This is a genomic window from Paramagnetospirillum magnetotacticum MS-1 (assembly GCF_000829825.1).
GTDB lineage: Bacteria > Pseudomonadota > Alphaproteobacteria > Rhodospirillales > Magnetospirillaceae > Phaeospirillum > Phaeospirillum magnetotacticum.
Map to the genome: position 1 here is coordinate 111,695 of NZ_JXSL01000025.1, position 57,671 is coordinate 169,365.

The window sequence follows — 57,671 nt, forward strand, 5'->3', positions numbered from 1 at the left end:
GGCATTCTTCTGCAATACCGGCGCCGAGGCCATGGAGCTGGTGATCAAGATCGCCCGGCGTTACCACCACTGCGCAGGCCATCCCGAGCGCAACCGCATCATCGCCTGCACGGGCAGCTTTCACGGCCGCACCATCGCCACCCTGGCGGCGGCGGGAACGGCGAAATATCTGGAAGGCTTTGGCCCGGTGGCCCAGGGCTTCGACCATGTGCCCTATGGCGATCTGGAGGCGGTGCAGGGCGCCATCGGGTCCAATACCGCCGCCATCCTGGTGGAGCCGGTCCAAGGCGAGGGCGGCATCCGTCCGGGCGATCCCGCCTATCTGCGGGGCCTGCGGGCGCTGGCCGACGAGTTCGGCCTGCTGCTGCTCATGGATGAGGTACAGACCGGCATCGGACGGACGGGCAAGCTGTTCGCCCATGAATGGTCGGGCATCGCGCCCGATGTCATGGGACTTGCCAAGGGGCTGGGCGGGGGCTTTCCGGTGGGCGCCGTTCTGGCGACGGAAAAAGCGGCGGCCTGCATGACGCCCGGCACCCATGGCTGCACCTTCGGCGGCAATCCCCTGGCCATGGCGGTGGCCGAGGCGGTGCTTGACGAGATCATGGCCCCCGGCTTTCTGGACCGCGTCCAGGCGGTGGCCGCGATGCTGCGCGGCAAGCTGGATGACCTTGCCCGCCGCTATCCCCAGGCGATTGCCGAAGTGCGCGGCCAGGGCCTGATGCTGGGCCTCAAGACCGTGCCGCTGAACACCGAGTTCAACGCCAAGCTGTTCGCCGCCGGTCTGCTGGCGGTGGGCGCGGGCGACAATGTGGTGCGTCTGGTGCCGCCCCTGATCATCGGCGAGGCCGAGGTGGTCCGCGCGGTGGAGATCATTGAAGGGGTCTGCGCCAGCTTCAGCTGATCGCCATCAGCCCGGCAGCGGCGATCTCGCAATCCTCATCCTCGGTGGCGCCCGATATGCCGATGGCGCCTGTGACCGCGCCGTCTTTGAGCACCGGCACGCCCCCACCGATGGGAATGAAACCATCCCGCCCCGAAAGGCCCTCCAGCACATGAGGGCGGCCCCCGATGCGGTCCTTCCACTGCGCGGTGGGCTTGCCGAATCCGGCTGCGGTGCGGGCCTTGTCGGTGGAGATGGTGACGCCGTGAAAGGGGGCTCCGTCCATGCGGATCAAGGCTTTGAGATGGCCGCCCGCATCCACCGCCACGGCGGTGACCTTGACGCCCATGGCGCGCGCCTTGGCGATGGCGGCCTGAACGGCGGCCAGGGCCTGTTCCTCGGTCATGACAAACCTCCGATGCAGACGTATTTGGTCTCCATGAAGTCATCCAACCCGTATTTGGAGCCCTCGCGGCCCAGGCCGGATTCCTTGATGCCGCCGAAGGGCGCGACCTCGTTGGAGATGAGGGATTCGTTGACTCCGACCATGCCGCATTCCATGGCCTCGGCCACCCGGAAGACCCGGGCCAGATCGCGGGAGTAAAAGTATCCGGCCAGTCCGAATTGCGAGGCATTGGCCAGTTCCACGGCCTCCTCCTCGGTCTCGAAGCGCACCAGCGGCGCCACAGGGCCGAAGGTCTCCTCCTGGAAGCACAGCATTTGGGCCGTCACATCGGCCAGCACCGTGGGCTGCCAGAAGCCGCCGCCCAGTTCATGGGGCCTGCCGCCAGTCAGCACCCGCGCGCCCTTGGATACCGCGTCGGCCACATGCGAGGCGACCTTGGCGACAGCGGCCGCGTTGATCAGCGGGCCTTGCTGCACCGGCCCCTTCAAGGCGTGCCCCACCACCATGGCGGCAGCCTTTTCAGCCAACTTGCGGCCAAACTCCTCGTAGACACCCGCCTGAACCAGGAAGCGGTTGGTGCAGATGCAGGTCTGGCCGGAATTGCGGTATTTCGAGGCCAATGCCCCCGCCACGGCGGCATCCAGATCGCAATCGTCGAAGACGATGAAGGGCGCATTTCCGCCCAGTTCAAGACTGACCTTCTTCACCGTCTCGGCGCATTGGGCCATCAGCATCTTGCCCACGCGGGTCGAACCGGTGAAGGACAGCTTGCGCACGAGCGGGTTGGCGGTCATCTCGCCCCCCACCGCGCCGGGCTGGCGGGTGGTGACGATGTTGAACACTCCCCTCGGCAGTCCGGCTCTCTCGGCCAGTTCGGCCAGGGCCAAGGCGGAAAGCGGCGTATCCTCGGCGGGCTTGACGACAACCGGGCAACCGGCGGCCAAAGCGGGCGCGCATTTGCGGGTGATCATGGCCATGGGAAAGTTCCAGGGCGTCACCGCCGCCACCACGCCGATGGGCTGCTTCATCACCAACAGACGGCGGTCGCTGGCCGTGGTGGGGATAAGATCGCCATAGGCGCGCTTGCCCTCCTCGGCGAACCACTGGATGAAGGCCGCGCCATAGACGATCTCGCCCTGGGCCTCGGGCAGCGGCTTGCCCTGCTCGGCCGACAGCAGGCGGGCCAGGGCATCCTTGTGGGCGATGATTTGTTCGAACCAGGCCATCAGAATCGCGGCCCGTTCCTTGGCGGTGCGCCGCCGCCAGGGGCCCCAGGCCATTTCCGCGGCCTCAATGGCGCGGCGTGTTTCGGCGCCGCCCATGTCGGGGACGCTGGCCAGCAAGTGGCCGGTGGCGGGATCGAGCACGTCGAAACGGCGTCCGTCATCGGCCTCCGCCCAATGTCCGTCGATATAGGCATGGGTCTTGAGCAGGCTGGCGTCGAGGTCGGTCACGTCTCTCTCCCGAAAGAAGTTAACACGTTAACTACTAACATATTAGTTACATAGTCGGGCCGGATATGTCAAGGTCAGCTCCGCCCCCTCTCATGGCACCTTTAAGAAGTCGGGACACAATGACACAATCTGGACCCCAGGCCCGCGCTAGGGGCTTGACCGCCAACGGATTCGCGAGTGATTTGCTGCTGATGTCCGCTAAGCAATCCTCTTCTCCCGACGAGCTGACGCGCCTCAGGGCCATTACGAGGTCATTGCCGCTGGCCTTGCTCAAGGCGCGCGAGGATGTGATGGCGGGCTTTCGCCCCAATCTGCGCAGCCACGACATCACCGAACAGCAGTGGCGGGCCTTGAAGTCTTTGGCCCAGACCGGCGAGATGCGGGCCGGGCAGTTGTCGCGGGCCAGCCTGATCAGCATGCCCAGCCTGACCCGGATCATCCGCACCTTGGAGAAACAGGGACTGATCGAGCGCCGCCCGGAAGAACGCGACCAGCGCGCGGCGTTGCTGTCCCTGACCGAGAAGGGCCATGAGCTGGTCCTGTCGGTCAGCCATGCGGCGGAAAAGCGCTATGACGAGATCGTCGCCGCCTTCGGCCTGGACCGGCTGGAACGGCTGCACCTCATGCTCGAAGAGCTTTCCGAGGCCTTGACCCGCTAGGCTTTTCCAACCGTCCCGGTCTACTGGGACTGACTCTGACTGGGCTGGCGCGTCACGCAGAAGCTGTCCTGAATCTCGGCGAAGATGGCCATCAACTGGGACTGCACCCAGTCGATGAACTCGTGCAGGCCGTGGTCGATGACGTGATCGATATCGTGATCGGTCAGCGCCGCGCGCAATCCATCCAGCAGTTCCAGAGCCTTGACCCCACCGCGCAGGTGATAGCGGGTGCGAAGCTGGGTCATCAGCCAGTCCATCTGGCGCACGCAAAGAATGACCGAGCGCGGGAAGGAATCCGAGAACAGCAGGAAGGCTGCCACCGAGCGCGGCGTGATCTTGCCCGCCAGCACCCGGCGCGAGGCCTGATAACCGGCGACCGCCTTCAGCAGGGCGTTCCAGTGGCTGATATCGAGGGCCGAACCCACATCCTCGGGCCGGGGCAGCAGGGTGTGGTACTTGATGTCCAGCAGGCGGGTGGTCTGGTCGGCGCGCTCGATGGACTTGCCCAGGTGATAGAAGTAGTGGGCCTGGTCGCGATAGAAGGTGCCCTCGGTAATGCCCACATGCAGCTGGCAGGCTTCCTTGATCTCCTCGCACAGGGCGGCGAGATTGGCGGGCGCCACCGCATTGTCCGACAATCCGCCCATCCAGGTGTTCATGCGATTGATCTGGCGCCACATCTCGATGGAGATCATGGGGCGCAGCGTCCGCGCATTCTCGCGCGCCGCCTTGATGGAGGACAAGATGGAGTTGGGATTGTCGGGGTCGAGAATATAGAAGTGCGGCACCGTGCGGGCGTCGGCCACCCGATGGCGGGCGAAAAAGCGTTCCTCGTCGGCGTTGATCTGCACCACCGCCAGCCAGTTGCGCCCGGCCCGGTCGCGGGCGAAGGTCTCGGCCACGCCCAGAATGCGGGCCAGATTCTCGGCCCGCTCCATATAGCGGGCCAGCCAGACGATGCAGTCGGCGTTGCGGGCGAGCAATTCTGTCATTGTCCTTCTCCCGCCAAAACCCAGGTATCTTTCGAGCCGCCACCCTGGGATGAGTTCACCACCAGAGATCCCTCCTTCATGGCCACGCGGGTGAGGCCGCCAGCCAGAACCTTGGTGGAGGCTCCGGTCACCGCGAAGGGGCGGAAGTCCACATGGCGGGGTTGGGTGCCCTTTTCCGTCAGTGTCGGGCTGACCGACAGGCCGATCATGGGCTGGCTGATGTAATTGGCCGGATCGGCCTTCAGCTTGGCGCGGAACTCGTCGATCTCGGCCTTGGTCGCCTTGGGTCCCAGGATCATGCCATAGCCGCCCGATTCACCCACCGGCTTGACCACCAGATGCTCCAGATTGTCGAGCGTGTATTTCAGTCCTTCCGCCTCGCGGCAGATGAAGGTCTCCACATTGGGCAGGATGGCGTCCTCGCCCAGATAGTATTTGATGATGCGCGGCATATAGGCATAGACCGCCTTGTCGTCGGCCACGCCGGTGCCCGGCGCGTTGGCCAGCGACACATTACCCTTGCGGTAGGCGTCCATCAGCCCCGGCACGCCCAGCATGGAATCGGGGCGGAACACCTTGGGGTCCAGGAAGAAGTCGTCGATGCGGCGATAGATGCTGTGCACCGGCGCCTTGCCAGCCGTGGTCAACATATAGACCCGGTCGTTCTCGACGACCAGATCGCGGCCCTCCACCAGGGGCACGCCCATCTCGCGGGCCAGGAAGACGTGTTCGAAGAAGGCCGAGTTGTAGATGCCCGGCGACAGCAGCACCACGGAAGGTTCGTCCACGCCTGCGGGCGCGATCTCTTCCAGGGCGCGGCGCAGCATCAGGCCGTAATCATCCACGGCGCGGACCCGGGTCTCTTCCATCAGATCGGGGAAGCATTGCAGCATCAGGTTGCGGTTCTCGACCACGTAGGAAACGCCCGACGGCGTGCGGGCATTGTCTTCCAGAACCCGGAACAGTCCTTCCTGGTCGCGGATCAGGTCGATGCCGCACACATGGGAATAGGTGCCGCAGGGCACTTTCAGCCCGCGCATGAAGGAATGGAAGTTGGCGTTGCCCAGAACCAGATCGGCGGGGACGATCTTGTCGGCCAGAATCTTCTGGTCGCCATAGAGGTCGGCCAGGAACAGGTTGATGGCGGTGACCCGCTGGATGATGCCGGCCTCGAGCCGCGTCCACTCGCCCGGCGTGATCACGCGGGGCAGGACGTCGAAGGGCAGGATGCGGTCGATGGCGTCCTTGTCCGAATAGACGGTGAAGGTGATGCCGAGATCGAACAGCTCCTTTTCGGCCCTTGCAGCGCGGCGGCGCAGATCATCGGGGTCCAGCGCATTCAGGCGGGCGGCGATGGCGGCCAATTGGGCGGCGCCGTCGTCCCTGGGCGACAGCGCCTCACAGAAAAACTCGGTCGGATCGTAGCCGGATAACAGCCCTGGGCCGGGCAGCGAAATTCTTGGCCGGGTCATTGATGATTCCCCTTTCTGCGCCTTTTTTCGTGGCGCGGAACACAGCTTAGCGTCTCTTCTCGAATTGATCAAATTTAAGGCAGGAATGGCAGCCTGCCGATTCCGGGGGCTTTTATCGCCACCAAGCTTTCATCTGTGTGCTACCCTCCCCACTGCATTATGCCACTAAACACGGACGATCATGGGCATTCACGTTAAACTGCGCCATACCACACGTTACAAGTATGACCGGTCGGTCGTTCTTTCTCCCCAGGTGGTCCGTCTGCGTCCGGCGCCCCATGCCCGTACGCCGGTTCTGTCCTATTCGTTGGATGTGGAGCCCAAGGGCCACTTCATCAACTGGCAGCAGGACCCTCAGGGCAATTGGCTGGCCCGGCTGGTTTTCCCCGAGAAGGTCGATCACTTCACGGTGGACGTGGATCTGGTTGCCGATCTGTCGGTGGTCAATCCCTTCGACTTCTTCCTGGAGCCCGAGGCGGAGAATTTCCCCTTCGCCTATGATCCGCAGCTCGATCACGAGTTGAAGCCGTTTTTGCTGTGCGAGGAGGCCGGGCCGCTTCTGGCCGATTACGTGGCCTCCATCGACACCAGCACGCCCATGCAGACCACCAATTTCCTGGTGGCGCTGAATCAGCGGCTGCAAGAAGATATCAGCTACACCATCCGCATGGAGCCGGGCGTTCAGACGCCCGAACAGACTCTCGGTCTGAAGAAGGGCTCGTGCCGGGATTCCGCCTGGCTCTTGGTGCAGATCCTGCGCCGCTTAGGCCTCGCCGCGCGCTTCGTGTCGGGCTATCTGATTCAGCTGGTTCCCGACGTCAAGCCGCTGGACGGTCCGGCCGGGGCGGCGGAGGACTTCACCGACCTGCATGCCTGGACCGAGGTCTATCTGCCCGGCGCGGGCTGGATCGGTCTTGACCCCACATCGGGGCTGTTGACCGGCGAGGGGCATATCCCGCTGGCCGCCTCGCCCGATCCCACCAGCGCCGCGCCCATCACCGGCGCGGTGGAGATGTGCGAGGTTTCCTTCGAGCACCATATGGGCATCGCCCGCGTGCTGGAAACGCCGCGCGTCACCAAGCCCTATACCGAGGACCAGTGGCAGGCCGTGCTGGAACTCGGCGATCTGGTGGACGAGAAACTGAAACAGGGCGATGTGCGCCTGACCCAGGGTGGCGAGCCCACCTTCATCTCCACCTCCGACCCGGACGGCGAGGAGTGGAACACCAGCGCGGTCGGCCCCACCAAGCGGGCCTTCGCCGATACCCTGATCCGCCGTTTGCGCGACCGCTTCGCCCCCGGCGCGCTGATCGCCTATGGCCAGGGCAAGTGGTATCCGGGCGAGAGTCTGCCGCGCTGGGCCTTCTCGCTGATCTGGCGCGACGACGACGAGGTGGTGTGGCGCAACCCTCGGCTGATCGCCCTGGAATCCGAGGACAATTCCCCCACCCATGACGAGGCCCGCGACTTTTCCAAGGCGCTGTGCCGTCATCTGGGGGTCGATCCCGATTTCGCCATGCCCGCCTGGGAAGATCCCGCCTATTACCTGCTGCGGGAACAGGCGCTGCCCATCAATGTGGACCCCATCGATTCCAAGCTGGAAAATCCGGAAGAGCGCGCCCGTCTGGCCACGGTGTTCAAGCGGGGCCTGGGCACCCCCACGGGCTATGTCTTGCCCTTGCAGCCCTGGCAGGCCAGGGACAAGTTCCGCTGGATCACCGGGCCCTGGCCGACGCGCGACGGCAAGCTGCTGACCATTCCCGGCGATTCGCCTTTGGGCCTGCGCCTGCCGTTGGAATCCCTGCCCTGGATTCCCGCCGACGCCTACCCTTATCACAGTGAACGCGATCCCTTCGAACCGCGCGGCCCCATGCCCCCGGCCCGGCGTCAGCGCGCCCAGACCGAGCAGGTTCCTGGGTCCGGCGCGCCCAAGGCCACGGTGCTGCAACAGATCCCGGTGGATCTGCGGCCCGTGGAGACCGCCAACGGCCTGGTCTCGGAGAATGTGCGCACCGCGCTGTGCGTCCAGCCCAGAGACGGACGCCTCAACGTCTTCCTGCCGCCGGTGGAAACCGCCGAGCAGTATCTGGACCTGATCGAGGCGGTGGAGCTGTCCGCCGCCGAGATCGGCCGGCCCGTCCATGTGGAAGGCTATCCGCCGCCCAACGACCCGCGCCTCAAGATCATCAAGGTGACCCCCGATCCCGGCGTCATCGAGGTCAATGTCCAGCCGGTGGAGCATTGGCGTGAACTGGTGATCAATACGGAAATCCTCTACGAGGAGGCCCACCAGGCCCGTCTGGGCACCGAGAAGTTCATGATCGACGGCCGCCATGTGGGAACGGGCGGCGGCAATCACATGGTTCTGGGCGGCTGGACGCCCGCCGACAGTCCCTTCCTGCGCCGTCCCGACCTGTTGGGCAGTCTGATCCGCTTCTGGCAGAACCATCCCAGCCTCAGCTACCTGTTCTCGGGCATGTTCATCGGGCCGACCAGCCAGCATCCCCGCGTGGACGAGGCGCGCGACGACACGCTCTATGAGTTGGAGATCGCCCTGTCGCAATTGCCGGACCCTGGCACCAATGTGGCGCCCTGGGTGGTGGACCGGGTGTTGCGCAACGTGCTGATCGACGCGTCGGGCAATACCCACCGCACCGAGATCTGTATCGACAAGCTTTATTCCCCCGACGGTCCCACCGGGCGCCTGGGCCTGGTGGAGTTCCGCGCCTTCGAGATGCCGCCCCATGCCCGCATGAGCCTGGTGCAGCAATTGCTGCTGCGCGCCCTCATCGCCCGCTTCTGGGAGGTGCCCTATACCGAGAAGCTGGTGCGTTTCGGCTCGGCGCTCCGCGACCGCTTCATGCTGCCCCACTGGATCGAGAAGGATCTGGACGAGGTGCTGGAATGGCTGGATGTGGGCGGCATCCATTTCGACCGCTCCTGGTTCGCGCCCCATCTGGAATTCCGCTTCCAGGCGGTGGGCGCGGTCAGCCATCGCGGCATCCGCGTGGAGTTGCGCACGGCATTGGAGCCCTGGCACGTCATGGGCGAGGAGCCGGGCGCCGGTGGCACCGTGCGCTATGTGGATTCCTCGGTGGAACGCCTGCAGGTCAAGGTTTCGGGGCTGGTGGGCGACCGCTATGTGGTGGCCTGCCATGGCCGCCGCCTGCCTCTGGCCTCGACCGGGACGTCCGGCGAATGGGTGGCGGGCTTGCGCTACCGCGCCTGGAAGCCCGCGTCTTGCCTGCATCCCACTATCGGGACCCACACGCCGCTGGTTTTCGATCTGGTGGATACCTGGACGGGCGAGGCGGTGGCGGGCTGCACCTATCATGTGGCCCATCCGGGCGGGCGCAATTACGACACCTTCCCGGTCAATTCCTACGAAGCCGAGGCGCGGCGCCGCGCCCGCTTCTTCGCCTTCGGCCATTCCCACGGGCCGTTCAGGGTCGATGGCGGGGCGGTTCATCCCGACTATCCGAATACGCTAGACCTGAGGTTACAATAGGCGTTAACACCGTCGCGATTTTGGGGAGGGGAAAATACCGCGCCGTTTACGCTCTCGCCTGGAAGGTCCGCCCTGGACCTTCGAAGACGCCTACCATCCGCTGCCGGGTGCCTTTGACGAGGTGACGGAGCCGGGGGTGGGGGTTCGCCCCCATTGGAAGGGCTTCGTCGAGGGCATGAACCGCCTGGGCCTCGAGGAGTTGACCCGCCGCTGGGATGTGGGCTTGCGGCTGATCCGCGACAACGGCGTCACCTACAATGTCTATGGCGATCCGGCGGGGCTGGACCGGCCGTGGCGCCTCGACCCTCTGCCGCTGATCCTGCCAGCCGAGGAATGGGCGGTGCTGGCCCAGGGAATCGAGCAAAGGGCCAGCCTGCTGGATTCCGTCCTGGCCGATCTCTATGGCGAGCGCACCCTGGTCGGACGCGGCGTCATCCCGTCCTCGCTGCTGCATGCCAATCCCGCCTTTCTGCGTCCCTGTCATGGCTGGCTGCCTGCGGGCGGCCACTGGCTGCATCACTACGCCGCCGATCTGGTGCGCGGTCCCGATGGCGAATGGCGGGTGTTGAGCGACCGCACCGAGAGCCCGTCAGGCACCGGTTATGCCCTGGAAAACCGTTCCATCGTCAGCCGCGTCTTGTCCGAGTTCCACCGTTCGCTTCAGGTGGAACGGCTGGGCCCCTTCTTCGAGACGCTGCGCCGCAGCTTGCAGGGATTGGCGGTGCGCCACCGCGACGATCCGCGCATGGTGCTGCTGACGCCCGGTCCTTACAACGCCACCTATTTCGAGCATGCCTTCCTGGCGCGTCAATTGGGCATCACCCTGGTTCAGGGCGAGGATCTGACGGTGCGCGACAATACCGTCTATCTCAAGGCCCTGACCGGGTTGCAGCAGGTGGACGTCATCTTGCGCCGCACCGGCGGCACCTGGTGCGATCCGCTGGAGCTTCGAGGCGATTCCCAACTGGGGGTGGCCGGTCTGCTGCAATCGGCCCGGCGCGGCAATGTGTCGCTGTTCAACGCCATCGGCAGCGGCCTTTTGGACGGGGCCTCGCTGTTGGGCTTCATGCCCGCCCTGGCCCGCTCGTTGAGGGACGAGCATCTGATCTTGCCCTCGGTGCCCAGTTGGTGGTGCGGCGAGCCCGCCGCTCTGGACCATGTGCTGGCCAATCTGCCGCGCCTGGTGATCCGCCCGGCCTTTGGGCGGCGCGACCAGCCGGTGATCGGCGCGGCCCTGTCGGGCGAACAGCTGTCCGACCTGCGCGCCGCCATCCTGGCGCGTCCCTGGGAATGGGTGGGCCAGGAGGTCAGGACCACCTCGACCCTGCCGCTTTGGGCCGGGGGGCGAATGGAGACGCGTCATTGCGTCCTGCGGGTGTTTGCCGTCCTTACCGAGAAGGGGTGGCAGGCCATGCCGGGCGGTCTGGCGCGCCTGTCGTCCGAGCATGATCTGCTGGCGTCGCGCCTGCAGACCGGCGGCGGCGGCAGCAAGGATGTCTGGATCGCCTCGCCGACCCAGCGCCTGACGGCGACCTCCGCCCGCCCGCAGGTGCCGCCCGTGCGCCTGACGCGCGAGAACCGGGATCTGCCGTCGCGTGTGGCCGACAACATGTTCTGGCTGGGCCGCTATCTCGAGCGCTGCGAGGCCACGACCCGTCTGCTGCGTGCCGCCCTGATCCGCATCGAGGATGCCCTGGCCGAGGGCGATTCCCCACGGGCCCAGGTCATGATCCGCATCATGGCCGCCCTGGGCCTGTCCGTTGCGGAAGATGAGGGAGATGAACCCGTCGAGACGATGACCGACCGGTTGGTCGCCCATCATCTCGACCCCGAAGGAACGGGGCTGGCCGGTTGCGTCGAGCGATTGCTGCGTATCGTCGTCCATCTGCGCGACCGGCTGTCCAACGATACCTGGCGCGCCCTTCACCAGCTCAGGGACGAGATCGGCCTGCTGGCCGCCGAGACGGGGGGTGGCGACGTGCTGGGGCGGCTCAACGCCATGGTTCTGACCATGCAGGCGGTGAGCGGTCTGGCCATGGAGAACATGACCCGCGGGCCGCAATGGCTGTTCCTGGATTCGGGCCGCCGGGCCGAGCGCGCCATCGCCATGGTGGAGATGGTCAGCGGCGCCCTGGCCGATGCGGAGAGCGAGGAGGCGGTTCCCCTGGACCTGCTGCTGGAAGTGTGGGACAGCGTGATGACCTATCGCTCGCGCTATCTCTCCACACCTCGCCTGGCCGGGGTTCTCGATCTGCTGTTGTGCGACGAGGCCAATCCCCGTTCCCTGGGCTTCCAACTGGCGACCCTGGAGCGCCATGTGGACCGGCTGGCCACCATGGGGGAACATTCGGGCTTCTACAAACCGGAACAGAAGCTGATGACCGTGCTGTGCGGCACCATCCGCACCACCGACGTCATGGTGATTTCGCGCTTTGACCGGGACGGCGGCTATCACGACGCGCTGCGCCTGCTTGACATGCTGCGCTCGCGGCTGTGGGAATTGTCCGAGCAGGTGTCGCGCACCTACTTCATTCACGCCCAGTGGCGGCTGCCCACGGCGCCCATGGAGGAACTGGCGTGAAGTTCAAGGTCCGCCATACCACCACCTATAAATACACCGAGCCGGTGCAGCTTTCCCACCACGCCGCCCATCTGCGCCCGCGCGCCGTCGATGGCCAGAGCGTGAGCCAGGTCAAGGTGGCCATCCGTCCCAGCCCGGAAGTGCTGGACGAGGGCGGGGCCGATTATTTCGGCAATCCCATCACCTTCTTCACCATTCAAAGCCCCCATTCCACCCTGGTGATCGACGCCACCTTCGTGGTGGAGACCACGACTCAGCCGAGATTGCCCCAGATCGCGGTTCCGGCCTGGGATTCGGTGCGGCTCAACACCTGGCTGGGGGCGCGCGGCATCGACGAATCCGTGATGGATTTCGTCTTCGCCTCCCCGCAATTGCCCTGCCTGTCCGAGGCCGAACGCTATGCCCTGCCCAGTTTCCCGCCGGGCCGTCCCCTGGATGAGGCGGTGATGGACCTGAACCATCGCATCCATACCGACTTCACCTTCGACCCCGAGGCGACCACCGTGGGCACGCCTTTGGCTCAAGTCTTCCAGCAGCGCCGCGGCGTATGTCAGGATTTCGCCCATGTTGGCATCGCCTGTCTGCGCTCCATGGGGCTGGCGGCGCGCTATGTCAGCGGCTATATCCGCACCAAGCCGCCGCCGGGCAAGGAAAAGCTGGTGGGCGCCGACGCCTCCCATGCCTGGCTGTCGGTCTATCAGCCCGGCTGGGGCTGGCTCGACCTTGACCCCACCAATGACATGGCCGCGGGCCAGGACCATATCGTGGTGGCCTGGGGCCGAGACTATGACGACGTCACTCCGGTGCGCGGCGTTGTGCTGGGCGGCGGCGAGCATCAGGTGCTGGTCGCCGTGGATGTGATCGAGTTTTAGCGGCGAGTGCCAAATCTGGCGCATGCCGCGATCAGCCGCCATTGAGGCGGCGGCCAAGCGCGCATGTGCGCGCGCCCGGCGAGGGACAAACTTCAACCAGACCATCGTGCGTCTTGGCGCGCTGTGGTCTAACCGCTGACCTTTTTGCGCAAGGGTTCGAACAGGGCTTCGATGCCGCGGTTCGCAGCATTGCGCACCACCGATGTGAAGTCGGCCTGCAAGGTGGCCAGGACGGCCCCGCCATTGGCGGAGACATCGGTAATCACCGGCTTGCCCGCTGAGCCCTTCATGACCACCCACTTGACTTCGGTCGCGGCTTCGCCGGGAACCGAGGCCAGGGAACTGACCACGAAGCTGTCGCCTTTGCGCTCTGCGCCCTGGACCACGATACTCTGGTCGGCGGGAATCTCATCGACCATGCCCGCGACGGCCTTGGTCAGGAACTTTTCCAGCAGGTCCTGAAACTCCTTTTGCTGATCAGGGGTGGCCCGCGTCCAGTAGCGGCCCAGGATGTGCTGGGATTCCAACTGCATGTCGGCGTATTTGGCGACCAGCAGCGCCATTGCCGCCTGGACATCCTCGCTTGTCAGCTTTCGGCCCGCGAAGGTCCGCAAGATATCGTCGATGGCCGACTGCACCAGGGCGCGCGCCGTCTGTTCGTCCAGTGCTGCCGCGGCGGGAGAAGGCGGCGAGGCGACGGCGGCCGGGAGAGCCGGGGCCGGTGGGGGAGGAGGCTGGACGGCATGCTGTGGCGGTGCTTCGCGAACCTGAACGGTCGCGGCCATCTGGGGAGCCTGAACCGCCTTTGGAGCGGCAACCGCCTGAAAGGCGCTGGCATTGGCGGTCTTGATGTCCATGACGAAGCGCCATCCCAGGCCCTCGGCGGGGCTGAGCATAAAGGCCTTTTTGACCACGGCGGGTTCTTGCAACTCGACGATCACCTGGGAGACGCCGCCAACCCGTTCATGGCGCACGGCCGAGACGGGGCCGGTCCGTCCGGCGCCCAGCGGCTTGGCCTTCCAGGTCAGGTCATCGGTCTCGATGATCACGCGGTAGGGCGCGTCGCGATAGGAAATGCGAAAGGGCATGGTGTGGGAAACATCCATCACGACCCTGGTCACGCCGTCGGGGTGGACGCCCAACCGGACCCCACTGACCGCATTGTCCGCCATAGCCGGGTCAGACAAGGCGACCAGGGCCAAGGCGGCCAGAACCGATGAACGCAGCCGCACGAACAATTGCATCAGCCCGATACTCCCAGGCATTCCCATCACGGGGCAGTATAGCCGGTCGTTCTTGCTGATTGATTACGAGCGGACATGAAAAACCCGCCGGATCATGAACCCGGCGGGTTTTCATTCGATGGTCGGAGTGAGAGGATTCGAACCTCCGGCCCCTGCCTCCCGAAGACAGTGCTCTACCAGGCTGAGCTACACTCCGGTCGCCTGCGAGGGGCTTCTTATAGCGCCAAGCTTGCGGCGGCGCAAAGGGAATTTGCGCCGCCGCAGACTGGGGAAAATGGGGGGGCGCAAAGGGATTTCGCGCCGCCGCGAAGGGTTGGAAAACAATCAGAATTCGCGGCCGATCAAGGCGTCTGCCGAGAAGCGTCCGCCGCCCCGGATGACGAAGGAGGCCGCCAGGATGCCCCACATCAGCGGGTATTCGAAGCCGCCCGAGGTCCAGAAGAACCCGTTGCCCAAATGGACGCCGAACACGGCCACCACCATCATGCCCGTGACCAGGGCGGCGACGGGACGGGTCAGCAGGCCGATGGCCAGCGCCAACCCTCCGAAGAATTCGATCAGTCCGGCCACCAGGGCGAGGACGGGCGGCAGGCCAAGCTTGGCGGCGAAGAACTGGCCCGTGGCGTCCAGGCCGTAGCCGCCGAACAGACCAAACAGCTTCTGGGCGCCGTGGGGAACCAGCAACAGGCCGGTGGTGGCGCGCACCAGCGGTTCGGCCAGGGGGGACAGCGCCTGGGTGAGGGGGGCGATGGCGGGAATCAGGGGCTTGGGGGAGGAAGAGGAGAAAGTGGACATTGGAGAACCTCGTCATTGCAGGGCTTGAACTGACGAGGACTCTACGCCCCGCAAATAAATTCAACAATTAGCGCATTACTCACATCACTGTTGCGTTAATCGAAACGAATGGGCGGAAAACCGCTTCCGGCTGGAAAAAGGGGCCGGGATGGGCTATCGGGATGCGTGCTCACAGTTCCGGTGGATCAAACCCATGTCCAAGGCCAAGAAGACCGCTGTCACTCCCACCCGCGAGGAGAACTTCCCCGAATGGTACCAGCAGGTGATCAAGGCCTCCGATATGGCGGAAAATTCGCCGGTGCGCGGCTGCATGGTGATCAAGCCCTGGGGCTATGGCATCTGGGAATCCATCCAGCGCGACCTTGATCGCCGCATCAAGGAGACCGGGCACGAGAACTGCTATTTCCCGCTGTTCATTCCGCTGTCCTTCTTGGAGAAGGAAGCAGCCCATGTGGAGGGCTTCGCCAAGGAGATGGCGGTGGTCACCCATCATCGTCTGGTGGCCGAGGACGGCAAGCTGGTGCCCTCGGGCAAGCTGGAAGAGCCGCTGGTGGTGCGTCCCACTTCGGAGACCATCATCGGCGACGCCTTCGCGCGCTGGATCCAGTCTTACCGCGACCTGCCCATGCTGGTGAACCAGTGGGCCAATGTGGTGCGCTGGGAAATGCGGCCGCGCATCTTCCTGCGCACCGCCGAATTCCTCTGGCAGGAGGGCCACACCGCCCATGCCACGGCCGAAGAGGCCATGGAAGAGACGCTGCGCATGCTTGAAGTCTACCGCGTCATGTCGGAGGAAGTCCTGGCCATGCCGGTGATCGTCGGCGAGAAGCCCGCCCACGAACGCTTCCCCGGCGCCGACAAGACCTATTCCATCGAAGCCATGATGCAGGACGGCAAGGCCTTGCAGGCCGGGACCTCCCACTTCCTGGGCCAGCATTTCTCCAAGGCCCAGAACATCCGCTACCAGACCGCCCAGGGCGGCGAGGAATTCTGCTTCACCACCTCCTGGGGCGTTTCCACCCGCCTGATCGGCGGCGTGATCATGAGCCATGCCGACGATAACGGTTTGCGCGTTCCGCCGCGCATCGCGCCCAAGCAGATCGTCTTCGTTCCCATCACGCGGGCCGATGGCGACGAGGCCCTGATCGACGAATTCCTGGCCCCCGTGGTCAAGGAATTGTCGGCCCAGAGCTTTGGCGGCGAACGCCTCAGGGTGCATGTGGACCGCCGTCCCCTGGCGCCGCCGGAAAAGCGCTGGGAATGGGTGAAGAAGGGCGCTCCCATCATCTGCGAAGTGGGGCCGCGCGATGTGGCGGGCGGCACCATAGCCATGATCCGCCGCGATGGTGAGTTGAAAGGTCAGATCACGCCCAAGGACGAGTTCGTGGCGCGCGCCGCCTCCATCCTGGCCGATATCCAGAACAGCCTGTTCACCCAGGCCAAGACCATGCTGGAAAGCCGCACGGTGACGGTGAAAACCAAAGACGAGTTCCTGTCGGTCTTCAGCGGCGACACCACTTTTGGCCGTAAATTCGTGCGCGCCAAATGGTGCGGCGATGCCGATACCCTGGCCATGCTGGACGAACTCAGCGTGACCGTGCGCAACGTGCCGTTCGACCAGGACGGTGCGCCCGGCACCTGCGTGCTGAGCGGCCGCCCGGCGACGCAAGAGGTGATCTTCGCCAAGTCCTATTAGGGACCGATGATGGAGTTGCGGACTTTCCTCCTGGCACTGAGGCCGGGGGGCGTCAGTCCCCGCGACTCCATAGGAAGACGCCTTTGGGCTCTCCCGCCATGAAGCAGTAGATATAGGAACCCTTGATGTCGAAGGGCTTCGCAAGCAGGTTCAAGGGGCGGAAATCGCCGGTGACAATGTCCTGATTCTCGGTAATCGCCGGGTGGAAGGCATTGGTGATCAGGGCGAGGCGAAAGCGGGGCAGTTTGGGGAACAGCTGCAAGATGTCGGTATTGGACCAGTGCTGCACCACGTCCTTGCAGATCAGAAGATCCGCCGAAGGCAGTTCACCCTCGATTCCATTCATTTCCTGAAAGCGGATATTGGGCGCGGAAAAATTCCGCGTCGTTTCCAGCACGACCGACGACACGTCGATTCCACAATACTCGATGCCGCTCCAATCCATGTGGCGCGAGAACTGCCAATCGCCGCAGCCGAGATCGACCACGCTGCGGATATGGTTGGCCCTCAGAAAATTGTGAAGAAACTTCCGGTAGTCCCGCGTCAGCTCCTCTGCCGAGCCCTCGCCGGAGCCGTTGCCCCACACCTTGTTTGTGTAGATGGCGTTGAAGATGTCCGCATGCGCCATGACCGGGTCTACTCGACGGTGAAATACTTGTGCAGCTTGGCGACCTTGATCAGGTTCTCCACCTGACCGGTGGCGCCTCGCAGGACCACGGCGCGGCGTTGCTGGACGGCCGCGTCGCGCACAATCAGCAGCATGCCCAGCGCCGAGGAATCCATGAATTCCACCCTGGACAGGTTGAATACCACCTTCGGCGTCCGGGCCTCGTTGATCTTGGACAGAATGTCGCGGAACGCCTTGTGATCCTTGTGGGTCATCCGTCCGCCGAGAGTGACGGTCAGGCCGCCATCGCCGGAATCGAATTCATGCTCCATAATGCCCTCGTCACTTTTGTGAGCCCTGACGGGCGTTCCCATATCTTAGGTTTGCCTTAAATTCACGCCGGAGCCAAGGATCAATGACCATTGTTGCCGTCATGGGGGGCATCTCCCCGCAGGCAGAACAGGGCGTCCGCCTGCTGGGCTGGCCTTTGGCGGACAAGCCGCGCGAAGGGGTGGGGGCGGTCATGGTCCGCGAGCGCTTCTCCGAGGACTGCCTGCAAGATTGCATGCTGTCGCCCTGGGTGGGGGGCGTCGAGATGGACGGATCGGGCCGCCATCCGGTCGGGTCATGCTTTCGCCGTCATCTGGCGGAAGGCGGCATCGGGGTGTCGCTGCGCTCGGATACCGCCTATTGCGCCGATATCGCCCATCCCTTCGCCCTGGCCATCGGGCGGCGACTGGTGGATTCGCAAGGCCTCGACCTGGAGTTCATCATTCAGGAAATGGTCACCAATGCCCTGTTGCACGGCAATCTGATGGTCGGCGGCGTTGATAGCGACGAGGGCGGCGGCCTGGACGGCTTTGGCGAACGCATCGAGGAGGCCCTGGCCGACCCTGACCGTGCCGGGCGGCGGGTACAGATTTCGGCCTCCCTGGTGGGCGACCGTCTGGAACTGGCGGTGGAGGACGATGGTCTGGGCTTCGACGTGCCGGGCGCCCAGTTCAACACGCGGCGTCCCCACGGCCTGTCCTTGCTGGAGACCATGGTGTCCGATCTCAGGATCGAGGAGGGAGGGCGGCGGACCATCGCCACCTTGCTCATTCCCACCAGGCAATTGCGGCCCGAGCCCCTGGGGCTGGAGGCGGTGCGCGTCCTGGTGGTCGACGACAACAAGATGAACCGGGTTTTGATGGAAACCCTGCTGTTGCGCATGGGCGTCGGAAGGGTCGAGGCCGTGGAATCGGGCGAGAAGGGGCTGGCCGCCATCGAGCGCGAGAAGCCCGATCTCGTCCTGCTCGACGTCATGATGCCGGGCATGGACGGATTCGAGATGTGCCGCAGGTTGCGGCGGATTCATCCCCTGACCGAATTGCCGGTGATCTTCGTCACCGCCCTGGACGGCCCCGCCGACCGCACGGCCTGTTTCTCGGCCGGGGGCAGCGACATGGTGGCCAAGCCCATGGACGCCAACGAGATCAGCGCCCGGGTGGGCGTGCATCTGCGCCTGGGTCAGGCCATGGACCGTCTCACCGCCTATCAGGAGCGTGTCCATGACGAGTTGCGCGCCGCCCGTGGCGCCCAGGCCGCCCTGATGCCCACCTCGGCGGAATTGTCGGCCATCCGCGAGCGTCTGGGGCTGGTGGTGGACGGGCGGATCGAAAGCTCGTCGGAACTGGGGGGTGATTTCTGGACGGTCCTGCCCGCCGGGCAGAACCAGATCTTCCTGCTGGTGGCCGATTTCACCGGCCACGGGCCGGTGGCGGCGTTCAATGTCTTTCGCCTGCATCTCCTGCTGTCGCGTCTGCCGCGCCAGTTGCCGTCGCCCTCCGCCCTGCTGGGCTATCTCAATCTGGAACTGAAGGCGGTTCTGCGCCCCGGCCAGTTCGCGGCGGCCTTCGCGGCCCTGATCGATGTGGAGGCCGGAACGCTGACCTATGCCGCCGCCGCCTCGCCGCCGCCGGTTCTGTTGATCGATGGCAAGGCCCGCTTCCTGGAATGCGACGGGGCGCCGCTGGGGGCCTTTGCCGACGCGGAATACGAGGAAAGCCGGATCGACCTGCCCCATGGCGCGGCGCTGCTGGCCTATTCGGATGCGCTGGTGGAAAGCCTGGGGAGCGACGGCACCCTGGCCTGTGATCAGGACACTTTGCGCGATTGGGTGCTGGGCGTCCAGGAGGGGCATTCGCTGGCGGACGAGGTCTTGGCCCGCTTCCGCGAGAAGGTGCCGGGCGAGCCGCCGGACGATCTGACCCTGGTCAGCATCCGGCGGCCCTGAGCAATCGGGGGATCAACTGAAGGCCGCGGCCAGTTCGTCCAGCAGGCTCTGAACTTCCTGCGACGGGCCTTCGATGGCGGCCACCGAATCGACGGCGCCATCGAAATCGTTGTCGCGGAATTTCCGGGCCGCCTCGATGCCCAACTGGTGGACCCGTTCGTGCGGGGCTTCCAGGGCGCGGAAGGCGGGGTGGTTGCGGATCTTGTCATCGGTGACCGAATAGTACCACTTGCCCAGGCGGCAGCTCTTGTGATTGGCCAGTTCGTCGGGATTGATGGTGGTCTTTTCGGCCAGCATCTCGGCCAGACGACGGCGCCAGATCATGTGGTCGGACTTGGCCAGATGGATCACGGCGTTGCGCATTTCCACCTGATTCATCTCGTTCAGCATCTCGGCCAGATTGCCGCTGGCCTTGGATGAGATGTCGATCACCGTGTTGATGGCCTTGGTGTCATCCACCGAGCGGGCGGCGGCGGCTTCCAGATTGTCGGCGATCTCCTGGGCGGCGTGGCGCTGCTGGGCCAGGTGTTCGGAGATTTCCTGCATCAAGGTGGTGACGTCGCGGATCTCGTGGCTGACGGTGCGCATCTTGTCCACCGATCCCAACACGATCTGTTCGCCCTCGCGCACCGTCTCGGCGCCCTTGCCCATTCCGGTCAGGATGGCGGCGGTCTCCTCGGCCAGCATGTCGATGCGCGAGCGGATTTCCTGGGTCGCCTGGCCGACCTGATTGGCCAGATTCTTCACCTCGGTGGCGACCACGGCGAAGCCCTTGCCGAACTCGCCCGCACGGGCCGCCTCGATGGTGGCGTTAAGCGCCAGGATATTGGTCTGGCGCGCGATCTGCTCGATCTGCTTGACGCTGGCGCCGATGGATGACGAAGCATCGGTCAGGCGCGACACGCGTTCCGCGGCATCGTTCACCGTGGTGACGATGTTCTGCATGGTGCTGACCACGGCCTCGGTGCTGCGCGCGCCTTCATCCGAGACGTCCTGGACCGAGCGGGCATTGGTGGCCGCCAGTTCGGAGGTCCGGGCGATGGCCTGGACGGTGGAGACCAATTCCTCGGTCGAGGCCGAGATGGTGGCCATGCGCCGGCTCATCTCGCGGATGGAGCGCAGCGTATGGACCGCCTGGGTCACCGTGCCGTTCAGGTGGATGGACATTCCCACCGACTGGATCAGCAGCGAGCGCGAGCGGTTTTCCAGCTTCTCGGCCAGAATTTTCAGCTTGTCCGCCAGGGGGCCGCCCGCCTCGGGCAAGGTCCGGTAACCGCCCTCGATCAGACGATCTATCACGGCCTCGAAATCGGCCAGGGAAATATCCTGGGAATCAGACATCCTACTTCCCCTATCGAAATTCGGCGCAAGATTATAGGGTCTTCGAGTGCACCGCAAGATGGCGGGGGGCGCAAGCCGGGTTGAAACGCCGCCACCCCTTACCGTATCTTCGCCTCAGCCCTTCGCAGCCCAGCCCAGAGGTTTCGTCATGCCCTCCTTCGACGTCGTTTCCAAGACCGATCTCGCCGAGGTCGACAACGCACTTGCGGGCGTGACCCGCGAGGTGGCCCAGCGCTACGACTTCAAGGGATCGAAATGCTCGGTCGAACGCAAGGAAATGGTGATTACCGTTCTTGCCGACGATGATCTGAAGCTGAAAACCATGCATGAACTGATGGCCGTGCATTTCACCCGCCGCAAGGTGGACCCTCGGGTTCTCGATTATCAGACCGTAGAGAAGGCCTCAGGCAATACGGTGCGGCAGGTCGTGAAGATCAAGGACGGAATCGACGCGGTTCTGGCCAAGCGCCTGGTCAAGGACATCAAGGATTCCAAGATGAAGGTGCAGGTGGCCATCCAGGGCGACGAGCTGCGGGTCACGGGCAAGAAGCGCGACGACCTTCAGGAGGCCATCGCCCTGTTCCGCAAGCTGGACCTCGATCAGCCGCTGCAATACATCAACTTCCGCGACTGAACATTTCAGCCATGCGCTGGGGGCGGGCCGCCATGTCCATTCCATGGGGCGGTTTGGCCCCGGCGTAAATGACTCTGTAAGGATAATCGGGTTATGCTGCACTGCGTCATCAAGGGATGGCCCAGTGTTGTCCCGCCCGATGCCGAGAGTATGGAGTCTATGATGAAACCGTCATTCGGCCTTCGCTTCGTTCATGCAAGTCTGGTCTGCGAGGATGCCCTCGCCCAGGGCGAAAAGAAGCAGGCTCTGTGCGAGATCCTTCGCGTTGCCGACGATATCGTTTGGTACGCTGTTCTGGGCCGCAACGGCGGCACTGTCAGCCGCGAATGGATCGAAGCCGAGCGCTTCTCCGATATCTGCGCCCAGGCGGCCTGATCCGCGCGGCTTAAAGGACGGGGCCGGTCGTGAACGTCTTCTTTCTCGACCGCGACCCTATCGCCGCCGCCCGGCTGCACTCTGATCAGCATGTGGTCAAGATGGTTCTGGAAACGGCGCAGATTCTCTGCGCCGTGCTTTATCGTCACGGCATGACCGCCCCCTATCGCCCCACCCATGCCCGGCATCCTTGCGTGTTGTGGACCGGAGACAGCCTGCCCCATTGGCGATGGGTGCGGGATCTGGGGCTGGCTCTGGGCGAGGAATACACCTACCGGCGTGGAAGAGTTCATGCCTCGGCCCTGGTGATCCAAGGCCTGCCTGAGGCGCCGCCCATTCCCGATCTGGGCTGGACCGATCCGCCCCAGGCCATGCCCGATTCCTATCGTGGTCCCGATCCGGTGGAGGCGTATCGCCGTTATTACCGGGCGGAGAAGTCGGTGTTTCCCGGCAAGGGGCCCGCCACCTGGGCCCTGCGGGAGCGGCCGGGATTTATGGGGTAAGGGCCTTGTCGATGGCGGCGCGCAGGCGCGCGGAGTCGGGGGCGGTGGTGCTGGCGAACCAATCCACCAGTTGTCCATCGCGGCCCACCAGGATTTTGTGGAAGTTCCATCGCGGTACGCCCAGGGCACCTGTGCGTTCCGCCGCCCAGCGGTAGAAGGGATGGGCGCCCGTCCCGGTCACCACCTGCTTTTCCAGCAAGGGGAAGTCGACGCCATAATTGATTTCACAGAAGCTGGCCACTTCGGGATTGGAGCCCGGTTCCTGGGCGCCGAAATCGTTGGACGGCACGCCCAGAACCACCAGACCGCGTCCCCGGTATTCGCGCCACAATGCCTCCAGCCCCTGGTATTGCGGGGTGAAACCGCATTGAGACGCGGTATTGACCACCAGCACCACCTTGCCCTTGAAGGCGTCTGCGGGCACCTGTCCACCGGCAATGGCGGGAAGGGGAAGGCTCGACCAGTCGAGGTGATCGCCGGTCGCACCCCAGGCGACACCACCCGCCAGGCCAATGGCGGCCACAACGGAAGCGACAAACGAGCCAAGCGGATTGGTGGGGAGCAGGCGGGACATGGAAACCTCCTTGTTGCTCTAGACATGGGAAGAGCGGACCATGGGTCAAGGACCCCGTGGGGATGGTCTCTCTGGACGGATGTGTCCCAACTCCGCTATCTTTGGGGGAATCTAACCGAAAGGTATGGGGGGGAGGCACGGCGTAATGCTTCGACTTGACGTCGGCACATTGGGTTTTACCGCCGCCATGACGTCCATGACCTGTGGCATGGTCTATGGTGCCTATGGCATGGCGCGCCACCATGGCCGCCGCTGGATCGCTTTCGGTCTTTCGGCGCTGTGCTATGGCCTGGGTCTTTCGCTGATCGTCAATCTCGGCAGCTTTCCGCCGCTTTTCACTGTGGTTGGCGGCAACCTCTTGCTGGCCCTGGCGGCGGTTGCCCTGCATGCCTGCTGTGCCCAACTGTCCGAACGCGCATTGCCGCCGGTCTTCTACCTTGCCTATGTCGCCGCCTATTTGGGGGGAGTGAGCTACTTCCTTTATCTGGACGACAGCATCGGCGGCCGCATCGTGTGGGCATCGCTGATCCGGGTTCCGCTATTCTTGCATGCGGCCCTGATGATCCACCGTCACCGCCAAACGGAGAGGTCTATCGGCCTGGTGGTTCTGGAAACCGTCCTGGTCGGTTGGGCCTGTCTCCTGGTGGGGCGCCCTCTTGCCGTGTCGGTGGTCTATCCCATCCGGGAGTTCCTCTCCCTGGAGGGCTTTCTGGCGTTCTATTACGTCATGGCGGGGTCGGCCTATGTGGCCATGCTGATCGCCTTGATGCTGATCGATGTCGATCGCCTTGCCGCTCTGCTGGGCCGCGAGGTGTCGCGTCAGGCCGAGGCCCTGGAAACCCAGATCTCGCGCCAGACTCAGGCTCAGACCGAGTTGCGGTCCATCCTCGACAACATGCCCGACATATTTTATCGCACGGATGCGCAGGGCCGTTTGCTGATGTTGTCGCGTTCGGTGGAAAGTCTGCTGGGCTATAAGCCAGAGGAGGTTCTGGGGCAGGATTCTGCCTTCTTCCACGGCTCTGACGACAGCCGCCCCATGCTGGTCGCGGCCCTGGAGGCGGCGGGCGGCTCAATTCTCGATTATGAGTTGAGGCTAAGGCACAAGGATGGCCACACCTTGTGGGCGTCCACCTCGTCACGCTTTTACTACGACGCCGAAGGCAACCGGGCGGGGACCGAAGGGGTCGTCCGGCTGATCGAGGAGCGCAAGCAGGCGGAATTCCATATCCGTGAGAATCAGGCCCTGATCCAGGCCATGCTGGACGCCTCCTCCGATGCCATCATGCTGTTCCGGCCCGATGGGACCTTGCTGGCGGTCAATGGGGTGATGGCCGCCCGCTTCGGCCGCAAGGCATCGGAACTGACCGGTTCGTGCTTATGGGACATGTTCCCGCCTAGCGTGGCCAAGGCCCGCGAGGTCGCGGTGACCCGCGTGGTGGAAACCGGCGAGGCCATCCATTACCTGGACCGGCGGGGTGAGCTTTATCTGGACAATTCCATCTATCCCGTTCCCGGCGTGGATGGGGTTCCCGACAAGGTGGCCGTCTATTCCCGCGACATCACCGCCCAGACCCTGGCCGAACAGCGGCTGGCTATTCAGATGACCGAACTGGAACGCTCCAATGCCGAACTGGAGCAATTCGCCTATGTGGCCAGCCATGACCTGCGCGAGCCGCTGCGCATGATTTCCAGCTATCTCAGCCTGCTGGAGCGGCGTTACGGACCGAAGCTGGAAGGCGATGGCCTGGAATTCCTGGCCTTCGCCCGTGACGGTGCCAAGCGCATGGACCGGCTGGTGCTGGACCTGCTGGACTTCTCGCGCATCGAACGCAAGGGCTCGCCCATCATTGCCATGGAGGCCGAACCCGTGTTGCGCCAGGCGCTGCGCCATCTGGCCCCAAGCATGGATGAATGCGGTGCCCAGGTCGAAATGGCCGAGGACGGGGGTGCCGTCCGGGTGATGGGCGATCCCGAACAGGTCATCAGGCTGTTCCAGAACCTGGTCGGCAACGCCGTCAAGTACCGGGCCCCCGGCCGCGTGCCCCGTGTCTCGGTGTCGTGGCGCCGTGACGGCGGCGAATGGGAGTGCACCATCGCCGATAACGGTATCGGCATCGACCCGCAGTATTTCGAGCGGATCTTTGGAATCTTCCAGCGGCTGCACACGCCCGACCGGTATACCGGCACCGGCATCGGTCTGGCCATCTGCAAGAAGATCGTCGAGCGCCATTCGGGGCGCATCTGGGTGGATTCAACACCCGGCCAAGGCACGGCCTTCCACTTCACCCTGCCCGCGGCGGACTGATATCACCCCACATAGGCGGAGATATCCACCTCGTCGATCTGTTCGGGCTTCAGATAGCGTTCGGCATAGCGCTTGTAGACGCCCGATGTCAGGAACAGGTCGAACAGGTCGGGATCGACGTGCTTGTCCTTCTTGAAGAAGCTGAGGATCTTCACGCATTCCGACAGGGTCTTGGGCTTCTTGTAGGGGCGGTCCGAGGCGGTCAAAGCCTCGAAGATGTCGGCGATGGCGGTGATGCGGGCCGGGATGGACAGATCCTCGGCCGCCAGTTTCTTGGGATAGCCGCTGCCGATCAGGGTCTCGTGATGGGCGCCTGCATATTCCACCACCCGCGACAGATGCTTGGGGAAGGGCATGCGCTTGAGCATGATGATGGTCTGGATGATGTGCTCGTTGATCTTGAAGCGCTCTTCCTCGCTCAACGTGCCGCGCCCGATGGCCAGATTGTAGACCTCGCCGAAATTGAACAGATTGTCCGGGATCTTGGTCTTGAAGCCGTAGGACGGGTCGAACAGGGCCGAATTGGCCGGGCGGGGGATGACGTGCTGCGGCTTGTCGGCCAGCAGGGTCTCCATGGCGGGAAGGGGTTGCGGCTCGCCCTCATAGCGGCGCAGTTCCTCGTGGGCCAGTCCCAGGCGGTCGTCGAAATGACGCATCCAGGTCCGCGTGGCGATGGTTCTCAGGCGTTCCACCTTGTCGGGCGCCATGAATTCACCACCCAGATTACACTCGGCGATGAAGGCGAAATCATCCAACAGCCCGGTTTCGGCCGCCTTGAACGCGGCCTCGGCCTCGGCTGCCGGGGTGCCCGCGACAATGGCTTCGAGCATGCGGATGCGCTCGTCGCGCAACAGGACCTCGAAGCGGGTGCGCACTTCGTGGATGCGGTTATAGATGGTTTCCAGCTTGGTGGCCTTGTCCACCACGTATTCCGGGGTGGTGACCTTGCCGCAATCATGCAGCCAGGCGCCGATCTTGAACTCGCGCCACTGGTCGGGCGTGGTGAAGGCGAAGTCGGCCAGCGACCCTTCCGTCACCTTGCAGGCCTCCTCGGCCAGCATCAGCGACAGTTCCGGCACGCGTTCGCAATGGCCGCCGGTATAGGGGCTCTTGGCGTCGATGGCTCCGGCGATGATCTGGATCATGGCGTCCATCAGCCGTTCCTGCTGGTCCAGCAGGTCGCGGTTGTAAAGCGCGGTGGCGGCCTGGGCGGCCAGGGCTTCGACGAAACGCTGGATTTCTGGCGAGAAAGGCACGATCTCGGTACTGCCGTGCGGACGCGAGTTGATCAGCTGCACCGCGCCGATAATGTCGCCGCCGCGCGGCTTCAAAGGCACGGTCATGAAGGAGACCGACTTGTAATTGGCCCGCTCGTCGAAGGCCTTGGTTCCCGAGAAGTCGAACTCGGTGTCGTCATAGGCGTCGGGAATGTTGACGGTGGTCTGGGCGTGCACCGCATGGCTGACCACATTGTTGTGGTTCTCCTGGCCGTCCTTGTACATGGGGACCGGAGGCAGCGAGGGCGGTGCCTCGTTGGCGCCGCCCATGCGGATGTTCAATGTGTCATTGCGGATGATCTGAAAGCGCAGATTGTTGTCGTCATCCCTGATGTAAAGGGTGCCGCCATCGGCATTGGTCAGTTCCTTGGCGCCCATCAGGATCATTTCCATCAAGACGCCGTGATCGCGTTCCGACGACATGGCGATGCCTAAATCCACCACCCGTTCCAGCCGTTTCTGAGCGGTGGCCAGATCATCGGTGCGGTTGGCCAAGGTTCCCTTCATCAGCCCGAAGGCTTCGCCCAGATCCTGGAACTCACTGATGAACGACGCCTTGGGCGGTTCGCCCGAGAAATCGAACTGACGCACTTTGACGGCTTCGGAGACCAACTGGCGGATGGCGGTGGCGATGTTGTGGGCGAACAGCATGGACAGCGGCACGACCACCAGCAAAACCAGGCCCGCCGCCTTGAGGATGCGCGATTGCATCTCGCGGATGGGGCCGGTGAAGTCGGAGAAGGGCGACACGATGCCGATACCGATGGACTGGCCGCCGCTGTGGCGCCAGTTGGTGATCTGCACCAGGGCGTCGCCCACCGGCGTATCCACCAGCCGCACCGCCTCTCCCGACGTGGCAAGGCCCAGGGCCTTCAACAGGGGATTGGGCAGAGACGCCAGGCTGGTGACAGCATCCGGAGGACTGCTCACCAGAGAGGGGGAAATGGCCAGGACGTTCTTCTTGTCGTCGAACAGAACGACGCCGCCCGATGGCGAGATGTCTTGGCGGGCGATGAAGGCGGACAATCCCTTCAGGGTGATGTTGACCGCGAACACCGCGCCCTTGTCGCCGGTGGCCCGTGACGCGCCCAGGGTCAGAACCTGCAGCGAACTCAGCAGATAGGGTTCGGCCAGGACGGTTTCAGGGCTGTCGATGGCCTGCTTGTACCATGAGCGGGGGCGGGGGTCGTAATCGGGATTGTCGGTGCGCGTCTGCCCCATGACGGCGGAGGCGGTCGTATAGAAGGTGAACCACTCGCGGCGGATGCCCGTCTGGTCGGGTGCCACGCTGCGCAGGATCAGCCGGGTGCCTTGCGGCGCCTTGAAGGTGGTCAGAATACGCTGATCGCCGTTCACGGCGATGGCTTGAAGGAAGCCTCCGTCGGCTTGGCCCACATATAAGGAATAGAGGTCCGTGTCCTGCTCCAGGGCACGCATCATGAAGGGAACCAGCGGATGGGCGATGCCGTCGCCGCGGATGGGAACGGACGCGGCCGGCAACGCGGCGCCCAGACCGGCCAGATCCACCACGGCCGCCATCTGGTCGCTGACCCGGTCGGCGACGCGGGCGGTGATCTCGGCGAAGAGCCTCCGTGCCGCTTCGTGGGCTGCGGTGGTGCTGGCGAAATAGACGCTGGACGCCGTGGTTACCGTCAGGCAGGCCACCACGAAAGCGATAATCAGCACGATACTGAATTGCAGCCCAAGGCGCATCCGGCCAGCCATGCCCCCCCCTATATATCAAGCCCCCTTGATGGCGCGCAGTCTGCACCAGAATTGGAAAAATAATAGCGGGTAATCACCCTATCACCCATACATTTGCCCAGTCCAAGGGACGGAGTACTCAGACGCCTTTTTCCCGGCGGTTGACGCGGGCCATGGACAGGCCCAGGCAGATCCCCGCCCAGGCCAGGGTCACCGCCAGGGACACCAGATAATGGGTGTCCGTGAACAGCCGTTCCGGGCCGCCATAGAAGGGCGCGCGGATGATCACCAGGGCGTGGCTGACCGGATTGGCCAGCATGACAGCCTTCATCCATCCCGGAACGTTGCCGATGGGGAACAAGGCCCCCGACAGCATCCACAAGGGCATCAGGAACACCATCATCACCGCGTGAAAGGCCGAGGTGGACTTCATTCCCCAGGCCAGCAGGAAACCCAGCGCCGAAAAGCCGATGCCGGTCAGCAGGAAGCCCATCAGCAGCAGGACCAGGGCGCCCGCTCCCAGATGCAGGCCGAGGAAGGGCGCGGCAATGGTGAAGATCAGGGTCTGGATCATGGCGATGGAGGTCGCCCCCAGCACCTTGCCCAGCACGATGGCCAGCCGCGACACGGGGGCGACCAGCACGCCTTGAAGGAAACCGGCGTCGCGGTCCTCGATGATGGTGATGGACGAGAAGATGGATGCGAACAGCATCATCATCAGCATCACGCCGGGATAGAAATATTCGAGATAGGTGACGTTCTCCATGCCCGCGGGCCGGAACGATCCGCCGAAACCGGCGCCCAGGAACAGCCAGAACAGCAGCGGCTGGGCCACGGTGCCCGCTACGCGCTGGGGCTGGCGGATGAAGCGGGTGAATTCCCGCTTGGCCAGGGAGAAGGCGACGGGGGCCATGCCGGTCATGATGCGGCCTTCCGCAATTCCAAAGCCAAGGCATGGTCGGGGACCGCCTTGCTGGTGACATGGACGAAGACATCATCCAGGCCGGGCTGCTTGATGGCGATGGAGCCGATATCGGCGCGGAAGCGGTCCAGGATACGTTCCAAAAGCGGCAGGCTTTCGCCGTTCTCGGTCTCCTCCAGCCGCACTTCGTCGCCGATGCAGCGCACGGCCAGGCCCATCTCGGCGCGCAGACGCTCGGCCAGGGCTTCGGCGTTCTTGGCCTGAACCACCACCATCTCGGTGCCGATCATGGCTTTGAGCGCGGCGGGGGTGTCATAGGCCAGCAGCTTGCCCTCGCGCATGATGGCGACACGGTCCACGTCGTCGGCCTCGGAGAAGACGTGGCTGGTCATCAGCACGGTCATGCCCCGCTCTTTCTGCAAGCGGTGCAGCGCGGTCAGAAAATTGCGGCGGCTCATGGGGTCGAGTCCGGTGGTGGGCTCGTCCAGCAGAAGGATCTTGGGCTCGGTCATCAGAACCTTGGCCAGTTCCACCTGCCGCGCCAGACCGCCCGACAGGGTCGCGACCTTCTGGTCCAGGCGGCCATCCAGATCGGTCCAGCTTAGGCCCTCGTCACGGCGGCGGATATAGTCGGCGCCGGTGATCCCATAGAGATCGGCGTGGATCTTCAGGTTCTCTCCCACCGACAGATGCTTGTCCACGGCCGGGCTTTGGAAGACCACACCCATGATTTCGCGCACCCGTGCCGGTTGGGCGAACAGGTCGAAGCCACCGACGACGACCTTGCCCTTGCCCGGCAATGTCATGCCGCACAGGATGCGGAACAAGGTGGATTTGCCGCTGCCGTTAGGGCCGGAGAGAATGACGAATTCCCTGTCCGCGACCTCAAGGGTCAGATCCGAGATGGCCGTCCGGGGCGGCATCTTGCGCGCGCCCGGATAGGTATGGCTGAGATTTTCGATGGTGATCATGGCCGGGCACTGTTCCACAGCCCGGCGGGTGGGTAAAGGCCCGCCTTATTAAAAAACATCAATGCTGCCCCGCTTTGACCCCGCGCACGAACGACACGAAGCGTGGCGCCCAAGGATTGGCGCCGACCGATCGCATATGAGCATAGGTGGCGAGCGTGTTGGCGATTATCAACCCGTCGTGTTTTTCGGCGATGCCGGTGCCCCGGATGACCTGATAGGCGAAACGGGGCGTGCCTTCCATATTCTCCAGCCGCGAATGGTGGAATTCATGGGCGGGCAGAACGCCGGGGCCATCTTCCAGACGGGGCCAGGGGAAGTGTTCCGTTTCGCGAAGACGCACATAGCCCCGTCCCTGGGGCGCCTTGTGCATCACCGCATCGGCGGGGATCAGCCCGACCATCTCGCGCCTTTGCCCTTTCCAAATGATGGAGCGCGACAGAAACATCAGCCCGCCGCATTCGGCATAGATGGGCAGCCCGGCCAGCCCTTTTTCCTGGATTTCGGCGCGCAAGCTGGTGTTGGCTTCCAGCGCCCCGGCTTGGGTCTCGGGAAATCCGCCGCCGATGAACAATCCGTCCAGATTTGGGGGCAGATGGGGATCGCGAGTGGCGTCGAAGAACACCAGTTCGGCGCCCGCCGCCTCCAAGGACTCCATATCATCGCGGTAATAAAAGCCGAAGGCGGCGTCCCTGGCGATGCCGATGCGGACCTTTCCCACATCCGTCATCCCGGCCCCGAGCCGGGATCCAGGAGTCGCTAAGACAGCCATCGTGTTGCCCCTGGGCCCCGGATCGGCGCTTCGCTTGTCCGGGGTGACGACGCTTTCAATGGGCGATGCCGCCTGGGCCAGGGCGATCAGGGCGTCCAGATCCACCTGGGCCGAGACCGCGCCCGCCAGCCGCGATATGGCCGCCGCCGCCGCCTCGGCCTCGTTGGCGGGGACCAGTCCCAGATGTCGCTCCATGATCTCCATGTCGGGGCCGCGATGGACGGCGCCGAGGATGGGAATGCGGGTGTAGTGGGCGACCACGTCGCGCAGTTTCTTTTCGTGGCGGGGACCGCTGACCTTGTTGAGGATGACGCCTGCGATCTTCAGCGTCGGGTCGAAGGCCTGATAGCCGATCAGCAGGGGGGCGATGCCCCGTGTCATGCCCTGGCAATCCACCACCAGGACCACGGGGGCGTCCAGCCACTGGGCTAGCATGGCCGAGGAATTGGCGCCTTCCAGATCGACGCCGTCATAAAGCCCCTTATTGCCCTCGATCAGACTGATATCCGCGCCTTTGGAATCCTGCTCGAAGGTCTGGCGGATCAGGCCGGGCGGCTGGGTGTGGAAGTCCAGGTTGCGGCACGCCCGCCCGGTGGCGGCGCCCAACCACAGGGGATCGATATAGTCCGGCCCCTTCTTGAAGGTCTGCACCGCCAGCCCGCGTGCGGTCAGGGCGGCGGCCAGACCCACCGTCACCGTGGTTTTCCCCGAGGATTTGTGGGCCGCCGAGATCAGCAGCCGGGGGGCGGGACGGGTGGTCACGCCGCCCCCGGAACCTTGGCTCTGTTGCGTTCGCGCCACAGAACCTGGGCCATGCCCTCGGCCTCGTCCACGCTGGCGGCCTGGCCCATGGCGCGAAGCGCGATGGCCATGGTGCCGGTGATGGCGGCGGCTGCCGTCTCGTCGGTCTCGGCCCCGGTCCACAGCGCCTTCAGGCGAGACAGGTTCAGATGCTCTTCATGGGGACGTGCTCCGTCCACCAGGGCGGGCCAGTTTTCCGACAAGGGCTGGCCGCCCACCAGGGATAGCACTTCGCACTCCTTTTCCGGGCGGCGTTCGGCCTCGCCGCCTTCGCCCTTGAACACCGCCATGCGCTGGTCGCCCAGCAGGCGCAGCGCCTCCTGATGAACCGGGGCATAGGGCGGGTGCGAGACGCTGGACAGGGAACAGGCCGCGCCAAAAGGATTGGCCAGCCGCGCCACGGTATGGACGGGCGAGCGCAGGCCCAGCTTGTGGCGCAGTTCCATGATGGCGTGCAGCGGTGGCGACAGATGTTCCAGGGTCATATAGGCGAAATTGCCGCGCTCCAGCCGGGCGCAGGCCTCGGCCATGGAGGTGCTTTGCGCCAGTCCCAGGGCGCTCAAAGCCTCGGACGTCCAGACCCGCCCGGCGGTGTGGCCTTCCGAGCCGTGCATGAACACCCGGATGCCGTGACCGGCCAGGGTGAGGGCGGCCAGCAGGTAAAGGGGAAGCTGGCGGGTCTTGCCCGCATAGCTGGACCAGTCCAGATCGACCTTCGGCGCGTTTGCGGGCGGCGTGATGGTGGCGCGGATGGCGGCGGCCAGTCCGGCGGCCTCCTCCGGCGTTTCGGTCTTGACCCGCAGCAGACAGAGGAAGGCGCCCAGTTGCACCGGCTCCACCTCGCCCTTCAGCACCATGGCGAAGGCGTCGCGCGCCTCCTCGAAGGTGAGCGGGCGCGACAGGCGCGGCCCCTTGCCGAGAATGCGGACATATTGGGCGAAGGGATGTTCTTGGGCCACGGGCGATCCTTTCTCGGCTGACATCGGCGGCCAATGATAGTCCAATATGCCCCGATTATGGAAAGCCCCTTATTTCAGGAAATCGTAATATGAATTTGACCATCGAGGCCGCTTTCAACCGCGCCGCTCAGTCCTATGACGGATTGCGCCGCCAATTGGTTCCCTGCTTCGACGATTTCTATGGCGCCACCCTGGATCTGGTGAGCGAGTTTGCGCCAGGGCGGGCGCGCATCCTCGACCTGGGGGCGGGGACGGGGCTGCTGTCGGCCCTGGTGGCCGAGCGTCTGCCCGATGCTCATCTGGTGCTGACCGATCTGGCCGAGGCAATGCTGGACAAGGCGCGGGCGCGTTTCGCCCGGCACTCCGCGCCTGTGGAGTTCCGGGTCATGAGCCATCTGGATCTGGCCGAGGAGGGGGGCTACGACGTGGTGATGTCGGCGCTGTCCATCCATCATTTGGAAGATGACGGCAAGCAGGCGGTCTATGCCGCCATGGCCCGCGCCACCCGTCCCGGCGGCCTTGTGGTCAATGCCGATCAGGTGGCGGGCGATACGCCCGAGATGGAGGCCCGCTACTGGACTCATTGGCACGAGGCGGTTCAGCGGGCCGGGATTCCCGCCGAGGAGATCGCCGCGGCCATCGAGCGCCAGACCCTGGATCGCCGCACGCCGCTGGCGCCGCAACTGGACTGGTTGCGCTTAGCGGGCCTGGCCCAGGTGGAGTGCCGCTACAAGAATGTCAGTTTCGCCGTGATGGCGGGGATCAGGACCTAGGGGCGATGGCTCTGCGGATATTGCCTATGCAGGCCTGAATGCGGGTCGCGCCGTCCTGGGGCGACAGGCGTTGGCTCGGTGCGGTCTCCCGCCAGCGCCGGGTGGTGTCGTCGAGCAGCAGGTGAAGGCTCCCCAGGGCTCCCACGGTGTGGCGCAGCAGGTGGCGGCAGTCGGATACGCAGATGATCAGATCGGCGCGGATGTGAAGTTCGTCCGGGTCGATAGGGAACTTGGCCAGATACTCGGAGGCGGCAATATCGATCCGGGTCCCGCTTTCCAGGACATGGGCGAGGATGCTCAGGACCGCGCCTTCGAACAGAATCTGCCTGTCGGTTGGCCTGTCCTCGGTTTTTCCCGTGATGTGCAATCTGTCCGGCAAGTCCCCACCCTTCCGATCCGGCCTGCTGGTGACCGATACTAGCCGATCAGGGTCTGCCGACCTCTGGGAGTAAAAGTCCAAGGAAAATAGCGCGCGCCACAGCATGAGCCCGCGTCGCGGCACCCATTTTCTTCATGGCATTAAGAATGTGGAAGTTAACGCCGCCAATGGATATTCCGAGATGGCGAGCAATTTCCTTGCTGCTCTTGCCGGAGGCAATAAGTTGTAAGACGTCACGCTCCCGCTCGGTCAAATTGCCTTGAATGCTGGAACCGTCCACTTCTGCACCGTATAGTGTCAAAACCCCTGTAAGCCGCAGAATAGTTGCCAGTCATCGGGGCAATCAAGCCAGATATCAGGACCTAGCAATTCAACTAGGGCTAGATCGGCATTGAAGGGGGAAAGAGTTATGACGTGGCCGTGGATATACGTACGACTAATGTCAAGCTTGTTACGGCCAATCGAACGAACTTCATGTCCTTACGAAAACAGAATGGCGGAGTTTCGAGAGACTTTCATTTTTGATCGTAAAATGAAAACCATTCTTAGCCAGCGTTCTTGTAATTGTATTTCGCGGATGCGGGACGTCAGCAAATGGCTGTGTGCAGGGCTGAATTCGAGCCCTATTTCGTCTTCATCTCGTAGACGCCGCTCCAATCGGGTGACGGCGGGTCGGCCAGAAAGTGGCGGCTGCGTTCTATGAAGATGGACGGAACCTTGTCGGCGGGGGCCAGGGCGGCGAGGTTTTCGTAGGCGGCGATGGCATCGGTCCAGCGCCGCTCCTGATAGGCGCTGAAGCCTTCCTCGGTCAGTCGGCACATTTCCAATTCCGCCGCTGTGGGGGCCAGGTCGGGATTGCCGCCGCGCAGCGCCATCAACTCGTAGACCATGGCACCGGCCTTGCGCCCCTTGACGGCGACCAGATCCAGAGGGCGGACCACCAGCGACGGACCGGCGGCATCGACCACCGCCTGGCTGATACAGATCTGGGTGCCGTAGACCTTGTTGACCCCTTCCAGGCGCGAGGCGACGTTGACGCCGTCGCCCATGGCCGTATAGCTCATGCGCCAAGCCGAGCCGATATTGCCGACAATGACCGGCGCCGTGTGCAGACCGATGCGCACGAACATGGTGGGGAGCCCCTGCGCGGTCCAGTCGGCATTCATCAGGGCCTGGACCCGCCTGGCTTTCAGTGCGGAGATGCAGCCGCGCAACGCATGGTCGTCACGCCAGACGGGGGCGCCCCAGAAGGCCATCACCGCGTCGCCTACATATTTGTCGACGGTCCCGTCCTCTTCCGCCACGCATTCCGAGATGGCGGCCAGATGGCGCGAGATATGGACCAGCAGGTCGCCCGCCGTCATGCGCTCGGACAGGCCGGTGAAGTCGGCCACATCGGTAAACATCACGGTCAAAGTCCGGTTCTGGCCGCCCAGTTCGATGGCCTTGCCGCTTGCGACGAGTTCGCGGACCAGATCGCGGGGCACGAACATGCCGAAGGTGCGCAGCGCCCGTTTCATCATGTTCATCGAATGGATCAGTTCATTGACCTCGGCGACGATGGCGTGAAGCGCGATGGGGCCGTTCAGGTCGAATCTCTGGATCTTCTGGATCTCACGGGTCAGCAGGGTGAGCGGCCGGGTAATCCAGCTCGACAGCAGCGCCACCAGCAAAAGCCCGAAAACCATGACCACAAAACCGGTGGCCACCAGTTCCCGGCTGTTTTCCCGCAGCGTTCCGACGAAATCGTCCTCCAGGACGATGATCACCATCAGCCAGTTCTTGCCCAATTGGGCCGGGAAGGGGTTGAACGAGCCCAGATGGCGGTGTCCACCCGATTCGAAACTGATGGTGGGCGTTTTAGCGGCACGGTAGGCGGCAAAGGCGTCGGTGATGACGCTTTCGCCCAGTTGGTCGGCCTTGACCAGGGAATATTTCAGCCCGTCCTGGCGCACCGTGCGCGCGGCGTCGGGATGGGCGATCAACTGTTCCTTTTCATCGACGATGAAGGCGATGCCCGATTGCCCCAAATCCAGCTTGGCAAGGAAAGCCGACATCTGGTTGGTGGCCACATTGGCGGCGGCGGCGCCGATCGCCCGGCCATCGGCGGCGATAATGGGATAGGCGGCGGTGATGCCGGGCTGGCGGTTGCTGGTATAGACCAGCAGGTCGCTCCAGATCAGCCGTTTGGTCGCGATGGCGTCCTTGTACCAGGGGCGGGGGCGGGGGTCGTAGTTCAACTGGTTGGAGGTCTCGGACCCCAGGACCTGTCCCGTCGCCGTCACATAGGTCCAGACATCGGAATAGACCCCGCCCTTGCGGTCGATGACGCGAAGCGCGAATTTTGCGCCTTCGGGCGGCTTCGAATCGTTGGCGCCGAATTTCTCCGTGCCGGGCGGGATGGGAAAGGCCTGAAGAAAACGCCCATCGGCATCGAAGGCCAGATAGATACTCTGCAACTGCTCCTGGGTTTCCAGAATGCTCATCAGATAGGGGAACAAGCTGCCGTCGCGGGCCCTGCCTTCATCGATGGCGGCCAGCCGGGCGGTGGCCTGGACGCTGGTCTCGACGGGATCGAGCAGGGCCATGCTGCTGGCGATGCCCGAGCTTGACACCCGTTCGACGAAACGCCCCATCAGTTCCAGGACCGACGCGGAGTTCCGTACATAGGCGAAGGTGACCAAGGTGACGACGGTGATGCTCAGCAGGGCGACGAAGGTGCCCATGATATTGATTCGAAGCGACAGTCCGTTGCCGCGTTTCTTGCGCCGCCGCTCCGGAAAAAGCCGTTCCGGCGCATCGCCGGACGGCGTGCTGCTCGGGGGCTCGGGCGCGGTGGGCATCGTGTTCATAAGCGCGTGATCACCGGCAAATTTAAACGAGTTGTGACAATGCTACCTCACTAGGTGGGGTGCGTCATCGGGTAAGGCCAGTAGTGAAAGTGAGATTCACATAGTCTCGCGCTGCATCCAGGTGGCCAATTGCTCGGCTGGCATGGGCTTGGCGTAGCGGAAGCCCTGAACCTTGATGCATCCGGCCTCCTTGAGGTGGATTTCCTCGCCTTCGGTCTCCACGCCTTCGGCGACGATGGACATGTCGAGAGCATCAGCCAGGCCGAGGATGGCCGAGACGATGGCGGCGTTATCACTCTGGTTGTTGACGTCGCGCACGAAGGAGCGGTCGACCTTGATGGTGTTGAGCGGAAGTTTCTTCAGGTAGGAAAGGCTGGAGTAGCCGGTGCCGAAATCATCCACCGAGACCTGGATGCCGATCTCGCGCAGCCGGGTGAGCTGTTCGATGGCGCGGTCGGGTTCCGCCATGACGGTGCTTTCGGTCAACTCGATTTCCAACTGGGACGGCAGGACGCCGTATTGGGTCATCAGGTCCGAAATACACTCCACCAGGGCATGGTTGAGGAACTGGCGCCCCGAGACGTTGACCGCCACCTTGATGCCGGTCAATCCGGCCTCGCGCCAGACGGCCAACTGGCGGCAGGATTCTTCCAGCACCCACCAGCCGATCATGGAAATCAGATTGCTTTCCTCGGCGATGGGGATGAAGAGCGCGGGCGAAACCTGGCCGCGCTCGGGGCTGTTCCAGCGGATCAGCGCCTCGACGCTGGAGGTCACGCCGGTCTGCAGATCCACCTGGGGCTGGTAGAACAACTGGAACTCGCCACGCACCAGGGCGTGGCGCAGCGCCTCCTCCAGCTTGAGGCGGTCCAGGGCTTCGTCGTTCATGTTGGAATCATAGAAGCAGAAGGTGTTACGGCCCTTCTGCTTGGCCCGGTACATGGCGGTGTCGGCGTCCTTCATCAAGGAATTGAAATCGTCGCCGTCCTCGGGGAAGAGCGCGATGCCGATACTGGCGCCCACATGGACCTTGTGGCCCGACAATTCCACCGGCTCGTCCAGTGCGGTGGAGATCTTTTCCGCCACTTCGGCCAGTTCGCTGCTGCTTTGGAAGTGGGTCAGGACCACGACGAATTCGTCGCCCCCTAAGCGCGCCACCGTGTCCGAGCGGCGCAAAGTGTGGCGCAGCCGGTCGGCGACCACCTTCAGCAGCTGGTCGCCCGCCACATGGCCCAGGCTGTCATTGACGATCTTGAAGCGGTCGAGATCGAGGAACATCAGGCCGATGCGCCGCCCTTCGCGCTTGGCCACCTCGATGGCGTGGTGGACGCGGTCTTCCAGCAGCAGGCGGTTGGGCAGGCCGGTCAGGGTGTCGTGGGTGGCCTGATGGACCAGTTGCTGCTCGGTCTCCTTGCGCTGGGTGATGTTTTCCTTGACCGCCATGTAATGGGTGGTCACGCCGTCATCGTCGCGGATGGGCGAGATGGTGGCGTATTCCCAAAACAGGCTTCCGTCCTTGGCGCGGTTGCACAATTCGCCCTGCCAGGTGGCGCCGCCCGAGAGGCACTGCCACATGTCGCGGAAGACCGAGGCCACGGTCTCGCCGGATTTCAAAAGCCGGGGATTGCGGCCCAGAACTTCGTCCTCGGAATAGCCCGAGACCAGAACGAAGGCCCGGTTGACATATTCGATGGCGCCTTGGGCATCGGTGATCATCACCGCGACCGGAGCCTGTTCCAGGGCGGTTTCCAGCTTGCGCAACTGCAGGCGGCGCTGGTGAATCTGGGTCACGTCGCGCGAGAACACCGCCACTCTGTCGTGGTTGCCCGAGGCGTTGTCCACCAGATGCATATGAATGTCGAACAGCCTGGCGCCGATGGCGTAATGGCCCTCCACCGTTTCGCCGCGGGCCAGGACGCGTTCCACGCCTCTGCGCATGGACGAGGTCACGGCCTCGGGGAGATGGTCCCAGATGGATTTGCCGGGCAGGTCGTCGCTCTTCTTTTCGAAAAAGGAGGAGGCGGCCGCATTGAGTGCCAGGATGGTGCCGGCGGCATTGACCAGCACGATGCCGTCGGTGGAGGAATCCAGCATGGCGCGGATCAGCGCCTTGCCGTCCAGGATGGTCTGTTCCGCCTGCTTGCGCTTGCTGACGTCGTAGATCCAGGCCAGATTCACCGCCTCGCCGTTCAAGCTGGCCGAGCGGATGGTCAGAACCGACCAGAAGGATGTGCCGTCGACACGGAAGAACTTCACGTCGGCATCGGCGATCTCGCCTGCTTCCTTCAACTGCCGCACCACTTCCCGGCGCTGGTCGTCATCGGCGAAAAGGCGCCGGGCCGGATGGCCGATACACTGGTCCGGCGTCATGCCGGTCACCTGACAGAATCTGCGGTTGACGAAGACAACCTGGCCGTCGCGGCGGCGCGACACGGAAACTCCGATCGGGCTTTCATCCAATATGCCCAGAAAATCGGTAATTTCGGCGGGAAGAGACATGGTGATCAGAATCTCAGCTACGAGGCGATTTCGTCAAATCTAACCGTAAAATGACGAAGTGTCACGACGGGGATAGGGCCTATACCCGACTCATCGCTCTCCATCCGGTGGGGGCGGCGGTCTCTCCCCGTCTTGCCGGGCGGCGCGGCTGGCCCTATAGTTCGGGCACCATGACAGACGCACCCTTTCCGCACCGTCATCTCCTCGGCATCCAGGGTCTGGCGCCCAGCGAGATCACCAGCCTGCTCGACCTGGCCGAGGGCTATGTCGAACAGAACCGCTCCAGCGACAAGCGCAAGAATCTCCTGCGCGGCCGCACGGTCATCAACCTGTTCTACGAGAACTCGACGCGCACGCGCACCAGCTTCGAACTGGCGGGCAAGCGTCTGGGCGCCGACGTCATCAACATGCAGTCGGCGGGCTCCTCGGTGCAGAAGGGCGAGACCCTGATCGACACCGCCATGACGCTCAACGCCATGCATCTGGACGTCCTTGTGGTGCGCCACCCCGATTCGGGCGCGGTGAAGCTGCTCTCGGAAAAGGTCAATTGCGCCGTGATCAATGGCGGCGATGGCAGCCACGAACACCCCACCCAGGCCCTGCTGGACGCGCTGACCATCCGCCGCAGGAAGGGCAAGCTGTCGGGCCTTAACGTCGCCATCTGTGGTGATGTGCGCCATTCCCGCGTTGCCCGCTCCAACATCTATCTGCTCAACGCCATGGGGGCGCATGTGCGCCTGATCGGCCCGCGCACCCTGCTGCCGTCCGGTCTGGACCGCATGGGCGTCGAGGTCTTCCACGATATGAGGAAGGGCCTGGCCGACGTGGATGTGATCATGATGCTGCGCATCCAGAACGAGCGCATGAGCGGCAATTTCATTCCCAGCATCCGCGAATATTTCCACTTCTTCGGCCTGGACCGCGAGAAGCTGGGGATCGCCAAGCCCGATGCGGTGATCATGCATCCCGGACCCATGAACCGGGGCGTCGAGATCGATTCCGACGTGGCCGACGATGTGGAGCGCTCGCTGATCCGTTCGCAGGTGGAGATGGGCGTGGCGGTGCGCATGGCCTGTCTGGACATGCTGACCCGCGACTTGATCCGTTCCGAAGGAGCCGCCTGATGGCCGCCCGCAATTCCTCGGGCCTGGTGGCCTATGTCAATGCCCGCTTGCTGGACCCGGCCACCGGCCTGGACACCAGGGGCGCGCTGCTGACCAATGGCGAGACCATCGCCGATGTGGGCCCCGGCCTGTTCCAGGGCGGCGTGCCGTCGGGCATGGAGGTGGTGGATTGCCAGGGCCTGTGCCTGGCTCCCGGTCTGGTGGACATGCGCGTGCAACTGCGCGAGCCGGGCGAGGAGCATAAGGAGACCCTGAAATCGGCGGGCGAGGCGGCGGTGGCCGGCGGCGTCACCTCCATGGTCTGCCTGCCCAACACCAATCCGGTGATCGACGAAGTCGCCACCGTTGAATTCGTGGCGCGCCGCGCCCGCAAAATCGGTCTGGCCAAGGTCTACCCCTATGCCGCCGCCACCAAGCGGGTGGAAGGCAAGGAACTGGCCGAGATGGGCATGCTGGCCGAGGCGGGCGCGCTGGGCTTCACCGACGGTATCCGGGCCATCCGCAATGCCCAGGTGATGCGCCGTGCGTTGACCTATGCCGCCACCTTCGGCCTGTTGATCGTCCAGCACCCGGAAGAGCCCTCCCTGGCCGAGGGCGGCATGATGAACGAGGGCGAACTGGCCACCCGCATGGGCCTATCGGGCATTCCGGTGGCGGCCGAGGCCATCATGCTCGAACGTGACATGCGTTTGGTGGAGATCACCGGCGGGCGCTACCACGCCGCCCATATCGCCACCCGGGAAGGCGTCGAGATCATCAGGAAGGCCAAGGCCAAGGGCCTGTCGGTCACCTGCGACACCGCGCCGCCCTATTTCGCCCTGAACGAACTGGCGGTGAAGGATTACCGCACCTTCGCCAAGCTGTCGCCGCCGCTGCGTTCGGAACCCGACCGTCTGGCGGTGGTCGAGGGACTGAGGGACGGCACCATCGACGCCGTGGCCTCGGACCATTCGCCCCAGGACCAGGATTCCAAGCGGGTGCCCTTCGCCGTGGCCGAGTTTGGCGGCGTCGGTCTGGAAACCCTGCTGGCGGTGACGCTGGACCTTGCCCATAACGGCCATATGAGCCTGATCGAGGCTTTGAAGCTGGTCACCTGCGCGCCCGCCTCCATCCTGAATCTGGCGGCGGGGCGTCTCAAGGTGGGGGCGGCGGCCGATCTGGTGCTGTTCGATCCCGATCGCGGCTGGAAGGTCAATGCCAAGACCTTCCATTCCAAGTCCAAGAACTCCCCCTTCGACGATCGCCCGGTCCAGGGCATGGTGATGCGCACCATCGTCGATGGCCGGACGGTGTATACGCATGATGCTTGAGTTGTTCGCGGCGGCCATCGGCGGTTATCTTCTGGGCTCCGTCCCGTTCGGCCTCGTCCTGACCCGATTGGCGGGCTTAGGCGATATCCGCCAGATCGGCTCGGGCAATATCGGCGCCACCAATGTGCTGCGCACCGGGCGCAAGGGCCTGGCTCTGGCCACCTTGCTGCTGGATGGCGGAAAGGGTGCCATCGCCGTGGGGCTGGTCTGGGTTCTGCTGGGCCGGGACATGGTGCCGGTGGCGGGCTTCGCCGCCGTTCTGGGCCACAACTTCCCCGTCTGGCTGGGCTTCAAGGGCGGCAAGGGGGTGGCCACCACGATCGGCACCTTGCTGGCGGCGGCCTGGCCGGTGGGTCTGGCCTGTATCGGCACCTGGCTGGTGAGCGCGGCCATCTTCCGCATCTCGTCGCTCTCGGCGCTGATCGCCTTGGCGGCCTCGCCCGGCTTCGCCCTCTATTTCGCAGGACCTCAATACGCCCTGATGTGCGCCGGTCTGGCGGTGATGGGCTTTTACCGCCACAAGGCCAATATCATCCGCTTGATCCGGGGTGAAGAGCCGAGGATCGGGGGTAAGAAAAAAGCGGAGAGCGAGGGATGAACACGCCGCCTGCCGCGGGAAGTCTGTTCGAGAAAATTCCCGACGACGATTTCGGGGCTGAATCCATCGACACCCTGCTCCAAGGAGGGCGCTTCCGCCTGCTGCGCATCGTCTCCAACGGCCAGACCACGCCCGAGGGACAATGGCTGGATCAGGACGACGACGAGTGGGTGGTGGTGGTCAAAGGCGCCGGTATGGTCCGCATCGAGGGCGAGGACCATTCCCGCGCCCTGACGCCTGGCGACTGGCTGTTCCTGCCCGCCCATTGCCGCCACCGGGTGGAATGGACGGCGCCGGACCAGCCCACCGTGTGGCTGGCCCTGCACCGGGACATCTGATACGGCAGCCGCCTGAAGAGTTTGTCATCCCGAGCGTATGCGAGGGATCTCCGTCTGGCGCATCGGTTCCAGATCTGAAAGGCAGTGCCAGGACGAGATCCCTCCTCCCGTTGGTCGTTCGGGACGACAGGGCGAAGGGATCCGCCGGATGCTGTCCGACTACATATCCTCGCCCGCAATGGCCTTATCCAAGAGGGCGATGGTCTCGGCGATGCCGAACAGCTTGATGAAGCTGCCCATGCGCGGGCCCTGGTCGTTGCCCAGCAGCACCTCGTAGCAGGCCTTGAACCAGGCCTTGAGTTCCCCGAAGCAGGGGCGCTTGCCGATGGCGTAGACCAGATTCTGGATGTCGTCGACCGAGGCGTCGGCGGGAAGGGCCAGAAGACCGTCTTTTAGAGCCGTGAAAGCCTCCACCTCATCGGGCGTGGCCTTGCGGTACTTCATGTTGGGCTTCACGAAATCCTTGAAATAGGCGATGGCATAGCCCACCAGCCCGTTCAGGATGGGCGCGGTCTCGGGGGCGGCGCCCGGCGCATAGCGCTTGATGAAGCCCCAGATCACCGCAGGGTCGTCGGAATGACAGACGCTGACCAGATTCATCAGGATATTGAAGGACAGATGGGCGTCCTCGGCCGGAGGCTTGCCGCCATGGATGTGCCACACCGGATTGTCCAGCTTCTTGCCCGGCTCCTCGGACGGGAACTTGCCCAGATAGGCCAGATACTCGTCCACGGCGCGCGGAATGACGTCGAAATAGAGGCGCTTGGCGGTCTTGGGCTTTTGGTACATGAACAGCGCCAGGCTTTCCTGCGGCGCGTATTTCAGCCAGTCCTCCACCGCCAGGCCGTTGCCCTTGGACTTGGAGATCTTTTGGCCCTGATCGTCCAGGAACAGTTCGTAGGTCAGGTTAAGTGGCGCGCGGCCGCCTAAGATGGTGGCGATGCGGGTCGAGAGCTGGACCGAGGGGATGAGGTCCTTGCCGCTCATCTCGTAATCGACGCCCAGCGCCACCCAGCGCATGCCCCAATCGGCCTTCCATTGCAGTTTGCAAGCGCCGCCGGTGACCGGGGTCTCGATCAACTTGCCGTCCTCGCGCTTGTAGACGATGGTGCCAGCCTCCACATTGCGCTCGACGACCGGGACCTGGAGCACGATGCCGGTGTCGGGGCAGACGGGCAGGAAGGGGGAATAGGTGGCGCGGCGCTCGTCGCCCAGCGTCGGCAGCACCACGTTGATCACCTCGTCATAGTGCTTGAGCACGCCCAGCAGGGCGGCGTCGAAGCGGCCCGACTTGTACCAGTCGGTGGCCGACTGGAACTCGTATTCGAAGCCGAAGGTGTCGAGGAAACTGCACAGGCGGGCATTGTTGTGATGCCCAAAGCTTTCATGGGTGCCGAAGGGATCGGGAATGCGGGTCAGCGGCTTGCCCAGATGCTTGGCGACCATCTCCTTGTTGGGGATGTTGTCGGGCACCTTGCGCAACCCGTCCATATCGTCGGAGAAAGCGAACAGGCGGGTGGGAATCTCGGGCGCCAGCAACGAGAAGGCGCGGCGCACCATGGTGGTGCGCGCCACTTCGCCGAAGGTGCCGATATGGGGCAGGCCCGACGGGCCATAGCCGGTTTCGAACAGAACATAGCCCTTATCCGGCGCTTTACCTTTCAGACGCTCATCCAGCAAAGCGCGGGCCTCTTGGAAGGGCCAGGCGGTGGCGGAGCGGGCAAGGTCGCGGGAATCGGAGGACATGGGTCTAAGCTTTCCGTTCAGAAAAATGAAGAGCGGAAAGCTAGCCCCCGTGAGGGGGCTGCGTCAATCATCGGGAAAAGCGGGCGGGACGCTCAGCGCTTCTTCTTCTCGTCTTCCTCGGTGCGGTTGGCCAGGTAGTTGGACAGTTCCTTCATCTGGGCCTGCCATTCCTGCTCGGCATTGCGCTCGCGCAGCCAGATATCGGGGTCTTCCTTGACCTGGCGGAGATAGCGCACCGTGTAGGGGACATGGGTTTCCCGCTGGGCGTCGGTGGTGCCGAAATTGCACACGAAGCTTTCCAGGAAGGCGGTGGAAACCCGCGGGAACACCCGGTGGCAGGCCAGGACCAGAAAGTCGCCCCATTCGGGCGGGAACTTGGCGAAGGCGTTCAGCAGATTGTCGCGCAACGCGCCCTCGCGGGCCTTTTGCTGGAAGATGCGCGGGTCCTTTTCCTGCTCGTAGAGATCGTGGCAGATGCGCCATGCGTGATTAAGGCGCTTCCACCAGTCGTTCTTGGGGTCCAGCAGCGAGCGCAGCGTCTCGATCTCGCGGTTGCCGATCTTGGGGATGTCGTAGGCCATGGGCGAAGACGGCGCCAGCATCTCACGTAGCGCCTTGGTGTTGTCCTTGACCTGGAAGACCCGCGTGCCGTCGGGTCTCTTGGTCTCCAGCAGCTTCAGATCGTCCCAGCCGCTGTTCCAGCCCTGCAGGATACTGTCTTCCAGGGGCTTGGTGACATGCTCCCAGAAGCTGTCGCTATCGTCCTCGGCCCATTCATAGCTGGTGGACAACATGCGGATGTTCCGGCTTTCCCATATGGTGGGGAAGATGAACTTGGTCACCGCCGCCTTGAATTTCTCGGCGAATTCGGGCGAGGCCAGGAAGAAGGGCGGCAATTCCCGCTTCAGATCGGGATTGTGGCGGTGGAAGAAGACCAGAACCTTGTCGATGCGCCGCCCGATGGCCGCCTCGCACAGCCGCTCGAAGCTTTCGAAGCTCTTGGCGGGCGGGGGAAGCTCTGGCACCACATATTCCAACCGCTTCAGCAGATGGGCGAGATTGGGGGGCAGTTCGTATTCGATGTCCTTGTGGCGGGCCTCCCACCGCGCCTTGCGCGCTTCCTCGTCCTCCTTTGGGGGCAGGCCATTATACATCTCGACGGCCGCGGGCGGCGGCGGAGGGGGCGGCGGAGCCTTCTTGGGGATGGAGGCCTTGTACTTCATATCCTCCTTGAGGATATGGGTGACCAGCCAGTCGGTGAGCACTCGGATCAGGACCTGGGAGCAGGTCTTGAGATCCTCGTCCTGGGTCGCGGCCTTGAACTTTTCATGCAGCAGTCTGGCCTTCTGGGCCAGAGTCTCGTGCGCCTTCTTATGCTGCTCGATCTCCGGATATTTGATGGCCGCCATCACAGATTCTTCGCGGCGGAAATGCTCGTCCACGTAGCGCAGCAACTCGTCCGTGACGGTGGCCACCTGGCGCCAGTTGTCCTGGCCGATCCACTGTTCGGTTAAGTTGATCAGATCGATCAGTCTTTTGTGGTCGGCATCCAATGCCGGTGCACCCACCGACATGGCATCGCGCCAAACGATCATTCCATCCCCCGCCCAACACATACGCCATAGGTAAGTCACACCCTTAATCAGATGTGACTTTAGGTATCCTTGTCAACGGTGATAGGGCGAAAGAAGGGTAGGAATTCTACTCCCTAGAGGGATGTGCCTGCCCATCGGAAGGATAGGAAAGGGACGAAGCGGAGGCGACCTGAGGGTGGCGTTCATGCTCGGACAGCAAGGAGGCGGCCAGGATGGTGCAGTAATCGCCGAACTCACAGTTCCGCAGGCTGGGACAAGCCAGAAGCCGGCGTGTGAAGTCAATGAGAGGGGCAGGCTCGCCAGCGTCGATCAGCCGTTGGCCGTCTTCGGAAACCTTGCGGAAATTGCAGTCCTCAGCATGCGTGGCCATGGGCGCCTCTGCCTACAAACAATTATGGCGAACGACAATGTCGTCCGCCATGGGCATGATTATACCAAAGAGTAATTTGCCGGAGAAGGCCTAAGCTTTAGGTGGGGATGAAATAATGCTTACGAATTAAGTAAAAGAATCCGAAAAATTCCATAAAATTTTATGCATCTCCCGTCTCCAGCAAAGCCCGGCACTGCCTCACCGCCTCGGCCAGCCCCACCTTGACCGGCTCCACGCCGGGCGGAAAGGCGCCGAACAGCCGCGACGGCATCATGGGATCGAGAAGGACGAATACACCCCGGTCGTCGGCCCGGCGAACCAATCGGCCAAAGGCCTGCTTGAGACGCAGGCGGGTGATCATGTCGTCATAGGCCCGGCCGCCGAATTCGGCGCGGCGCGCCTTATGCAGAATGTCGGGCCGAGGCCAGGGCACCCGGTCGAAGACGATCAGGTGAAGCGAGCGTCCCGGTACATCCACCCCGTCCCTGACCGCGTCGGTTCCCAACAGGCAGGAGTGTTCTTCGGCGCGGAAGATGTCCACCAGGGTTGAGGTGTCCATATTGTCCAGATGCTGGGCCAGCAGCGGCAGACCTGCATCTTCCAAAGGTGCGCTGATGCGCTTGTGCACGGCCTTGAGGCGCGAGATGGCGGTAAAAAGGCCCAAGGCCCCGCCATGGGCAGCCAGAAACAGCTCGCGATAAGCCGCCGCCACCTGATCCATATCGTCCTTGCGCACATCGGTGACGATCAGCACCTTGGTGCGGGCGGGATAGTCGAAGGGCGAGGCCACTTCGGCGCGCACCGGATTGCTGTCCAGATGGATGGCGCCGGTGCGCCGCTCGGCGGCCCGCCAGTCGGTCTCCACATCGCCCGACCCGTCTTTCAGCGTCGCCGAGGTGATGACGATGCCATGGGCGGGCTCCACCACGGCCTTGGCGAAAGGCCGGGTCGGATCGATCCAGTGGCGGTGCATGCCCGCGTCGTAGTCGCGGCCATCAATTCTATCGACGGCGAACCAGTCAATATACTGCCGGTCCAGAACCCCGCCCTGGACGATGGTGTCCAGCATGCCCTTCCACCCGGCCAGGGGCATCAGCACCCGGCGCTCGATGGAGCGGCAGATGCCTTCGATGCGCGACCGTGTGGCCGATTCCAGTTCGGCGGCTTCGTCGTCCAGCAGGGCGGCCAGGGATTTGCTCAGGACCTGTAGCGGCAAGGCGATGCGGCCCAGGGCACCGGCCAGGCTTCCCGCCGCCTCGGGCAGACCTTCCAGCGGAGCGGTGGTTTCCGTCTCCAGGCTGTAGGGGGAATCGGGATGGGCGGCGCGGGCATAGACCTGTCGGCGCAACAGGCCCAGGAAGGCTTCCGCCGGTCCCTGGGGCTCGCCCTCGCTGATGCGCACCATCCAGCCGGGGCCGGGCAGGGCGCGGGCGGCGGCGAGGGCGGCGTCCAGGGCGGCGATGGCCTCTTCCGAGCCGCCCACCAGATCCTCGGCGCGGCGGTGCAGTCCGCGGGCACGCGACCGGCTGACCGCTTCGCCCTCGGGCCCCAGGATCCAGCGCCGCACCTCGGCGGCCTCCATGCCGGTGAGATGGGCGGAAAAGGCGGCGTCGGCAGCGTCGAAAACGTGATGGCCCTCGTCGAAGACCAGCCGGGTCGGCTGGGCGCCGTCGTCCAAGCCCCCCAAGGCCGCCTGGATCATCACCAGGGCATGGTTGGCGACCACGATATCGGCGCGGCGTGCGCGGCGCACGGCGCGCTCGATGAAGCATTTGCGGTAATGGGGGCAGGCGGAAAAGATGCACTCGCCCCTGCGGTCGGCGATCCCTAAGGTGCGGGCGCGGCCCAGCACTTCCACCAGCCAGCCGGGGAAGTCGCCGCCCACCATGTCGCCGTCACGCGTGGCCAGCAGCCAGCGGGCCATCAGCCCCACGGCGGGAGCGTCCTGGTTGCGGTTGCGGGTGACCATCTCCTCGTAGTTCAGGAGGCAGGCGTAATTCTCGCGGCCCTTCCTGATCACCACCTTGCGCGCCTTGTCGTGGGCATTGGGGAACAGGCGGTCCAGTTCCCCGTCCAACTGGCGCTGGAGATTGCGGGTGTGGGTGGAGATCCACACCGGCGCGCCGTTCTTCTCGGCCCACAATCCGGCGGGCGCGATATAGCCCAGCGTCTTGCCCGTGCCGGTTCCGGCCTCGGCCAGGACCAGATGGGGATGGGCCTCGGCTTCGCGCGGCAGGAAGGCGCGGCTGACGGCGGAGGCGTAATCGGCCTGGGTGGGGCGCTGCTCGGCGCCTTCGCCCAGCATCAGGGCCAGACGCTGGCGGGTTTCGACGGGATCGACGGGAATATTGCCGGGCGGCGGTTCGGGGGCGTATTCGCTCCATTCCGGCAGCCGGTCCCAGATTCGCATGGCCCCGCCGCCGCGACCCGAATCGCCCTGCACGCCCAAGGCCGCCAGCACCGCATTTCCCCAGCCCCAGCCGCCGCGCGCCATCATCCAGGCCAGACCGCGGGTGTCGGTGGCCCTGGCGGCGGTGTCGGCCAGGGTGCGGGCCGCCAGTTCTTCCAGCAGGCGGCGCACCGACGTCATCAGCGCCTCGGCCTCGTCCTCCAGATCGGCGGGGGCGGGCAGGCCCATGGCCTCGGCCAGCCCGCGCGGCGTCGGCAGGCAGAAGCGGGCGGGCCGTACAAAGGCGAAGAGTTCGAGAATGTCGAGACGCAGGAAGTCGTCGATGCCAAGCCGCGCCGCCACCGCCGGTCCGTGGCAGACCAGCGGGCTTTCATTGCGGGCGTAACGCGCAGCCTCGGTGCGGGTAAGGCGCCTGAACTCGCCATCCGGCTCCAGCGCCACCGCGCCCCGAACCCCGGCGACCAGCACCGGGACATGGGGCAGCAATATGCGGGACGGCGCAGACATGGCCGGAGACTACAGGGAGAACGATTGGTGCACAAGACACGCCTTGGCCCGCCCTCCTACCGCACCGCCGTCACCCGTCCCTCGACCTTGGGTGCGACGGTTCCCTGGGCGGCCACATAGTCGCTGACCACGTTGACCAGCAGCGGCGCGGCCTCGGCGTTGACCAGGACCTTGCCGTCCTTCAAAGGCTGATAGCCGTCGCCACCGCCCGCCAGATAGTCGGTGGTGGCCAGGCGGTAAAGGCGCTTGGGCTCTAACGCCTTGCCGCCGATCTGGGCCAGGATGATGCGCTTGCCGGGGGGCTTGGTGGAATCATAAGTGAGGCTGATGCCCGAGACCTGGGGGAAGCGGCCCGCCTTGCGCTCCACCGCCGATAATGTGTATTCCAGCACGCTCAGCATCTGGGCGCCGCTGACTTCGACCATCATCACCGTATTGCCGAAGGGCATCTCGGACAAAAGATCGCGCCGCGTCAGGCCCGAGCCCGGCTGGTACTGGCGGTTGCCGCGCAGGCCCCCGCCGTTGATCAGGGCCATATCGGCGTCGAAATGGGCGCGCAGGGCATCGGCCACCAGATTGCCCATGGCCGCCTCCTCGCCGCGCACCGTGGTGGTGCGGCTGTCCATGGGCGTGGCGAGCGTGGCAAGGGGAGCGTCCAGCGCCTCGCCCATCAGGGCGTCGGTCTTGGCGACCAGGGCGGCAAGGGCCGGGGCGGGCTGGGTCTCGGCCACGGGCACGAAGCGCCAGCCCTCGGTGCGCACGGTCGTCGGGCCGGTCTTGCCCGCATCGGGGCGGTCCACCAGCAGATCCACCACCCCCAGCCAATGGGCGTCGTGACCGGCTTTGAGCACCAGGGGGCCGTTCTCCAGGATGCTGACCGGGTCGTGGTCGTGGCCGCCCAAAACCAGGTCGATGCCCTTCACCGAATTGGCCAGTTTGCGGTCGTCGTCCAGATCCTGATGGGTTAGCGCCACCACAATTTCGGCGCCCTGGGCCCGCAACTGGCGGGCTGTGGCTTCGGCACTGGCGCGTTCCTCGGTGAAAGTGGCGCCCTGGGCGGTGGACATGCGGGCGGTGGCCCTGGTCAGCACGCCGAGGAACCCCACCTTGACCCCGCCGATCTCGGTGATCAGGGAGGGTCTGACCCCATCGACGCCGCTGATGTTGGAGCCCACCCAGGGGAAGGTGGACTCCTTGATGCGCGTGACAAAATTATCGGTGCCGAAATCGAACTCGTGATTGCCGGGCACGGCCGCCGCCGGGGCCAGGGCGTTGAAGAAGGCGATCATATGGGCGCCCTTGGTGGCGTTGGAGGCCAGAGACGGGCTGAGCAGATCGCCGCCAAAGGTGAAGACCGGGTTGGGTGTGCGGCCCCTTTCGCGGTCCAGGACGCTCAGCAACTCGGCCAGCCCGCCCTTGCCCTCGACGGGGCGGTATTCGTAGATGTCGTTGACGTGCAGGAAGGTCAGCCGCACCTGCTCTGCCATGGCCCGCGAGGCCAGCGCTAGCACCAGCAGCGACAGGGCGGCGGCAGCGATCTTCCTCGACATCATGGCATCCTCGGGACGGCTCAGCGGTTCATGCCGTGGTATTCGGGATTGGGCATCATGTCCAGTCCGTGGGCCATGCGGTTGGTGTAATTGAAGAAGGCTGCCGTGTCGGTGATGTCGAAAATGTCGGCATCGGAAAAGCCCACCTCGCGAAGAGCGCGGCGGTCGGCTTCGGCCACGTCGTGGGGTGCCGTGGTCAGCTTCCAGGTGTAATCCAGCATGGCGCGATGGCGTGGCTCAAGCTCCGCCACCCGGTAATTCATCACCAGCATCTCGCCCAGTTGCGCATCCCCCGACAACTGGCGCAGGGCCTGGCCATGGGCGACAAGGCAGTAATAGCAGCGGTTGGCCGAGGAGACGACCACGGCGATCATCTCGCGTTCCAGCTTGGACAGACCTGAATCCTCGGCCAGCATCAACTGGTTGTAGAAGCGCGAAAAGGTGCGGAACTTTTCGGGCCGCGCCGTATAGGCCAGCAGCACATTGGGCCGCATGCCCAGTTTTTCGTCGCATTTGGCGAAATAGGCGGCGATGTCCTCGGGGTAATCCTTGGCCTCGGGCAGGTCGATACGGACCACATGGTCGGGCTGCGGCATGGGCTCTCACTTCACAAGAGTTGCGGGGGAGTTCAGGGGGCTGGCTGGGCGGAGACGCAATTGCGCCCACTGGTCTTGGCCCGGTAAAGAGCGGTGTCGGCCTCGGCGATCAGGCTTTGCGTATCGAGGCTGTCGCCCTGGGTGGCGACCAGATTGAGGCAGGACACGCCGATGGAGATAGTGACCTCCCCCGAGGTTTGCGATGCCAGATGCGGAAGATGAAGCTCGGCCACCGCCAGACGCATCTTTTCGGCCAGGGTTTGGGCGTCGGTCAGGGTGCAGCCCGGCAGGATGACGCCGAACTCCTCGCCACCATAGCGGGCGACCAGATCGGCTGGACGCTTGGCTGTCGCCGCCAGGGTCGCCGCGACGGTCTTGAGGCATTCGTCACCGGCCTGATGGCCGTAATGATCGTTATAGGCCTTGAAGTGATCCACATCGATCATCAGCAGGGCCAGCGGGGTCCCCGCCCGGCTGGCGCGGCGCCATTCCTGGCCCAGGGTCTCGTCGAAGGTGCGCCGGTTGGCGATGCCGGTCAGGCCGTCGATCATGGCCAGATGGCGCAGGCGGATTTCCGCCTCCTTGCGCTTGGAGATGTTCTGATGGGCGATCACCACTCGAAGGCCGCTTGCCGATTGGGCTTTGAGGACGCTCATCAGGAACCACCGGGCCTCGCCAGGGGCATCGCAGCTATATTCCATGGAAAAGCCGTCGCTGGTGCCCTGGAGGACCGCCCGGATGGCCGCGGCGGCGGTCTCTGCGCCGTCGCTGCGAGGGCCATCGGCCCGTTCGCAGGCATGGAGATAGTTGGACCCGACGCCACCGCTTCCGAGATCGCCGTGATTGGCCTCGAGGAAGTCACGCCAGCTTTCGTTAACGGCCAGGATGGTGCCGGTCTCGTCGATGACGCAGACATGGTCGGGCAGGGCGTCCAGGGTGGTGCGGGCCAATTGCCGTTCGGCCCACAATTCCCGGTTAAGGGCGTCGAGCAGTTCCTTTTCCTGTTCCAGGGCGCGCATCAGCTGTTCCTGGCTGAAGGCCGAGGCGAAGGATTTGGTGGTGAGCAGGGCGCTGACCACGCCCCAGCCGATCACCGAGAAGCCGACGGCGAAGATGGCATGGGCCAGCCACCACATATGATCCCAGGGCTTGGCCAGAATGAATGCCATGGCGGCCTGGGCGAAGAGCAGCAACGCCACCCCGTAATACTTCATCAGGGGCGAGGTGATCCGCCGCAGCACCATCACCGTCACGCCCCCCAGGCAAAGCAGGGCGGCCGCCGATTCCATGGGCAGGCGAACCCAGGGGCTGGACGCCAAGGACGAGTTGGCAAGCACGACAACGCCCGCCACGGCCACGGCGCTGGCGCCGAAGACATAACGCCAGAAACCACGGGTCAGCACCTCTCCCACGTTTTCCGCTGGCTTTCCGTACTGGGCCAGGCCATAGGCCATGCAGCCCAGCATCACCAGGCGCGAGACCGGCCCGAACAGCAGGAACAGCCAGATATTGTGATGGGCGGTGCGGGTCAGGAAGCCGTGTGGCGCATAGATCAGGGTGAAGGCCAGGAAACCCACGGTCAGCCAGCGCAGGAAGATTTCGCCCGAATCCTTGTAGCTTCGCCAGGACACATAGGACACGAAGCCGCCGATCAGCGTGGCGATGGTGATGGCGAATTCGTGGAAGGGGTGGTTTTCAAAGACCGGCGGCGGGACGGGGGAAAAGGTCGCCAAATACCAGATGGCAAAGCTTGGGCTTAGCGCGATCGCCAGAAGCTGCAGCGCCTGGAATACTCGCGCGATCCGTTCCAGTCCCATGGAATAATTGTCCGGCCGAGGGGCGTGCGCCGCCGTGGATCAGTAAAACTGGAACAGATTACCCTTAATCGGGGCTCCAGAGAAGCCCGCAGGGTGATCGGAGTGGAGAACCCGTCAGGCGGGGTCGGATGCCCCCGCCAGGCAGATCATGGTGGCCAGCATGGTCGCCACCATGGTTTCGCATCCATCCTCGATTCCGTAGACGTCAGAACGCACCACGACCAGGGTGCGTCCGGATTTGAGAACCTCGGCGCGGGCGACCAGCTTTTCACCCTTGGCGGGGTTCAAGAGGTTGACCTTGAATTCGGTGGTCAGAACCGCCGAACCCGAGGGCATCAGGGAAAAGGCGGCATAGCCGGCGGCGGTGTCGGCCAGGGTGGTGGTGGCCCCGGCATGGACGAAACCGTGCTGCTGGGCAAGATCGGGCCGCGTGGGCATTTCCAGGGTGCAGCGTCCCGGCTCCAGTTCCGTCATGCTCGCCCCGATAGTGGCCAGGAACGCCTGACGGGCGAAGCTGGCCTTTACCTTGCCGCGGTAATCCGGGTCCTTGGGCGCAAAGCCCGCCATCAGTTGCTCATCAAGACGGGCACGGTCATATGGGCCAGGACATAGCGGGTTCCGGTACCGCGCTTGAGCGACAGGCCGTAATGGCCATGCGCTCCCATGACCACCAGATCGGCGCCCAGATCGCACAGGCGCGACAGCAGCATGTCCATCTTACCGATATGCTCGCCCGCCAGACGTTCGGCACTGGCGGTGATGCCGCAGGCGGCCAGATGGTCGAGGACATCCACTTGGGGAACTTCGCCCATGGCGTTGGAACCGTCATCGGCAGGGCCACGCAAGGACAGCACGGTCACCGACTTGGCCTTGAGCATCAGCGGCTTGGCGTCGTTGAGCGCGCGCACGGCTTCCTTGCCCGCGTTCCAGGCCAGAGCCATGCGCTCGCCCACACTGGGGAAACTGCCGGTATGGGGGACGACCAGAACCGGGCGGCCGCAATGGAGGATGACGTGCTCGACCATTTCCTCGGGCACGATCTTGCTCTTTGGCTCGGTCTGGCCCATGACCACCAGATCGGCGTAGCGGGCGCAGAACATGGTCTCGCTGACCACATGGCCGGGCTCGCCATGGGCCAATTGCCACCAGCGGGACGTGATGCCAGCGCTAGCGCAGGCCTTGGTGAATGCTTCCTTGGCGGCGTCGCGGGCCTGGGTCAGCTGGTCGCTGGCCTTATGGGCGACGGCGCTGGGGCGGTGGCTTTCCGTCCGGGCGAACAGGCCGGTCAGCCGAGCGCCGAAGGTCTTGGCCAGTCCGATGGCGATGTCCAGACGGGCCGAACAGCGTTCGCTGTCGTCGATATGGACGAGGATGTCTTTCATGGTCTCATTCCCCTATTGCGTCGCCAAAGCCCTCGAAATGACCAGCCGTTGGATGTCGCTGGTTCCTTCGTAGATTTGACAAACCCTAACATCACGGTAGATCCGTTCCACCGGAAAATCTGCAAGATAGCCATAGCCGCCATGAATCTGGATGGCGTCGGAGCAGACTCTTTCGGCCATTTCAGAGGCGAACAGTTTGGCCATGGACGCCTCCTTGAGGCAAGGCCGCCCGGCATCGCGCAAGCTTGCCACATGCAGAACCATCTGTTCGGCCACTTCAAGTCTGGTCGCCATGTCGGCCAGACGGAAGGCCACGGCCTGATGCTCGAAGATGGGCTTGCCGAACTGCTTGCGCTCCTTGGCATAGGCCAGGGCGTGGTCCAAGGCCGAGCGCGCCATGCCGACGCTTTGCGCCGCGATGCCCAGGCGTCCGCCCTCCAGATTGGCCAGGGCGATCTTCAACCCCTCGCCCTCCTCGCCCAGACGATACGAGGCCGGAACGCGCATGTCCTCGAAGGCCAGTTGGCAGGTGTCCGACAGATGCTGGCCCAGCTTGTCCTCGACGCGCACCACGGTGAAGCCGGGCGTGTCGGTGGGCACCACGAAGGCCGAGATGCCGCGCTTGCCCGCATTGGGGTCGGTGACGGCGAAGACGATGGCCACCTGGCCGTTCTTGGCGGTGCTGATGAACTGCTTGGCGCCCGAGATGACGTAGTGATCGCCGTCCCGGCGCGCCCGGGTGCGGATGGAGGCCGCGTCGGAACCGGCCTCGGGCTCAGTCAGGCAAAAACAGCCCAGCTTCTCGCCACGCGCCATGGGGCGCAGGAACTCCTCCTTCTGCGCCTCGGTGCCATAGGAGAGGATGGGCATGCAACCCACCGAATTATGCACGCTCATGATGGTCGACAGCGGGCCGCAGCCCGCGGCGATCTCCATCACCGCCATGGCATAGGAGACGTAATCGGTGCCCGCTCCGTCCCATTCGGGCGGCACCACCATGCCGAGGAAGCCAAGCTCGCCCATTTCGGCGATGGCCTCGGTGGGGAACAGATGCTCGCGGTCCCAGCGGGCCGCAAAGGGGGCCAGCTTTTCCTGGGCGAAGGCCCGCGCCGTATCGCGGATGAGGGCCTGTTCCTCGGTGGGGATCATGTTAGGTCAGCTCCACCATCATTGCGGTAGCCTCGCCGCCGCCGATGCACAAGGAGGCCACGCCACGCTTCATGCCATAGGTCTTCAGCGCCGCCAGCAAGGTGACGATGATGCGCGCGCCCGAGGCGCCGATGGGATGGCCCAGCGCGCAGGCGCCGCCATGGACGTTGACCCGATCGTGGTCCAGCTTGAGATCATGCATGGCCGCCATGGTGACCACGGCGAAGGCCTCGTTGATCTCCCACAGATCCACGTCACCCGCCTTGCAGCCCACCTTGTCCAGCAGGGCCTTGATGGCACCCACGGGGGCGGTGGTGAACAGGGCGGGCTCCTGGGCGAAATTGGTGTGGCCCAGAATAGTGGCGATGGGCTTGAGACCCCGCTTTTCGGCCTCGGACGCCCGCATCATCACCAGGGCGGCGGCGCCGTCCGAGATGGACGACGAATTGGCCGCCGTCACCGTGCCGTCTTTGGCAAAGGCGGGCTTCAAGGTCGGGATCTTGTCGGGCAGAGCCTTGCCCGGCTGCTCGTCGATAGTGATCAAGGTCTCGCCCTTGCGGCCCACGACGCTGACGGCGGCGATCTCGGCAGCAAACGAGCCCTCGGCGATGGCCTTCTTGGCGCGCGACAGCGAGGCCAGAGCGAAGTTGTCCTGGGCCTCGCGGGTGAATTTGTAGCTGCTGGCGCATTCCTCGGCGAAGGTTCCCATCAGACGGCCCCGGTCATAGGCGTCTTCCAGACCGTCCAGGAACATGTGGTCCAGCACCTTGCCATGGCCCAGGCGATAGCCGCCGCGTGCCTTGTCCAGCAGATAGGGCGCGTTGGACATGCTTTCCATGCCGCCCGCCACCATCACCTTGGCCGTGTCCGCCTTCAGCAGGTCATGGGCCAGCATGGCCGCCTTCATGCCCGAGCCGCAGACCTTGGAGATGGTGGTGCAGCCCGTATGGCGCGACAGCCCCGCGCCCAGGGATGCCTGACGCGCCGGGGCCTGGCCGACGCCCGCGGGCAGGACGCAGCCCATGAACACCTCGTCCACCTGATCGGCTTTGATGCCAGCCCGCTCCACCGCCGCCCGGATGGCCACCGCGCCCAGTTGCGGCGCGGCGAGAGAGGCGAAGTCGCCCTGGAAGCCCCCCATGGGGGTACGGGCGGCACCGACAATGACGATGGGATCGGTGGTCATGGCTTGGTCCTTTACTTCTGGCCGTAAAATGGGCGGCGATCACTTCATGTTGAAGATGATGGTCTTCTTGTGGGTGAAGTGTTCCAGCATGGATTCCAGCGAGGCTTCCTTGCCGATCCCTGAGGTCTTGACACCGCCATAGGACAGCATGGGCTGGACCACCAGATTCTGGTTCACCTGGACGAAGCCCGCTTCCAGACGCCGGGTGGCATCCATGGCCACCTTGAAGTCGCGCGTCCAGATGGAGGCAGCCAGGCCGTATTCGGAATCGTTGGCCTGGGCCAGAACGTCCTCGTAATCGGTCCACTTGATGACGGCGCAGACGGGGCCGAAGATCTCTTCCTGGCACAGGCGATCACTGTTCTTCATGCCGGTGAAGATCACCGGCTGAACAAAGCGGCCCTTGGCGAGCTTGGGGTCGGTGGGCATGGCGGAGCACACATGCTTGGTGGCGCCCTTGGTCTCCTCGCCCAGCTTGATATAGGACTTCACCCGCTCCAACTGGCCGTCGGAGACGATGGTGCCGATATCGGTCTTCTCGTCCAGGGGATCGCCCATGACCATGGCGTCGACCTTGGCCTTCACGCGCGCCACGAACTCGTCATGGATGCTTTCATGGACGAAGAGGCGGGACGAGGCGGTGCAGCTTTGTCCCTGACGGGTAAAGCGCATTCCGGCCAGGGCGCCAGCCACCGCCTGATCCATATCGGCATCGGCGCAGACGATCATGGGGCTCTTGCCGCCCAGTTCCAGGGTCACGGGGATCAGCTTCTCGGCGGCCGCCTTGTAGACGATGCGGCCAGTTTCCACGGAACCGGTGAAGGTCACCTTCTTGACGTCGGGATGCTCCACCAGCGGCGCGCCGCATTCGGGCCCAAAGCCCGACAGCATGTTGAACAGGCCGGGCG

Annotated in this window: 46 protein-coding genes and 1 tRNA gene (2 of these 47 running past the window's edge); 16 read left to right on the forward strand and 31 right to left on the reverse strand. The window is 64.3% G+C overall.

Translation table 11 applies throughout. The features are described 5' to 3' along the window. Positions 1 to 904, forward strand: partial view of an aspartate aminotransferase family protein gene (locus tag CCC_RS07845; RefSeq protein ID WP_009869747.1) — the 3' portion only. 269 nt of this gene lie to the left of the window's left edge; the window shows 904 of its 1,173 coding nt (coding positions 270–1,173); its start codon lies beyond the left edge, outside the window; the stop codon is at positions 902 to 904. Here CCC_RS07845 and CCC_RS07850 read toward each other — a convergent pair. Both CCC_RS07850 and CCC_RS07855 read right to left on the reverse strand, forming a co-directional pair. Then, positions 897 to 1,289 carry a GlcG/HbpS family heme-binding protein gene (locus CCC_RS07850; protein ID WP_009869746.1) on the reverse strand — a complete coding sequence of 131 codons (393 nt, stop codon included), beginning with the start codon at positions 1,287 to 1,289 and terminating at the stop codon, positions 897 to 899. The two genes, CCC_RS07845 and CCC_RS07850, sit on opposite strands and share 8 nt — an antisense overlap. Next, a complete protein-coding gene (locus tag CCC_RS07855) occupies positions 1,286 to 2,743 on the reverse strand; it encodes an NAD-dependent succinate-semialdehyde dehydrogenase (RefSeq protein ID WP_041040680.1) in 1,458 nt (485 codons plus the stop codon). The genes CCC_RS07850 and CCC_RS07855 overlap by 4 nt, the downstream gene beginning before the upstream one ends. 191 nt (positions 2,744 to 2,934) lie before the next feature. On the opposite strand from CCC_RS07855, the gene hpaR reads away from it, so the two are divergent. Continuing rightward, positions 2,935 to 3,402, forward strand: a complete 468-nt coding sequence (hpaR, locus tag CCC_RS07860; protein ID WP_160295527.1) for a homoprotocatechuate degradation operon regulator HpaR — start codon at positions 2,935 to 2,937, stop codon at positions 3,400 to 3,402. A 20-nt stretch (positions 3,403 to 3,422) separates the two neighbouring features. Here the strand turns inward: hpaR and CCC_RS07865 are convergent, their stop codons facing one another. Continuing rightward, the gene (locus CCC_RS07865; RefSeq protein ID WP_009869743.1) at positions 3,423 to 4,394 is read right to left on the reverse strand and encodes an alpha-E domain-containing protein; all 972 of its coding nucleotides are present in this window, start codon (positions 4,392 to 4,394) and stop codon (positions 3,423 to 3,425) included. After that, the gene (locus CCC_RS07870; RefSeq protein ID WP_041040682.1) at positions 4,391 to 5,866 is read right to left on the reverse strand and encodes a circularly permuted type 2 ATP-grasp protein; all 1,476 of its coding nucleotides are present in this window, start codon (positions 5,864 to 5,866) and stop codon (positions 4,391 to 4,393) included. Before CCC_RS07870 ends, CCC_RS07865 begins: the two co-directional genes overlap by 4 nt. A gap of 181 nt (positions 5,867 to 6,047) precedes the next feature. On the opposite strand from CCC_RS07870, the gene CCC_RS07875 reads away from it, so the two are divergent. The 3 genes from CCC_RS07875 to CCC_RS07885 all read left to right on the forward strand — a co-directional run bounded on the left by CCC_RS07875 (position 6,048) and on the right by CCC_RS07885 (position 12,827). Next, entirely contained in the window at positions 6,048 to 9,374 is a 3,327-nt protein-coding gene (locus CCC_RS07875) for a transglutaminase family protein (protein WP_041040684.1), read from the forward strand. Positions 9,375 to 9,510: 136 nt separating this feature from the next. Beyond that, complete coding sequence (locus tag CCC_RS07880) at positions 9,511 to 11,955, forward strand: circularly permuted type 2 ATP-grasp protein (RefSeq protein WP_236686335.1); 2,445 nt, start codon at positions 9,511 to 9,513, stop codon at positions 11,953 to 11,955. Then, positions 11,952 to 12,827, forward strand: coding sequence for a transglutaminase family protein (locus CCC_RS07885; RefSeq protein ID WP_041040688.1), 876 nt, complete (start codon positions 11,952 to 11,954; stop codon positions 12,825 to 12,827). Before CCC_RS07880 ends, CCC_RS07885 begins: the two co-directional genes overlap by 4 nt. 128 nt (positions 12,828 to 12,955) lie before the next feature. Here the strand turns inward: CCC_RS07885 and CCC_RS21135 are convergent, their stop codons facing one another. The 3 genes from CCC_RS21135 to CCC_RS07900 all read right to left on the reverse strand — a co-directional run bounded on the left by CCC_RS21135 (position 12,956) and on the right by CCC_RS07900 (position 14,866). Then, positions 12,956 to 14,071: an MlaC/ttg2D family ABC transporter substrate-binding protein gene (locus CCC_RS21135; protein WP_009868619.1), complete on the reverse strand. Its 1,116-nt coding sequence runs from the start codon at positions 14,069 to 14,071 to the stop codon at positions 12,956 to 12,958. Positions 14,072 to 14,190: 119 nt separating this feature from the next. Next, positions 14,191 to 14,267, reverse strand: a tRNA-Pro gene (locus CCC_RS07895). A 128-nt stretch (positions 14,268 to 14,395) separates the two neighbouring features. Further along, positions 14,396 to 14,866, reverse strand: coding sequence for a DoxX family protein (locus tag CCC_RS07900; protein ID WP_009868618.1), 471 nt, complete (start codon positions 14,864 to 14,866; stop codon positions 14,396 to 14,398). 193 nt (positions 14,867 to 15,059) lie between these two features. Between CCC_RS07900 and proS the strand changes: the two genes are divergently transcribed. After that, positions 15,060 to 16,562: a proline--tRNA ligase gene (proS, locus tag CCC_RS07905; RefSeq protein ID WP_009868617.1), complete on the forward strand. Its 1,503-nt coding sequence runs from the start codon at positions 15,060 to 15,062 to the stop codon at positions 16,560 to 16,562. 52 nt (positions 16,563 to 16,614) lie between these two features. Here the strand turns inward: proS and CCC_RS07910 are convergent, their stop codons facing one another. Next, positions 16,615 to 17,190, reverse strand: coding sequence for a class I SAM-dependent methyltransferase (locus CCC_RS07910; protein ID WP_009868616.1), 576 nt, complete (start codon positions 17,188 to 17,190; stop codon positions 16,615 to 16,617). 8 nt (positions 17,191 to 17,198) lie between these two features. Next, complete coding sequence (locus tag CCC_RS07915; RefSeq protein WP_009868615.1) at positions 17,199 to 17,501, reverse strand: STAS domain-containing protein; 303 nt, start codon at positions 17,499 to 17,501, stop codon at positions 17,199 to 17,201. Positions 17,502 to 17,584: 83 nt separating this feature from the next. Between CCC_RS07915 and CCC_RS07920 the strand changes: the two genes are divergently transcribed. Beyond that, a complete protein-coding gene (locus tag CCC_RS07920; RefSeq protein ID WP_009868614.1) occupies positions 17,585 to 19,444 on the forward strand; it encodes a SpoIIE family protein phosphatase in 1,860 nt (619 codons plus the stop codon). A 12-nt stretch (positions 19,445 to 19,456) separates the two neighbouring features. Here the strand turns inward: CCC_RS07920 and CCC_RS07925 are convergent, their stop codons facing one another. Further along, positions 19,457 to 20,785, reverse strand: a complete 1,329-nt coding sequence (locus CCC_RS07925; protein WP_009868613.1) for a methyl-accepting chemotaxis protein — start codon at positions 20,783 to 20,785, stop codon at positions 19,457 to 19,459. 148 nt (positions 20,786 to 20,933) lie between these two features. On the opposite strand from CCC_RS07925, the gene CCC_RS07930 reads away from it, so the two are divergent. From CCC_RS07930 to CCC_RS07940, 3 genes are all read left to right on the forward strand, one after another. Further along, the gene (locus CCC_RS07930) at positions 20,934 to 21,419 is read left to right on the forward strand and encodes a YajQ family cyclic di-GMP-binding protein (protein WP_009868612.1); all 486 of its coding nucleotides are present in this window, start codon (positions 20,934 to 20,936) and stop codon (positions 21,417 to 21,419) included. Positions 21,420 to 21,578: 159 nt separating this feature from the next. Continuing rightward, on the forward strand, positions 21,579 to 21,794 hold the full coding sequence (locus CCC_RS07935) for a hypothetical protein (protein ID WP_009868611.1): 216 nt from the start codon (positions 21,579 to 21,581) through the stop codon (positions 21,792 to 21,794). Between the two features lie 29 nt (positions 21,795 to 21,823). Beyond that, positions 21,824 to 22,297 carry a pyrimidine dimer DNA glycosylase/endonuclease V gene (locus tag CCC_RS07940; protein ID WP_009868610.1) on the forward strand — a complete coding sequence of 158 codons (474 nt, stop codon included), beginning with the start codon at positions 21,824 to 21,826 and terminating at the stop codon, positions 22,295 to 22,297. Here CCC_RS07940 and CCC_RS07945 read toward each other — a convergent pair. Continuing rightward, positions 22,287 to 22,871, reverse strand: a complete 585-nt coding sequence (locus tag CCC_RS07945) for a glutathione peroxidase (protein WP_009868609.1) — start codon at positions 22,869 to 22,871, stop codon at positions 22,287 to 22,289. The genes CCC_RS07940 and CCC_RS07945 overlap by 11 nt on opposite strands. A 145-nt stretch (positions 22,872 to 23,016) precedes the next feature. Between CCC_RS07945 and CCC_RS07950 the strand changes: the two genes are divergently transcribed. Beyond that, the gene (locus CCC_RS07950; RefSeq protein WP_236686336.1) at positions 23,017 to 25,179 is read left to right on the forward strand and encodes a sensor histidine kinase; all 2,163 of its coding nucleotides are present in this window, start codon (positions 23,017 to 23,019) and stop codon (positions 25,177 to 25,179) included. Positions 25,180 to 25,181: 2 nt separating this feature from the next. Here CCC_RS07950 and CCC_RS21690 read toward each other — a convergent pair whose 3' ends face one another. From CCC_RS21690 to CCC_RS07975, 5 genes are all read right to left on the reverse strand, one after another. After that, on the reverse strand, positions 25,182 to 28,181 hold the full coding sequence (locus CCC_RS21690) for an HD domain-containing phosphohydrolase (protein WP_082036545.1): 3,000 nt from the start codon (positions 28,179 to 28,181) through the stop codon (positions 25,182 to 25,184). A 118-nt stretch (positions 28,182 to 28,299) separates the two neighbouring features. Next, complete coding sequence (locus CCC_RS07960; protein ID WP_052473005.1) at positions 28,300 to 29,082, reverse strand: ABC transporter permease; 783 nt, start codon at positions 29,080 to 29,082, stop codon at positions 28,300 to 28,302. Beyond that, positions 29,079 to 30,053 carry an ABC transporter ATP-binding protein gene (locus CCC_RS07965; protein WP_009868075.1) on the reverse strand — a complete coding sequence of 325 codons (975 nt, stop codon included), beginning with the start codon at positions 30,051 to 30,053 and terminating at the stop codon, positions 29,079 to 29,081. The genes CCC_RS07960 and CCC_RS07965 overlap by 4 nt, the downstream gene beginning before the upstream one ends. A gap of 58 nt (positions 30,054 to 30,111) precedes the next feature. Further along, positions 30,112 to 31,584: a cobyrinate a,c-diamide synthase gene (locus CCC_RS07970; protein WP_009868076.1), complete on the reverse strand. Its 1,473-nt coding sequence runs from the start codon at positions 31,582 to 31,584 to the stop codon at positions 30,112 to 30,114. Continuing rightward, positions 31,581 to 32,582, reverse strand: a complete 1,002-nt coding sequence (locus tag CCC_RS07975) for a glycosyl transferase family protein (RefSeq protein WP_009868077.1) — start codon at positions 32,580 to 32,582, stop codon at positions 31,581 to 31,583. The genes CCC_RS07970 and CCC_RS07975 overlap by 4 nt, the downstream gene beginning before the upstream one ends. A gap of 89 nt (positions 32,583 to 32,671) precedes the next feature. Between CCC_RS07975 and CCC_RS07980 the strand changes: the two genes are divergently transcribed. Next, positions 32,672 to 33,355, forward strand: a complete 684-nt coding sequence (locus CCC_RS07980; RefSeq protein WP_009868078.1) for a class I SAM-dependent methyltransferase — start codon at positions 32,672 to 32,674, stop codon at positions 33,353 to 33,355. On the opposite strand, the gene CCC_RS07985 is transcribed toward CCC_RS07980, so the two are convergent. The 4 genes from CCC_RS07985 to CCC_RS07995 form a co-directional block, all read right to left on the reverse strand. Next, the gene (locus CCC_RS07985; protein WP_236686337.1) at positions 33,345 to 33,734 is read right to left on the reverse strand and encodes a hypothetical protein; all 390 of its coding nucleotides are present in this window, start codon (positions 33,732 to 33,734) and stop codon (positions 33,345 to 33,347) included. The two genes, CCC_RS07980 and CCC_RS07985, sit on opposite strands and share 11 nt — an antisense overlap. Positions 33,735 to 33,780: 46 nt before the next feature. Further along, complete coding sequence (locus CCC_RS21695; protein ID WP_152619738.1) at positions 33,781 to 34,014, reverse strand: helix-turn-helix domain-containing protein; 234 nt, start codon at positions 34,012 to 34,014, stop codon at positions 33,781 to 33,783. A gap of 343 nt (positions 34,015 to 34,357) precedes the next feature. Continuing rightward, positions 34,358 to 36,586, reverse strand: a complete 2,229-nt coding sequence (locus tag CCC_RS07990) for a cache domain-containing protein (protein WP_041040696.1) — start codon at positions 36,584 to 36,586, stop codon at positions 34,358 to 34,360. A gap of 96 nt (positions 36,587 to 36,682) precedes the next feature. Further along, complete coding sequence (locus tag CCC_RS07995; protein ID WP_041040698.1) at positions 36,683 to 39,085, reverse strand: sensor domain-containing protein; 2,403 nt, start codon at positions 39,083 to 39,085, stop codon at positions 36,683 to 36,685. A 170-nt stretch (positions 39,086 to 39,255) separates the two neighbouring features. On the opposite strand from CCC_RS07995, the gene CCC_RS08000 reads away from it, so the two are divergent. Genes CCC_RS08000 through CCC_RS08015 form a run of 4 tightly spaced genes read left to right on the forward strand, consistent with a single transcriptional unit; the run spans position 39,256 to position 42,455 of the window. Next, positions 39,256 to 40,209, forward strand: coding sequence for an aspartate carbamoyltransferase catalytic subunit (locus CCC_RS08000; protein WP_041040791.1), 954 nt, complete (start codon positions 39,256 to 39,258; stop codon positions 40,207 to 40,209). Next, a complete protein-coding gene (pyrC, locus tag CCC_RS08005; protein WP_009868998.1) occupies positions 40,209 to 41,519 on the forward strand; it encodes a dihydroorotase in 1,311 nt (436 codons plus the stop codon). Before CCC_RS08000 ends, pyrC begins: the two co-directional genes overlap by 1 nt. After that, a complete protein-coding gene (gene plsY / locus CCC_RS08010; RefSeq protein ID WP_009868997.1) occupies positions 41,512 to 42,117 on the forward strand; it encodes a glycerol-3-phosphate 1-O-acyltransferase PlsY in 606 nt (201 codons plus the stop codon). The genes pyrC and plsY overlap by 8 nt, the downstream gene beginning before the upstream one ends. Further along, positions 42,114 to 42,455 (forward strand): cupin domain-containing protein, encoded by a 342-nt coding sequence (locus CCC_RS08015; protein WP_009868996.1) that lies wholly within the window; start codon positions 42,114 to 42,116, stop codon positions 42,453 to 42,455. Before plsY ends, CCC_RS08015 begins: the two co-directional genes overlap by 4 nt. A gap of 159 nt (positions 42,456 to 42,614) precedes the next feature. Here CCC_RS08015 and CCC_RS08020 read toward each other — a convergent pair whose 3' ends face one another. The 11 genes from CCC_RS08020 to CCC_RS08080 all read right to left on the reverse strand — a co-directional run. Then, on the reverse strand, positions 42,615 to 44,201 hold the full coding sequence (locus CCC_RS08020) for a lysine--tRNA ligase (protein ID WP_009868995.1): 1,587 nt from the start codon (positions 44,199 to 44,201) through the stop codon (positions 42,615 to 42,617). A 92-nt stretch (positions 44,202 to 44,293) separates the two neighbouring features. After that, positions 44,294 to 45,796: a bacteriohemerythrin gene (locus tag CCC_RS08025; RefSeq protein ID WP_009868994.1), complete on the reverse strand. Its 1,503-nt coding sequence runs from the start codon at positions 45,794 to 45,796 to the stop codon at positions 44,294 to 44,296. A gap of 530 nt (positions 45,797 to 46,326) precedes the next feature. Further along, positions 46,327 to 49,083, reverse strand: coding sequence for an ATP-dependent DNA helicase (locus CCC_RS08035; protein ID WP_041040705.1), 2,757 nt, complete (start codon positions 49,081 to 49,083; stop codon positions 46,327 to 46,329). A 56-nt stretch (positions 49,084 to 49,139) separates the two neighbouring features. Then, positions 49,140 to 50,636 (reverse strand): bifunctional metallophosphatase/5'-nucleotidase, encoded by a 1,497-nt coding sequence (locus CCC_RS08040; RefSeq protein WP_009868991.1) that lies wholly within the window; start codon positions 50,634 to 50,636, stop codon positions 49,140 to 49,142. Positions 50,637 to 50,653: 17 nt separating this feature from the next. Further along, positions 50,654 to 51,229 (reverse strand): peroxidase-related enzyme, encoded by a 576-nt coding sequence (locus tag CCC_RS08045; protein WP_009868990.1) that lies wholly within the window; start codon positions 51,227 to 51,229, stop codon positions 50,654 to 50,656. A 32-nt stretch (positions 51,230 to 51,261) separates the two neighbouring features. Further along, a complete protein-coding gene (locus CCC_RS21140) occupies positions 51,262 to 53,046 on the reverse strand; it encodes a GGDEF domain-containing protein (protein WP_009868989.1) in 1,785 nt (594 codons plus the stop codon). 114 nt (positions 53,047 to 53,160) lie between these two features. Beyond that, positions 53,161 to 53,613 carry a PaaI family thioesterase gene (locus tag CCC_RS08060; protein WP_009868988.1) on the reverse strand — a complete coding sequence of 151 codons (453 nt, stop codon included), beginning with the start codon at positions 53,611 to 53,613 and terminating at the stop codon, positions 53,161 to 53,163. Next, positions 53,613 to 54,428, reverse strand: coding sequence for a universal stress protein (locus CCC_RS08065; RefSeq protein ID WP_009868987.1), 816 nt, complete (start codon positions 54,426 to 54,428; stop codon positions 53,613 to 53,615). The genes CCC_RS08060 and CCC_RS08065 overlap by 1 nt, the downstream gene beginning before the upstream one ends. A 12-nt stretch (positions 54,429 to 54,440) precedes the next feature. Next, on the reverse strand, positions 54,441 to 55,577 hold the full coding sequence (locus CCC_RS08070; RefSeq protein WP_009868986.1) for an acyl-CoA dehydrogenase: 1,137 nt from the start codon (positions 55,575 to 55,577) through the stop codon (positions 54,441 to 54,443). A gap of 1 nt (position 55,578) precedes the next feature. After that, entirely contained in the window at positions 55,579 to 56,763 is a 1,185-nt protein-coding gene (locus CCC_RS08075; protein ID WP_009868985.1) for an acetyl-CoA C-acetyltransferase, read from the reverse strand. A gap of 39 nt (positions 56,764 to 56,802) precedes the next feature. Beyond that, a protein-coding gene (locus CCC_RS08080; protein WP_009868984.1) for an aldehyde dehydrogenase family protein crosses the window boundary here: on the reverse strand, positions 56,803 to 57,671 show its 3' portion. The gene runs 622 nt beyond the window's last position; 869 of the gene's 1,491 nt are visible here — the last part of the coding sequence; its start codon lies beyond the right edge, outside the window; the stop codon is at positions 56,803 to 56,805.

Excerpts from the sequence above, each read along its gene's own strand:
- CCC_RS07850 (WP_009869746.1), bottom strand. The coding sequence starts at position 1,289 with ATGACCGAGGAACAGGCCCTGGCCGCCGTTCAGGCCGCCATCGCCAAG.
- hpaR (WP_160295527.1), top strand. The coding sequence starts at position 2,935 with ATGTCCGCTAAGCAATCCTCTTCTCCCGACGAGCTGACGCGCCTCAGG.
- CCC_RS07865 (WP_009869743.1), bottom strand. The coding sequence starts at position 4,394 with ATGACAGAATTGCTCGCCCGCAACGCCGACTGCATCGTCTGGCTGGCC.
- CCC_RS07870 (WP_041040682.1), bottom strand. The coding sequence starts at position 5,866 with ATGACCCGGCCAAGAATTTCGCTGCCCGGCCCAGGGCTGTTATCCGGC.
- CCC_RS07875 (WP_041040684.1), top strand. The coding sequence starts at position 6,048 with ATGGGCATTCACGTTAAACTGCGCCATACCACACGTTACAAGTATGAC.
- CCC_RS21135 (WP_009868619.1), bottom strand. The coding sequence starts at position 14,071 with ATGCAATTGTTCGTGCGGCTGCGTTCATCGGTTCTGGCCGCCTTGGCC.
- CCC_RS07900 (WP_009868618.1), bottom strand. The coding sequence starts at position 14,866 with ATGTCCACTTTCTCCTCTTCCTCCCCCAAGCCCCTGATTCCCGCCATC.
- proS (WP_009868617.1), top strand. The coding sequence starts at position 15,060 with ATGTCCAAGGCCAAGAAGACCGCTGTCACTCCCACCCGCGAGGAGAAC.
- CCC_RS07910 (WP_009868616.1), bottom strand. The coding sequence starts at position 17,190 with ATGGCGCATGCGGACATCTTCAACGCCATCTACACAAACAAGGTGTGG.
- CCC_RS07915 (WP_009868615.1), bottom strand. The coding sequence starts at position 17,501 with ATGGAGCATGAATTCGATTCCGGCGATGGCGGCCTGACCGTCACTCTC.
- CCC_RS07920 (WP_009868614.1), top strand. The coding sequence starts at position 17,585 with ATGACCATTGTTGCCGTCATGGGGGGCATCTCCCCGCAGGCAGAACAG.
- CCC_RS07925 (WP_009868613.1), bottom strand. The coding sequence starts at position 20,785 with ATGTCTGATTCCCAGGATATTTCCCTGGCCGATTTCGAGGCCGTGATA.
- CCC_RS07930 (WP_009868612.1), top strand. The coding sequence starts at position 20,934 with ATGCCCTCCTTCGACGTCGTTTCCAAGACCGATCTCGCCGAGGTCGAC.
- CCC_RS07935 (WP_009868611.1), top strand. The coding sequence starts at position 21,579 with ATGATGAAACCGTCATTCGGCCTTCGCTTCGTTCATGCAAGTCTGGTC.
- CCC_RS07945 (WP_009868609.1), bottom strand. The coding sequence starts at position 22,871 with ATGTCCCGCCTGCTCCCCACCAATCCGCTTGGCTCGTTTGTCGCTTCC.
- CCC_RS07950 (WP_236686336.1), top strand. The coding sequence starts at position 23,017 with ATGCTTCGACTTGACGTCGGCACATTGGGTTTTACCGCCGCCATGACG.
- CCC_RS21690 (WP_082036545.1), bottom strand. The coding sequence starts at position 28,181 with ATGGCTGGCCGGATGCGCCTTGGGCTGCAATTCAGTATCGTGCTGATT.
- CCC_RS07960 (WP_052473005.1), bottom strand. The coding sequence starts at position 29,082 with ATGACCGGCATGGCCCCCGTCGCCTTCTCCCTGGCCAAGCGGGAATTC.
- CCC_RS07965 (WP_009868075.1), bottom strand. The coding sequence starts at position 30,053 with ATGATCACCATCGAAAATCTCAGCCATACCTATCCGGGCGCGCGCAAG.
- CCC_RS07980 (WP_009868078.1), top strand. The coding sequence starts at position 32,672 with ATGAATTTGACCATCGAGGCCGCTTTCAACCGCGCCGCTCAGTCCTAT.
- CCC_RS07990 (WP_041040696.1), bottom strand. The coding sequence starts at position 36,586 with ATGAACACGATGCCCACCGCGCCCGAGCCCCCGAGCAGCACGCCGTCC.
- CCC_RS07995 (WP_041040698.1), bottom strand. The coding sequence starts at position 39,085 with ATGTCTCTTCCCGCCGAAATTACCGATTTTCTGGGCATATTGGATGAA.
- CCC_RS08000 (WP_041040791.1), top strand. The coding sequence starts at position 39,256 with ATGACAGACGCACCCTTTCCGCACCGTCATCTCCTCGGCATCCAGGGT.
- pyrC (WP_009868998.1), top strand. The coding sequence starts at position 40,209 with ATGGCCGCCCGCAATTCCTCGGGCCTGGTGGCCTATGTCAATGCCCGC.
- plsY (WP_009868997.1), top strand. The coding sequence starts at position 41,512 with ATGCTTGAGTTGTTCGCGGCGGCCATCGGCGGTTATCTTCTGGGCTCC.
- CCC_RS08015 (WP_009868996.1), top strand. The coding sequence starts at position 42,114 with ATGAACACGCCGCCTGCCGCGGGAAGTCTGTTCGAGAAAATTCCCGAC.
- CCC_RS08020 (WP_009868995.1), bottom strand. The coding sequence starts at position 44,201 with ATGTCCTCCGATTCCCGCGACCTTGCCCGCTCCGCCACCGCCTGGCCC.
- CCC_RS08025 (WP_009868994.1), bottom strand. The coding sequence starts at position 45,796 with ATGATCGTTTGGCGCGATGCCATGTCGGTGGGTGCACCGGCATTGGAT.
- CCC_RS08035 (WP_041040705.1), bottom strand. The coding sequence starts at position 49,083 with ATGTCTGCGCCGTCCCGCATATTGCTGCCCCATGTCCCGGTGCTGGTC.
- CCC_RS08040 (WP_009868991.1), bottom strand. The coding sequence starts at position 50,636 with ATGATGTCGAGGAAGATCGCTGCCGCCGCCCTGTCGCTGCTGGTGCTA.
- CCC_RS08045 (WP_009868990.1), bottom strand. The coding sequence starts at position 51,229 with ATGCCGCAGCCCGACCATGTGGTCCGTATCGACCTGCCCGAGGCCAAG.
- CCC_RS21140 (WP_009868989.1), bottom strand. The coding sequence starts at position 53,046 with ATGGGACTGGAACGGATCGCGCGAGTATTCCAGGCGCTGCAGCTTCTG.
- CCC_RS08060 (WP_009868988.1), bottom strand. The coding sequence starts at position 53,613 with ATGGCGGGCTTTGCGCCCAAGGACCCGGATTACCGCGGCAAGGTAAAG.
- CCC_RS08065 (WP_009868987.1), bottom strand. The coding sequence starts at position 54,428 with ATGAAAGACATCCTCGTCCATATCGACGACAGCGAACGCTGTTCGGCC.
- CCC_RS08070 (WP_009868986.1), bottom strand. The coding sequence starts at position 55,577 with ATGATCCCCACCGAGGAACAGGCCCTCATCCGCGATACGGCGCGGGCC.
- CCC_RS08075 (WP_009868985.1), bottom strand. The coding sequence starts at position 56,763 with ATGACCACCGATCCCATCGTCATTGTCGGTGCCGCCCGTACCCCCATG.